A 56,805-nucleotide genomic window follows, 5' to 3' on the forward strand; every position below is an offset into this window, starting at 1 on the left:
GAACGACCTGCCAAGACAGTCCATATTTGTCTTTGACCCAGCCACACGGGCCTTCTTCTCCCCCTGCGGAGAGCTCGCGCCAAAAGGTGTCCACTTCCTCCTGCGTTTCACAGTTCACGAACAGTGAAACGGCCTCGGTGAACTTGTATTGCGGCCCGCCGTTCAGGGCGATGAAGCGCTGCCCCTCGAGCTCGAACGTCACGGTCATGACCTTGCCTTTCGGCCCCGGCCCCCCCTCGGGATAGCGGCTTATGTCCAGGATCTTCGAAGCCTTGAAGATGGATGTGTAATGATTCACCGCCTCTTCGGCGTTGGAATCGAACCACAAGAACGTCACGATCTTTTGCTTTGCGGACATGGTCGCAGAGCATAGCGCGGCGTTCATCGGGATTGTCAAGGTACGCAGCCGGCGAAGGGCAATACGCTGAATCCGCCGCCGGCAACGAGAAGATCGAGCCGGCCGTCGCCCGTCAAATCGGCCGCCACCACCGAGTCCGGGGAGTACCCCGCAGCATAATCGATTGGGGCGCCGAAGGTGCCATTGCCCTGATTGAGCAGCACGCTCACGCGGCTTCGGGCATACCCCGATTGGTAGCCGGGCACCACGAGATCCAGCTTTCCGTCGCCCGATAGATCGGCCGCCGCCAACGATGCGACGGGGCTCCCAAGGACGTAATCGACCTTGGGGCCGAAGGTTCCGTCGCCTTGGTTGACCACCACGCTCACGATGCCGTCGGACCGGAGGGTCGCGAGATCGGGTTTGCCGTCGCCGGTCAGATCGGCCGCCACCACGGGGCCATGATCGTTGCCCACGGCATAATCGACTTTGGCGCCGAAGGTGCCGTCGCCCCGATTGGGCATGACGCTCAACATCCCGTACGAGGCAAGAATGAGGTCCGTCTTGCCATCGCCCGTCACATCGGCCGCTGCGAACCCGCTCGGGCTGTTGTAACCCACCTGGTAAACGACGGGGGGTGCAAAGGTGCCATCGCCCTTGTTGACCAACACGGTCACGACATCGCGCACGTTGCTGTCTGGCTCCGCTGCCAGGGCGATATCGATCTTGCCGTCGCCGGTCAGGTCGGCTGCGACCATGAATTGAGAATACGCGTTGTAATTGAAGTTGGAAAAGGTGCCGTCACCCCGATTGAGCATCACGGTCACGCCGCCGGGGATCCCGTAAGCGAGATCGTTTTTGCCGTCGCCGCTGAAATCCGCGGCGGTCATCGGGCCGGCGAAAAACGATCCCCCCGATACGGGATAATAGATCTCGGGGCCAAAGGCGCCGTTTCCGAGATTCGTTCGAACCCGAAAGCTGGTGCCGTTGCGGCCGATGATTTCGGGCTTACCGTCCCCCGTCAAATCCGCCACCACAGGCGACGCATCGCTGCCGTCGAACATCGGGTACAGTGTGGGGGCGGCAAAGGTGCCGCTGCCCTGGTTCACGAAAAGGCTCGTGCCGCTGGTCCCCGAATAGGCCACCACCAGATCGCTCTTTCCGTCGCCCGTCATCTCCCCAGCCGCAACCGACACGGGATAGTCGGCCCCCTCGTAGGTGACCGGCGAGGCGGCGAAGGTGCCGCCTCCCTGGTTGGTCAGAACATTGACGAAACCATTGACGGTCACGAGCTCGGGTTTGCCATCGCCCGTCAGATCGGCGGCCGCCAACGACTGGACGTAGACATTGCTGTCACCCACTTTGTAATCGACGCCATAGTCGAATTTGGCTCGCCCCTTGTTGACCCAAACGGTCACCGTGCCGCTGTGGGTGTTGGCCACTGCAATATCGGGTTTCCCGTCCCCGGACAGGTCGGTGCCGATGACCGACCTTGGATCGACGGGTTCATCGAATTCGAGGAGCGGGATGTTGTCTTCGAATGGCTTGAAGGTTCCAAGGTGGTTGGGGTGGACCGTGATGTAGCCTTTGTAGTGATAGCTGGATGTGAGCACGAGATCGGGCCAGCCATCGCCGGTGAAATCTGCCACGGCGACGCTCGTCGGGTTGTTCGCAAAGCTGTAGTCGACTTTGGCGGCGAAGGTCCCCTTCCCCTTGTTCTTCAACACGCTCACGGTGCTGTCTTCGTAATTGACGACGGCCAGATCGGGCCTGCCATCCCGGTTCAAATCGCCGGCCGCAAGGGCGATGCTCCCCTTGCCCACGGGGTAGTTCACCGCGGCGGCGAAGGTGCCGTTGCCCTGGTTGAGAAGGACGCTCACGTTGGCGCTGGCATAATTCGCCGCCGCAAGATCGGGTTTGCCGTCCGCGTTCAAGTCGGCCACGACGACCGCCACCGCACCGGAGCCCGCCGGGTAATCGACAGCGGGTCCAAAGGCGCCACCCCCTTGCCCGAGGCGAACGCTGATGGAGCCGTTGGTGCCAATGAGATCTCCCTTTCCGTCGCCGTTCAAATCTGCAGTCGTGACGGAGCCCAAGGCCCCAGGGATCAGGGGCAACCCCGGAAGATTCATCGCGCCCGTGCACACGGCGGCCGCCTCCGATGCGAGGGAGCTCGTGCCATGGTCTTGCGGCTCGCTTTCCGACACGCACCCCACGGTGCAGACGAGGAGCCCGAGGGAAATGCACCCAACGAGGAGCTTCTGCCGATCGAATTCGCCCATGCGCCCGTATACGCTGGCGCCCGCCAGGACCTCCCCTCGGCCCGTCAACATCGAGGCTGACGGAACCATGGCCCAAGGCGCGCGCGCGTTGACCTCGACGACGATGAGCCTATCGTCGACACATTCGCTTCTGCCTCGCGAAGCCGCAAGTGGAGAGTCCGCCCCCATGAGCAAACCGAGCATCGTCCTGGTCCACGGCGCATGGCACGGTACCTGGTGTTGGTCCGCCGTGCAGCGTGCGCTCGAAGACCGCGGATTTCCCGTCATCGCGGTGCAACTGCCCGGTGTCGGGGCCGTTGCACGTGGGGATCTCGAGTCGGACGCACGCGCGGTGCGCTCGGCCATCGATGCGATCGAGGGTCCGGTCGTCGTGTGTGGGCACTCCTACGGCGGAATCGCCGTGACCGAGGGCACGGCGGGTGCGCCCCATGTCGTCGGTCTCATCTATTTATGCGCATTCATGCTTGACGTCGGTCAATCGTTGTTGTCCGCCGTCGGCGAGCCACCGCCTTGGTGGAGCATCCACGCCGACCAAAAGCTCGTACGGCTCAATGAGCCGGAACGCGCTCTCTACAACGACTGTACGCCCGAGCAAACCATGCAGGCCATGAAGCAATTGCAGCCACAAGCTTTGGCAACCTTCGAGCAGCCGCTGCGTCGTGCATCCTGGCGCGACATTCCCAGCACGTACATCGTATGCGATCGAGACGAGGCCATACCTCCCGAAATCCAGAAGGCCATGGCTGCCCAAGCATCTCGCGTCGAACACCTCGACGCAGGGCACTCGCCGTTTTTGTCACGGCCCCGCGAGCTTTCGGAGCTGATTGCCACGTTGGCGACAACAGCCACCCACTCCTAATCGCCATTCACGTCAGCATGGGTGTCAAGTCCGGATCGCCTTTGGCCATCGCCCGTTGATATGCGGGCCGCCCACCGATGCGTTGAAGATACACGCGTATGTTGGGATAAGGTTCGAGATCGACAGGATAGAACACGCGCATCGTGGTCAGCGAGAAAACGCTCATGATATCAGCCGCCGAGAATTCGCTTCCGGCGAGATAATCGTTTTGCGCCAGCCTCGCGTCGAGCAGCGAGAACACTTTGTCCAGTCGCTCCAGCGCGGACGTTCGGACCGGATGATCCGGTGCCAGCCCGCAGCGTCCCACGGTCATCGACCGAAGCATCACCGGTTGAAGGTTGCCATTGGCAAAATGAAACCAATAGAGATAGGCCGCGAAATCGGGATGTTCGGGCCCATGCCGCAGACGTCCGCGACCATATCGCGCAAGGATGAAGTCGACGATGGCAGCCGATTCGGCGAGCAACATTCCGTCGACCTCGATGAGCGGCGCCGCGCCAAGCGGATGCAGGGCCTTCAGCTCCGGCGGCGACAGGCGCGTGACGGGATCGCGCGTGTATTTCTGGAGCTCGTAGGGAATACCGAGTTCTTCGCAAAGCCACACGATTCGTTCCGATTGTGAGTGGCCGAGGTGATGAATTTTCAGCATGATTTCCTTTCGAAAGGCGCTACATGGTGCGCCCGCGGTTTTGTCCGCGAATGTCCGTGGGCAGGTACCCGAAGCGCGCACGGAATCGCGCCGAGAAACGTGATGCGGAGGCGTACCCCGCGGCCAAGGCGACATGAAGCACCGGAACATCGGTGTTCTGGAGCAACGAAAGCGCGTGCGACATGCGGACGTCTTGCACGAGGTCGCGAAAGGCCATTCCTTCCGCCGCCAGCCTTCTCCGCAGCGTCGGGATGCTCGTCGCGGTCTCGTGCGCCACCCTCTCCATCGACCAGGCCGCGGATGGATCGGCGGAAAGGAGGCGGCGGACCTGCTGCGCGAGCGACGCCGGCGCCGGCAGTGGAAAGTGAAAACCCCGCTCACCGAGCCAAAGCAGGACTTCGTACAGACGATGCGTGGCGATGCTCGCCGGCAGGCCATCGGCGTCGCTCAAGCCGTCGAAGGCGCGGTAGAACGACGCGCGAAAAGGCTCGCCCAGTGCAGCGTGCAGTGCCACACCCGGGCTCGGACGGCGCCGGGGAGCGCTGGATGCGGCAAGGAGCTCGGAGCACCAGCAGATCCAGAGGGCTCGGTACGTGCCGCTGGGGCCGGGCGTGTTGGAGATGTCTACCACCTCGCCCGCATGCAGGGACAAGGCTTCCCCGGCCCCCGCGACGCATTGGCCGCCGGACCAACGAATGCGCTTTCGCCCCTCTTCGACGAGGATGAGCGTCGCCTGGTCGACCACGATTCGACGCGACGTCAAATCGGAGCGCTGCACGATGTGCCCGGCGGCGCCCACATCCGCGCGCATCAGGACCGTGCGGGGGCCCGATCCAAGCCGGACCGCGCTCGTAGCGCTCCGCGTGACGTCCGCTCCCATGGAATGCATGATGATCGTTTCTGTCACGAAAAACAGGAACGATCGCGCCCCGGGAGCTCAATCTCTATGCCGATTCGCTCATCGCGAGCTGGATCGCGCGCTCGACGGGCGATGCTTCACCGTCCGTTCGCAGCGGGTCCAGCGGCACGCTGGGCAGCAACGGCGGTTGCGCGAGAAAGCGCGGGGATCGCCCGCGATGGGGCTGCGCCGCATGCACGAGGAAGGGATGGCACAGATACACCGTGCCGGCCGGTCCCGTCGCGAGCACCTCGGGGCGGTGGGCGGACTCACGGAAGCCCGCGCTCGCGAGCTCACCGAGCGACAGTCCCTCCTCGCCGTGGGGGGCCAGCTGGCGGGCGATGTCGCGGTGGGAGCCAACGCGAATCCGTGTCGGTGCATCGTCCTCGCGGGTATCGGAAAAGAGGAACAGCATGAGCAGCGCGCGCCCTTTCGAGGCGACGTTCGCGCGCCACTTCATGAAGTCGGGCTCGTCCTCGATGCCGAAGCTCACGTCGATGTGCCAGCCGCAGTCGCCGGGATCCTCCGACGACGGGAAGCGAATCGGGAACGTGCCGAGGCTGCCCCGAGGCTGCCAGCGTCCGCGCCCGACGAGCGCATCGTAGGACGCGCATAGCCTCGGCGTGTTGGCGGCGTCACGGAAAAGCGGATTCGGGATATCCCCGATGCGCACGACGGGGCGCGTCCACGTCGAGGGCGCATCCTCCGTGCAGCCGGTGGCGAGCCACAAAATCCGACGGCACGCATCGGCGAGATCGCGAGGGAAGGCTTCGTCGACACGGACGAAGCCATCGAGAATGAATCGTTCGATTTGCGCTGCAGAAAGCGCGGGATGATGAGGCATTTGAAATTTCCTTCTGTTCGAGCTCGAGGCACACCACGGCGAACGACGACGGGCGTCGCGGACCAACGAGGAGCGCGCGGCGGAAACGGCGCGCTCAGTCGAGCAAGAACACGGAGAACTTCATCATCGAGCGAAAAGCTTAGCCGATGGCGCGCTCTCGTTCAATACGACGTCTGCGCTTCCGCGCTCCCGCATGAACGTCGAGTTCGATTTCCTCATGATACCGTCACATCATGCGCTATTCCGCGTTCGCGGCCTTGTTCATACTTTCCTGCACGCCTCCGCATGCGCACGAGCGTCGTGCCGACGAGCGCGTGATGCGAATCGAGCGGCGCGATGCCATGGTCCAAAGCGACCCCGGAATCATGATCGCGGTGCGCGAAGTCGTCGCGGTTGGAGGCGCCGCGCCTCGGCGTGTGCCTGTCGTCCTCGTCCACGGAGCCGGCGGCGGCGGCGTCAGTTCGTTCGATTCGCCGGTCCCTGGCTACTCGCTCGCCGAAGATCTGGCCCGCGCAGGCCACGCGGTCACGGTACTCGATGTCCGCGGCTGGGAGCGGTCCACGCGCCCGCCGGAACTCGAGGCGCCGGCGAATGCGAATCCTCCGGCGGTGCCGTCCGCCGAAGCGATCCGCGACATCGGCGCCGTCGTTGCGTCGGTCCGGGCGCGAGAACACGGCCCGGTCGCACTCTTTGGCTGGGCGACGGGCGGGCACTGGGTCGGCATGTACGCCGCGACGCACCCGGAGGCCGTCAGCCATATCGTCTTGCTCAACACGATCTACGGCACGCCTGGCGCCTGGTCGATGCGCGCGTTGCTCGAAGACTCCGAGCACCCCGGCGAGTTCGCGCGCACTCTGGGGGCTTACAACCTGCGCGACACGCGGAGCATGCTGCGCACCTGGGACACCACCATTCCGAGCGCCGACAAGACGACCTGGCGCGATCCCCAGGTCGCCGAGGCGTACGCATCGGGCGCCATCGCGAGCGATCCGACGTCGTCGCAGCGCACACCGCCCAGCGTGCGCCTTCCAAACGGGCCCCTGCGCGACAGCTACCAGCTCGCCGGTGGCACCAAGTTCTGGCAGGCCGGTGACATTCGCGCGGCAACGCTGATTGTGCGCAGTGAACTCGATCATTGGTCGCGCCCCGAAGACGTGACGGCATTGCAGCGCGAACTCGTGCACGCGCGCCGCGTCGAAACGCTGCAGGTGCCGCAGGCCACCCATTTCGTCTTTCTCGATCGCCCCGAACATGGCCGCCAACAGTTCGTCGACGCGCTGACACGATTCCTCGCGAAGCCATGAGCGCCACCGCCGAGGTGCAGCCGCCCTCCCGGTCGTTTTCCCGCGCAAAGGAGTTCGTGATTGAGCAGATTTTGCTCAAGACGATTTCACAGGACCAACGGGCTATTACTGAGTAAGCCTCATACATGACCAAATGCCGTTTCGGCGCGATGTCGCCTTTGCGCGTGGGTTCATACGTATTCGCCCTGCTGAGCGGCGCGCTCATGGCCTGTGCCGCCGGCGATCCCGCGCAGGAAGGTGCAGCCATCGCGCCCGTCGAGGGGGAGCTGACCGCGGCGTATCCGGGTCAAGCGCCCGCGGGAAAGCTGGTGTGGGGTGCCAGCATCGATGGCAATGGCGATCCTGTGGCGAGGCACGAAAGTGTGGCGGGGCACCCGCTCGCGGTGCGGCGTACCTTTTGGCAGTGGTCCCAACGAACAGGGGCCCTCGTCAATACGGCGAAGGACGACCTCGCGCATAGTCGTCTTCCCTGGGTCTCGGTCAAGACGCCGTCGTGGGCCGAAATGGGCGCGGGAAAGCACGACGCCGAAATCGATCAAATGCTCACGGCCTTGAAGGCCGCCCACGGACCGGTATGGCTCACGATTCACCACGAGCCCGAAGGCGGTGGCGGGTCGAGCGATCCGGACGATCCCGCGGGCCCCTCGGGCCATGTTGCAATGAACCGGCGCGTGCGCCAACGAATGACCGCGCTCGGCGTCACCAATGTGGCATTGGCGCCCATCCTCATGACATGGACCTGGAACGCGGCGTCGCATCGGAACCCGAATGATTGGTGGGCATCCGGCATTTACGACTTCGTGGGCGTGGATCATTACATCGAAACAGAAACGACCTTGGTCGACGCCACATGGCTCAAAGTGCGAACATGGGGCAAAGACCACAATGTGGATATCGCGGTCGCCGAATGGGGCATGCGCGGCACGAACGCCGCCGCCGGCAATCGTGTGCGCGCCTGGTACAACCACGCCGCCGGCTCGAACCAAGACGGCAAGGGCGCCCGGGTCGTGGGCCTTGCCGCCTTTGATTCAGGGCTGAATTCCCCGACGGGCTCGTGGGAACTCAAAGGCGAACAGCTCACGGCATTCCGCACCCTCCTGAAGGATCCACGCACCGCCGACGTCGTTCCCTGAGGGTCGAGCTTACAGCGCGGCGACGATGGCTTTGCGAGCGCGCAAGGTGGCAGCAAAGCGCTCGTTCACGACCGCGTCCACTGCGGCCGGCGCCGCGGTGTCCGGAGTGCCGGCCGCGAATGGCGGCTCGGGTGCATATTCGAGGGCGAGTTGGATGATCTCGGCCTCCGCGCGCCCTGCGATCTCCGCGAGCACCGTCAGGCCCAAATCGATTCCGGCGGTCACGCCGCCACCCGTGAAGAGATTCCCGTCGCGAACGATGCGTGCGCGCTCCGGAATGGCGCCCAGCGGCTCGAGAAAATCATGAGATGCCCAATGCGTGGTGGCGCGCCGGCCTTTCAAGACGCCCGCGGCACCCAACACGAGAGCGCCCGTGCACACGGACGCGACATAGCGTGAGCTCGCCGCGCGCGAGCGGACGAAGTCGAGCACCTCGGCATCTTGCATGAGCGCGTTGACACCCGACCCGCCCGGAATGCACAGAAGATCGAGCGCGGGGCAGTCGACGAACGTCTTGGTCGGGGTGAAGTCGAGCCCCGTGGTGGAGCGCACGGGCTCGAGGTTCTTCCAGACGAGGTGCACATCGCATGACGTGGCCTCGGAGAAGACCTCGTAAGGCCCCGTCAAATCGAGCTGCTGCACCTTGGGGAAAACGATAAAACCAACTTGGATGGTCACGGGCGGGCTCCTGGTTGGCCGGGATTACCGGTTTGACCTCGGAAACCTAATGCGCCACCCTTGGGTGGATATGCCAATCACCCCTCGATTTACGCCAAAGTCGCCGCGCCGGATCGAGATCCTCGCCTTTCCCAACGTGCAACTGCTCGACGTGGCTGGGCCACTGCAAGTCTTCGCCACCGCGAATGATTTCGCGCGAGCTGCCGGCGAGGCGGTTCCCTACGAGCTCGTCGTGGTGGCGCATGGCGAGAACGTCACGGCCTCGGCGGGTCTCGCGCTCGCCACCGTTCCCCTGCCCTCGCCGGCTGCGCCGCTCGATACCTTGATTGTCGCGGGCGGGTTCGGTGTTTATCCCGTGTGCGACGACCCTGCGCTCATCGATTGGGTCAAGCGCCGGGCGGACTCGGCGCGGCGCATTGCATCCGTCTGCAGCGGTGCATTCTTACTGGCGACGGCGGGGCTGCTCGATGGGCGGCGTGCGGTCACGCATTGGCAACGCTGCGCGGAGTTCGGGCGTCGGTTTCCGGCGGTGCGGCTCGATCCCGATCCCATCTTCGTCCAAGATGGGAAATTCTGGACCTCGGCAGGCATCACCGCCGGCATCGATCTGGCGCTGGCGTTGCTCGAAGCCGATCTCGGGCATGCTCCCGCACTCGCGGTTGCGCGGCAGCTCGTCGTATTTCTCAAGCGCCCAGGCGGGCAAGCGCAATTCAGCGCCGCACTGGCGCGCCAGAACGACGATCCGCGTTTCGAGCGCCTTCACGGCTGGATCGCCGAGCACCTGGACGCGGATCTTTCAGTGGCCGCGCTTGCTCGAGAGGCAGGCATGAGCGAACGCAATTTCGTTCGCCGTTACCGTGAGGCGGGCGGCCTGACACCCGCCCGCGCCGTCGAGCAAATGCGCGTCGAAGCCGCGCGGCAAATGCTCGAGAGCTTGCAGCCGGTGAAGCATGTCGCCACCCGCTGCGGATTTGGCTCGGAGGAGACCATGCGACGCAGCTTCGTGCGTCTTCTCGGTACGAGCCCCAGCGCATACCGCGATCGATTTGCGGGCACGACGTTGCCTCCAGCGTAAAGCCGAAATGCAGGGTGGACGTCATGCGGTCCGTGGACGCATGTACGAAACGATATGGCGTTCGTCGCTAAGGGATTGCGGTTGCAGCCAAATCGGCTCATTAAGGGCAAAATGGCCGATACACGACATCGGATGAAGAATGCGCACGAGGGCGTGGGGGCTCGTGTTCTTGCCTTTTTGACTCAGCGTCTCGTCCGCGATTCACGTGGCGTCTCCGCCATCGAGTACGGATTGCTTCTCGTAGCGATTCTGCTCCTCGTGGCCGGCGGCTACCGCGCCCTCGGAAAGCGAAATGCGCAAACGAATCGGGTGGCCGAGGCCACGTTCCACGGAAGCGCCGATTACACGCCGCCCACCGGTGGTGGTGGAGGCGGCGACACCATTTGCGATGGTCGATCGTGTGGCGGCCCCGGCGCGTGTTTCGTTGCGGGAACCATGGTGGCGACCCCATCGGGTGAGCGCGCCATCGAGAGCCTTCACGCGGGCGATTTCGTTCTCGCACGTGGCGAGTTCGACGATGCGGTGACGGCGCGCCCCATCACGAGAACGTTCGTGCGCCCGGCACCGTCGCTGGTCGACGTACATGTCGTCACACCGAACGATGCGCGGGAGAGCGTGCGTTCGACGCCCGATCACCTCTACTTCGCGCAGGATCGCGGCTGGACGGCGGCGGCGGAGCTTGCGCTGGGCCAAACCTTGGTCGATCACGCAGGCCACGAAGTTCGCGTGACCAAGGTGGTGCGCATCGCGCAAGAGGCACCGGTCTACAACTTCGAAGTCGACATCGACCATACGTACTTCGTCGGCCATACCGGCGTGTGGGTTCACAATCCTCCCGGATGCGGAGACCCTCCGGCCGGAGGCAGCGATCCTGCCGGAGGCAGTACCGGAAGTCCGGGCACGTCCCCTCCGCCCGCCACGGGGCCACCACCGGTCACGGGTCCGGTCTTCGGTGGGATGGCGCCCGGAGCGACGCCGCCCGCGCACGAGAGCATCCCCGCCCCGAGCAATGGGCCTGCGTTGATCACCGCGGAACAGAACGCGCAAAACGACGTGAATTCGGCGCAGCAGAAGGTCAACACGTGGCAGACGAAGATCAACAACGTCGACAGCCCCGGCTCGAAGGTCCCCGACGACAAGAAGGACAGCGTGCGGGCCAAGTTCCAAGAGAAGCTCGACAAGGAGCAGGAGCAACTCGACAAGGCTCAAGCAAAGCTCGACGCGGCACATGCGGCGGCCGAGGCCGCGCACATTCACGACACGCTCAACCGCATCGACCACAACAATCCCCCGCCCGGCGTGTTGGGCCAGCAATGGGGCGTCACCTTCAACAACACGGGTCGACCCCCGGCCAACAATCCGACGGGGACGAAGATCCCCGATCTACCGCTGGGCGGAAGCTACAAGGAATACCGAGTCGATCCCGGGCCGGGCGACAACTCGGCGGGAGGTCGCCGCATCGTCATCGATACGAAGACCGGCGACGTGTACTATTCGCGCACACACTACGGCGACCACGGCGATCCGGCGTTCGTCAAAATTGCGGACGGTGACCCGAGGTTCAAAGGAAAGTAGCCAGTGGATTTCACGAGCGGTGTTCAACGGGTGGCGAATCTCGACGTGCGCGCGGCGCGTGAGGCGGCGGCGAAGCAAGGTGCGGCGGTGTACGAGCTGCCCGGCATCGGCATCACCGATTACGTAGCGTTTTTCGACTGGATTCGCGCACACGTCCCGCTCAATCCGCCCATCCGGCGCGCGGGCAGCTGGGACGCGTTGAAGGATTCGCTATGGCAGGGCCTCTTCGATCAAAAGGAGTCGCTCATCGTGTTCATCTGGCCGAACGCCGATGCGATGCTTCCCGCCGACGATCGCGAGACCGCCTTGTTCATCTTGGGGGACGTCGCCTCGAACCTCGCGAACGCGGCGTACACGCAGGGCCATCCGAAGGTCTTCACCATCCTCGTGGCCTGACGTCGGCGGAGTGATCGCTTCGATCACCCTGGCGATCCGAGTAGCCATGATCCATTCGATCATCTGCGTCAAAAAGTGACGCATACGCAAGCGGAACGCTCCTTGCGACATACATGGGTTCTCCCACTTCCACCCCAGTGAGGAAACCTATGTCAAAGATCCGATTTCACATCCCGGCAATGACCGTTGCTCTGGCCGTGATCGCAGCAGGATGTGCCGTATCCGCAAAAGATGATTCCACGATTGCGACGGGCAAGGCCACGAGTGCGCTCGCTGCCAAGAGAAGCGAGCCATACCTTTATATGGGGTGGGGCGATCCTCCAAGTCCGAGCGCGGTCATGAATGCGACGGGAATTCGCTCGTTCACCATGGCCTTCATCAATTCATCGGGCGGATGCAATCCCGCGTGGGATGGCTCCCGACCCCTCACCGGCGGTGCCGACGCCAATGCCATTTCGGAGATTCGAAATGCGGGCGGCGATATCGTGCCATCGTTTGGCGGCTGGAGTGGCAACAAGCTCGGACCGAATTGTGGGACGCCATCCGAGTTGGCCGGGGCCTACCAACGCGTCATCGACGCCTTCCAGCTCAAGGCGATCGACCTCGATATCGAGAACACCGACGAATTCGAGAACCCCACCGTGCAGGATCGCATCCTGAGCGCACTGAAGATCGTCAAAGACAACAACCCCGGCATCGTGACCATCGTCACCTTCGGGACTTCGACGTCCGGCCCCAACGACACGGGCAAGCGCCTCATCGATCAATCGAAGGCCCTCGGGTCCAACATCGATATCTATACGCTCATGCCGTTCGATTTCGGCAGCTCCAACATCTACAACGACACCGTCGGTGCCGTCGAAGGGCTCAAGAGCAAGCTGCAATCGACCTTCGGCTGGTCCGAGGCCGAGGCGTACGGTCATATTGGCGTCTCGGGCATGAACGGTCTTTCCGACCAGCAAGAGATGACGAGCGTGGATACGTGGACCCAAATTCGCGATTGGGGCCGAGGCAAGGGCCTGGCCCGGCTTGCATTTTGGTCCGTCAATCGCGACCGTGGTTGTCCCGGCGGTGGCGTCGTTTCCAATTGCAGTGGGATAGCGCAATCCGACTGGGCTTTTACCCAGGTGAACGCCGGCTTCTGATCGCCGCGGTCATCGCTTCGATGCGCATCGTGACGCCGAAATCGCCAACGATTTCGGCGTCTCTTTTTTGTCAGGCCATCTACCACGTGTCCGCGGGTCCAAGCGCGTAGCGCAGTCGGATCAGACCTCCGCCGAGCGGCTTGTGCTCGATCAGTGTCGCTTCTCGTCGCTCGTCGCGCGGAAGCACGATCCTGCGCCCCTCGTCTTCGAGCGAGGGGGTGACGACCACGATGATCTCGTCGACGAGTCCGGCGCCGAGAAATGCGTTGTGAAGACGCTCGCCGCCGACGACGAGGGCCACTTGATGTCCGCGCTCACGAAGCAGCGCGAGTGCAGCGCGCGGATCGGTGGCAGTCCGGGCCGGCGCGCCGGGGGGCAAGGCCAGGGTGCTCGATACGACGACGATGTCGATGCCCTCGAGCGGCGCGTTCTGCGGGCGCCGAGAGGCGTTCTCTTGAAATTCGAGAAATGTCTGCCGCCCGACGATGAAGTTGCCGTGCTCCCGCGCGTGTGCGGCGAAGTCGGCCGTGGCTTCGGGCTTCGGCGTGTGGCGCTGGGAGGAGCGAGCATAGTTTCCGTTGGCGGTGAGGGTGGCCCAAAGGATCGTTTTCATGCCCGACAACATGGCGTCGCGCCGCATTTCGCTCAATTGCTGCACGATGAGACTCAGTGATCCATAATTGATCCAAATGCTCGACACCGAAGAACTGCTCGTCTTCTCCCGGATCGTGGCGACGCAATCGCTCGCGCGCGCCGCCGTCGAACTCCGGCTGCCACGCGCCACCGTCAGCCGCCGCCTCTCCGGGCTCGAGGCAAAGCTCGGTGTCCGCCTCCTCCGGCGCACCACGCGATCCATGGCCCTCACGGATGCCGGTCGGGAGCTTCTTCGCCATGCCCACGCCGTCGTCGACGCCGCCCTCGCGGCTGAGGCGAGCGTCCGCCGCCGCGAGGACGACCTTCGAGGCAATGTGCGCGTCTCCATCGGCCGTGCAAGCGCGGCGGGGCTCTCCGACGTGCTTGCCGACTTCATCGTCGCCCACCCGTCGGTGCGACTCCTCGTGCACGTTTCCGATCGCAGCGTCGATCTCCAACGCGACGACATCGATGTCGCGATCCGCGCGAGCTCGAAGATCGCGCCAGGACTCGTCGCGCGCCAGCTCACGCCGGCGCACCTCGTTGCCGTCGCCGCACCGAGCTACCTCACGCGCCACGGAACGCCGACATCGCTCGAGGCGCTCAAGGAACATCGCTGCCTGCTCGGCCTCGACGAGCGAATGAAGCCCCGTACGCATTGGCCGGCGGGCAAGCGCAAGGTCACCGTGCGCGGGGCCGTCCATTCCGATGATCCTCACCTGCTCACGCAACTCTGCGTGCGCGGGCTCGGGATCGCGCTGCTGCCGAGCCGTCTCGTCGACGAGCACATCCGGCGCGGTGATCTGGTCGTCGTGCTCGCCGATCGCCTTCGCGTCGAAGGCGCCATCTTTCTCGTCTACCCCGAGCGCGCGCTGATGCCGCCGCAGATCCGCGCATTCGTCGACTGGATCCGCGCACGCGCCCCGGCCGTCCTACGTACGCGCGCGGAAGGTACGTGAAGCGTGCTCATGAAATTGCGAATCATTCGCGCTTATACGCCTATTTGACCTTGACGAGATCGTGCCCCCAACCGCGCGACTCGAAACGCTTGACCATCTTTCCGTCGGACAAGACTTCGTAGCCCGTGGTGGACGCGTAGTCCTTGCTCACGAGCAGAACGAAGGTGCGGCCATCGAGCTTGAAGGTGCCGTAACCGCCGCCGAAGAAGCCGACCCCATCGACGGGCGCGGCCGTTTTGTTCTTCAGATCGACGCTCCAGAAACGCCAATTGTTGCTCTCCGCGGCTTCCTTCTGGCTCATGCCCTGGGGCAGATTCTCATGATGGAACACCGACATGAATCCCTTGCCATCTCCGATGTAGCTGAATGCTGCGGCCTCGCGGCCATCGGTCAGCTCGGAGAAGCGTAGCGAGAAATCGGGATCGATCCGCTCCTCGCCCTTTTTGATGCGCACCACGCAGTTCTGGGGCGCACCGGGGTGGTAGCGCGGCCCGAGGACGCTGAAAATCCAATTGGAGAAATAGATGTTCCCAGCTTCGTCCTGGGTGGCAAAGTCGAGGCCTGGACAATCGCTCTCGAGCAATGCGCGGGTGGCGTTCGTCTCGGCGTCGTAGACCGCGATCTGCGTCGTCTTCGAGAACAGCGTGTAGTCGTCGTTGGGCCAAAACACCGGCCAGAACACGCGCTGGTCGCGCGTGACGATGCCGCGGGAAGAGGCGGAGTCGACCTTGAAGCCGTCACGCACGAGCGGCAGCTGGGTGTCATGCGGCTGATCGGAGGTGACTTGCATCGTGCTCGGATCCCACACCGCGCGATCGACCGTATTGTAGGCCATGAATGCGCGCGCCGGACCGGCGACCGCGTTGGAGAAGAGCGGAGCGCGTGGCGCGTAATTGGCAAAACTGACGCGCGCCTCCTCGTTCCACGCGCCGCGATTGCCCACGTCGAAGCGGGTTACGACCGGCGAGTCGCCGTCGGAGACGAACAGCTTGCCACCGATGGCCGCCGTCCCCGCGACGCCGGAGAACTCGCGCGCCCGTGCGAAATCCACCGACGTGAAGTCGAGCGAATCGAAAAGATTGACGTACGTCGAGGTTCCCTGGTCGGCGAAGACGAAGCTACTGAGCGCGTACGTTGGCTTGCTCGGGTCGTGGCCCGCGTCGCCGCCCGAATCATCGCTGCTGGAACATGCCGCACAAACGGCACCCGCTGCGATCCATCCCATTGACAAACGCCAGATCTTCATGAAATTGCGAATCGTTCGCATTTACTTCATCTATCGCAGGTCTCTCGCCCCAATGTCAATCCACCGTTCGTTGCGTCGCTTTTGGGGGATCGCGATCGCGTGCAACGCTGTCGTGCACCCCCATACCGCCTGGGCACAGGACAATCCTCCGAGCCCGGTCCCCTCCCCGGCCGCTGGCCCTGCGGAGGTGAAGGTCAAGGGAGCGCTCAGCGAAGGACGGCGGCGCCAGCAGTCCGCCGAGGCGGTCACGGTCGTGGATCTGCGGCGCGCGCAGCAGCAAAGCGCCGATCTTGGCGAGGTGCTCGCGCGAACCCAAGGCGTCTCGGTGCGCCGAAGTGGCGGACTTGGATCGAATGCGCGCTTCTCGCTCAATGGCCTTTACGACGATCAGGTCCGCTTCTTTCTCGATGGCGTCCCGCTCGGCGCCGCCGGCTACCCGTTCGGTATCGCCAACGTGCCGGTGAATCTGATCGAGCGAGTCGAGATTTACCGCGGTGTCGTGCCGCTACGCTTTGGCGCCGATGCCTTGGGCGGCGCGGTCAATCTGGTCAGCGACACGCGTTACGACACCCACGCGCGCGCATCGTATCAGGTGGGCTCTTTTGGCACGCACCGCATCAGCGTCGAAGGCCGCTACCGCGACGACCCGAGCGGACTCGTCGCCGGCGGTTCGTTCTTCTTCGATTATGCGAAGAACAACTACCGGGTCGACGCCACGATCACCGACGATCGCGGACAATTGCATCCGGTGAATGTGCCGCGTTTCCATGACCGTTACATCGCGCGCGGTGCCTCGGTGGAGGCCGGCGTGGTCGATCGGCCCTGGGCGCGCCGCCTGTTGTTGCGCGCATATGCCACCAGCTACGACAAAGAGCTCCAGCACAATGTCCGCATGTCGGTGCCGTACGGCGAAGCCGAATACGGAGAATCGGTGTACGGCGCCATCGCGCGCTACGAGCAGCCCCTTACGCCGCACCTGGAACTCAGGGTGCTCGCGAGCTATTCGCGCCGCACCATCGATTTCGTGGACAAGTCGATTTGGGGATACGATTGGTACGGCCGCAAGGTGAACGGCCCCGGAACCCCGAGGCAGGGAACCCCGGGAGAAATCCAGGAGGACGCCGCCTACGATCAGACCCAGTGGGAAGACGCCGGACTCGCACGCGCCGTGTTGGAATGGTCGATCGCGCCCGAACACGTGCTACGCGTCGCCGCGGCGCCGACATGGACCGCCCGTACGGGAAAGGAGCGCATTCCGTCGACCAGCAGCGCGCCCAACCCGGTGAACACGGACCGCGACCTGTTCACGCTGGTGAGCGGCATCGAATACGAAGCCAATCTATTCGGCGATCGATTGCAGAACATTGCATTCGTCAAAGATTACGCATTTCATATCTCGTCGAGCGGGGCAGGCAGCGTCGCTGTTTCACGAGACTCGCATGGCTTCGGCGCAGGCAACGCCGTACGCATGCGCATTTCGAAGCCGTTTTACGTCAAGATTTCCTACGAATACGCCACCCGATTGCCGAGTTCCGACGAGGTATTCGGCAATGGGGTACTCGGCCGTCCCAACCTCGCGCTCGAGCCGGAGTTGAGCCACAACGCCAACGCCGGTCCGCGTCTCGAACTGCGACGCACCCCGATCGGCGATATCACGGCCGATGTGAATGCCTTCTACCGCGACAGCGATCGCTTGATCCTCCCCTTGCCCGGCGAAACGTACGTTCAATACCAGAACGTCCACCGCGCTCGTTCCTTCGGCCTGGAAAACGCGCTCACCTGGATACCTCCCGGGCGCCGCCTCACCATCGATGGAACATTGACCGTTCAAGACGCGCGCAATGCATCCAGTGAGGGCACGTACGGATACCTCGACGGCGATCGGCTTCCAAACCGGCCATGGCTCTTTGCCAGCTGGGGTGCGCGCTATCGAATTCCGGGTTTCCCTTCGCAGCGCGATGCGCTCGAGCCTTTTTACACGGGGCGGTTCGTCCACGAATTTTATCGAGGTTGGCCGAGCCTGGGCGCTCGAGAACACAAGCAGCTCGTCCCCTCGCAGGTTACGCACAACGTCGGTATTTCGTATACGGTCTACGGTGGGCCGGCCACGGTCACGTCGACCCTGGAAGTGCAAAACGTGACCGACGAACGCGTCTACGATTTCTTCGGCGTTCAACGACCCGGCCGCGCCGTTTATTTGAAGGTCAGCGGCGAGATTTAGGTCACCACATCAGCTTGCGGGGTCCCGTCAGGACCGTTATCTCTCAGCCGCCGGGTACGGAAGGAGGGAGAGACATGGGAGCCGTTGCCAAGTTGTTGTTGGCGTCCACCAATCGGGCTGTCGCCTATCGCGCCGGTCTTCGAAGGAAGAAGATCGAGGTAAACGGGTACTGGGTTCACTACTACGAAGGGGGCCACGGAGACACGCTCGTGCTTCTCCACGGCCTCGCTGATGACAAATCGTCCTTCTTGCGAACCGCGCAGGCCCTCACACGGGACTGGCACGTGATCTTGCCGGATTTGACCGGACACGGGGAAAACGAATTCATCCCCGAACGCGACCACACCGTGCGGGGACACGTCACGGATCTGCACGCCTTCATCGAAGCCATGCGGCTCGATCGGTTCCATATCGGCGGCAATTCGATGGGCGGCCACGTCTCGCTCGCCTACGCCATTCACCACCCCGATCGGGTGCGAAGCCTGATCCTCGTCAATGCGCCGGGACTCGACCTCGACGAGCACGTGGTCTACACCGGATTCGGATCGCGCATGAAATCGCTCGAGGATTTGCACGGCGTGCTGGACCGCGTTTATCACAAGCGACCCAAGCTGCCGGGATTTCTCTTGCGCCACCTGATGAACGAAACGAACAACGCGCTCGAAAAGATCAACACCATGGCGCGGGTCGTTCGGGAAGGCCCCGATCATTCGCTCGGCGATCGGGTCGGCGAGATCTCCGTTCCGACGCTCATCCTTTGGGGCAAGCACGATCCGGTCGTCCGAATGAACGTCGCCGAAGCCTACCGGGAGCGAATTCGGGATTCGAAGCTCGTCGTATTCGACGATGCATCGCACTCGCCGCAGCTCGAGATCCCCAAGCGAATCGGAGCTGGGATCAAGGAATTTCTGGCCAATCTGCGCGAAGCCGCACAGCCCGACGCCGCGGCCCCCGCCGCCCACCAAGAGACGCGCGTTTAGCGAAGAACCGCGCGGCGTGCACGTTGACGATCGCCACCCGAATCGATCGACGCGCGCGCCGCGGTCCGCCTTCGTTGTGGCCTATTTTGGTGGAAGCGTGATCGCCCGGCTCGCCGGAATGAAGGCATCCAGAATTTCGCGCCGGAAGTTCTCTTCGCACACGATGCTGTCTCTCAGGAGCAGCGTATAATCCTTGCTTCCTCGCGGCCCGTTCTCGTGCGGACGCCACTCCGGGCCAACACTGGCCGCGGGATTTCCCGTTCGGGCAAACTCGAGCCAGTACTCGCTGACGGCGAATGCGAATTTTCGGTCCTTTTCCGTGAGGATGCCTGCAAACTCCGGGACCAGCGCGCCCGTATCGAAGACGAATGGAACGTCGCCGCCATGCGGAGCGCCGTTGGGTTGTTCGGCGCGGGCACGCTCCATGACATAATCGAAGTAGTACCGCCACGTGGGGGCTACCTTGGAATGGACGTCCGCCAGTTGACGGGGCAGCCGGGTGAAGACGAAATCGAGGTACACGCGGCGGCCTAGCTCGCGCTCATCGGTGATCTTGGGATACAGGTCGTTCAGGTCGATGTTGCGATCGCGCAGGAGTTGGACCAAGCGGGCCGGAGCGAAGCCGAATGCATCGATGACGCTCGTGTCGTCACTGGTGCTGCCGAGGATGAGCGGAAGCTTGTGTGACTTTCCCGCCAAGAACCCCTCGACAATCCCCATGGGCAGGACGCTGTCGCCCGCAACGAGTACCGGGGCCACGGCGGTCGTTGCCGGAAGCTGCCAGAAGGTCTCCGCCGGCAACGCGCGAAGATCGGCAGCCTTGACCCCAGCCGCCAGCCCGAGCGCTTTGGCAAAGGCAACGCCGCGTTCGAGCGCTTCCGCTCGCGTGTGCTCTTGCAGCCCGTAGAAGCTCTGGGCGATGCCCTTGTGAAAAAGGCCTTTCGCCAGCTCCGACACGAACAGAGCCAATACACTCCTGGACCCGGCCGACTGCCCAACGATCGTCACGTTGTTGGGATCACCTCCGAATTGGGCAATGTTCCTCTGCACCCATTGAAGCGCGGCTATCTGGTCCAACAGCGCAAAGTTCGCCGGACCACCGGGGATCTCCGCATCCAACGCCGGATGCGCGAAGTTGCCCAGATGGCCGAGGCGATAGTTGAACGTCACGATGACCGCACCGCGCCCTGCGACGGAGGCTCCATTGTAAGGAGGCAATCCTCCTGCCCCGAGAAGGAATGCGCCGCCGTGAATCCGCACCATGACCGGAAGCTTGGCGCCGCTCGCGCCAGGGGCGGGTTGGGGCGTCCATACATTGAGATACAGGCAGTCCTCGCTCTGCGGGCCAGGGTCGCCTCCGGCACTCGAAATGCACATCTCCCGCGATTGCAAGGAGGACTTGCCATAGGCATCCGCCTTGAAGATTCCCTTCCAGGGGGTGATCGGGAGGGGTGGGCGCCAACGCAAGTTGCCTACCGGCGGCTGCGCATACGGAATGCCTTTGAAAACGAAGACACGGTGTTCGAAGGCGCCTTGGACTTGCCCTTCTTCCGTGTCGACGACGGGTGCGGTGTTTGGCTTGCGCGCGGTGTCGATGGCCATCGCTGGGACTCCTTTCTGGAGTTCAGGTTGAAGCGTGAGCTCCCCCCTCCGCGTCACAACCGCAGGCACCGTTGGGAAGCGCGTCATTCTGTACTTTTAATTTGCGCGGGCAAATCCGAAATACAGTCCGAACATCGATGTCGCTGTGACGCATTGATGTCTCAGGCGCGCATCGCCGGCCGCTGCTCAGCTTTTCGTCTGGCCTATCTGGGCTCACTGAATATCGATGAACACGGCACTGGGGACTCCCCAGTTCCCTTGCGTGTCTTTGCTCTCGACGAAGACCATGTGCCTGCCTCGTGACCATCCGGTGGTATCCACGGCTGCGGTCACCTTTTCGCTCTTCGCGTCGAAGGCACCATCGGCTGCGTTCATCGCGACGGGGTCGCTGGATGCCCATGAGGGCTTGTCCACCGTGTAACGCGCGGCCGCAATGGCCTGCGTGGGCTCGGAGCCCTTGTACCGCGTATCGTCCGCGGTGGCGGTCAATGTCACCGATGTCCCTGCGGCGACCGATGCGGGCGACGCCGTGACCTGGAGCGACTCCGGGCCCGCGGGCGTTTGGTACGGGCGCCGCGCGGCCTTGAAGGCATAGCGGAGCGCGCTCAAGTTGCCGGGGGCAACGCTCCGTTCGTAGGTCGCGCACTTCTCGAAGAACGCCGTTCCCATTTCGATGGTGAACGAGGCCACGCCGAGCTCCCCGTACGACCAATCATCGGTGCCGCCGCTGGCGACGTACATGCAGCCGGGTGCAGCAACCTGGCAGGCGGTGTATCCCGTCAAGTAACCGAACTTGCGCCCCAGCGTGGCAAGCTGCGCGCCATTGGGCGGCGCCGACGCGCTCCAGCCCCATGGATAGAGAACCTTTTGCGCGAAGCTATGCAACGTGATGAGCACACCCGACGCATCGCTCGGGGCGGCATCGCGCATGTTGGGCCCGCGCTGATCGGGAAAGATCGACGCGACGTACTTTTGGACATTGTCCGTCTCGGGTTCCGAAACCGCCGTCGGCCCGTGGTAATCCTGATCGCACTGCTCGTCGCTGGAGCCACCGGTATTGAACTGAAACGAGCTATTTCGATTCAGATCCGTGCCGTATTGGTCACTCATGGTCGGCGGATTGGCGCAGCTTCCCCCGTTCGTGTCGTTCGCGTTTTTCCGCTGGTAATAGCCTTGCTCGGCGACCTTTCGGCCATCCGGGTTGGTCTGCGGCAAAACGTGAAGCTCGTAATGGTCGAGAAGCCACGTTGCATCGGGATCGCTGCCGTAGCCTTTGGCCATCTGCTCGGCAAAACGCAAGACGGTCTCGGACGTCGTGTACTCGCGCGCGTGGATGCCGCCCATCAAGAAGAACGCGGGCTTCGGGCCCGGGATGGCGCTGTTGGTCAGCTCGAGCACGAACATATCGTAGCCCGACTCGCGGTTCTTCTTGTTCCACGTGGGCCCGATGTTCACCACCTTGGCGAGATTCGGATAATCCGCGACGAGCTGCTCCAAGGTGGCGTGCGTCTCCTCCACGGTTCGGTAACACGAATAACCCGAGATCCCCGTGGCGGCGGCACTGCTCTGAAGCCGCAGGCGCTCTTGCTTCTTCTCGCGCTCGACGATGTCCACGCGATGACCGCTCGCCACGAGCGCCTCGTAGTCGGCTGGGTCGTCGATGAGGACGGCGACCCAGCCTTCTTCTCCGTTCACCTCCTCGAGCACGTCGTACCGGTGCACCAAACCTTGGAGATCGGCCTGGTCCTTGTAATGTACATGCGTAAAGACGGTCTCGCCCGCGGAAGGAGGAGCGTCGAGGGATGGCCCGGAATCACTCGAGCATCCCGTGACGCCGACGCACGCCGCTGCCGTAAGCGCCGAAAGAGCAACCACGAAACGCGGGAAAGACTTTGGTGAACGCAAGAACGCCTTCATAGACTCACTCCATTTTACGAAATCGTGGTTGCCCCCACGGAAAACGAGACTGCCGTAAGACTCTCAGCCGCCGATCGTGCTGCGAATCCACTGCACGTGGGCCGCGATTCCCGTGTAAACGCTCGTGCCCGCGCATTCACCGCCGCTGCCCGCTCGGCTGGTGGCGCCGACCAAGGTCCAATGCCCGGACGAACCCGAAAGCGCGGGGCCACCCGAATCCCCGTGACAGGCGCCCTCGGTGCGCGTGCCGCTGATGCAAATATCGCCGTCCGCCGGCTCGCCTCCGGAACACGCCCGGATCGGCCGGAATCGAATATCGAGCTCCTTCAGGTCCGTCGGATAGTTGGTTTGCGGCCACGATGTCGTTCCCCATCCAATGATCCGCCCGGGCGAATCGTCGGCGGGATCCTCCGACGCAAGCTCCACCGGGGTGCTCCGTGAGGCGCTCGCAAGGCGCAGCAAGGCGATATCGTCCGACGGATGAGCAATTTTGCGCTGGATGGCGATGAGCTCACCGCCGCCTTCCGTCGAATTGGAGCCAATTCGTACCTTGCTGATGGCGTTGAGGCAATGTTGCGCGGTGACGACCCATTGCGGTGCAACCAGGGCGCCGCCGCACCAATGCTCACCTTGGGCGGTTTGCGTCGATACCATGAAAGGATACGTCTCGGTGGCATCGTGGCCACCGATGATTTCGTTGCTGGCCTGTCCGATGGCTTCATCTCCAGACGGGGCGCTGCAGCCAAACACCGAAAACATGGCCACGATCAGAAACGGAGTTGACTTCATGAGGGTATGTCCTCCTCGCTGAACGGATGTCGTTTGCGCATTACGAATGACTCCGTGCGTCGAAGTTCGAAATGCGTGTACTTGCGGGCAAATAAACGGGCATTCGCAAGCAACTTCGCAGTTCCGCATACCTACGCGGACACCGCTGCAAAGTCCCTCATCCGAAGCTCACCGTCGTAATGGGAAATGCCCGTTGCTCGACGAAATTATGAAAAAAAGAACACCGCTGAAGTACTCGGGCCCGGGAAAGACGGAATGCGGGAAAGCCGCGCCCTCCCAAAACCGGGCGTACGGCAGGCTCGCGGCGAGCTCGGCGTGGGCGTCGAGAAGCGGATTCGGTTCGTTGATTCGCAGCGATTCGCCCCTATCAACGTGGGCCAAATGGTGGACGAGAAGCGGCGTGCTCGTTTGGCTGGCCTCATTCGCGATGCGCGGGGCGTCTCCAGTGTCGAATACGCGCTTCTTCTCTTTGCCATCTTGCCGTCGCGGCGGGCGCCTATCGCGCGCTCGGGAAGCAAGGTCGCACAGCGGCCAACAACGCCACGGCCACGCTGCTCGGGCGAGATCCTTCGTCGAATCCGGGGGGCGGCTCCTTCGGCAGCAGCGGGGGCGGAGGCGACTCGCCGAGCTCGTCGGTGTCGTCGAATGGCAATTCCGTCGACCCCGCGGGCGGCGGCAGTCCCGCAGGTGATGGGTGGGTGTGCGACGCAACGAGCTGCCGGCCGGGCTCGGGCCAGTGCTTCGTCGCGGGCACGCCCGTCTCGACGCCCGAAGGGGCACGCCCCATCGAGCAGATCGTAGCCGGCGATCGCGTCCTCTCCCGCGACGAGGAGACCGGCGAGTTCTCCACCCGCGCGGTCCTCCGCACCTTCGTCCGCCCAGCCACGGGCCTCGTCGACGTGCGCATGGCTCGAGGCGATGAGAGCGCGAGCGACGTCCGAAGCACGGCCGGGCACCCGTACTGGACCCTCGCATCGGGATGGACGCGCGCCGACTCGCTTGCGCCGGGCGATTACCTCGCCGCGCACGGCTGGGGGTTCACGCGGGAGAATTTTCACGCCGAGACGGGCCTGGCCACGTATGCGAACATGAACAACGCGCATGGTCTGGTCGCGGGTGTGAGCCGGCCGTTTTGCAATACCGGTGTTTGCGAGAACTTGATGGGCAGGACATTCGGCCTAGGGAACGTGGGGGTCCGGCAGAACGTGCCGTCGTCCGCGCAAATCAACGCGCAGGCGAACGCGGCCTCGGCATCCGGCAGCCACGGAAACAACGCCGTGGCAGGTCCGTCGACCCAAGGCGGCGCCGGCTGCAATTGATCGCGGGCGCGACGCGCACCCGCGGCTCGAGGTCACCGCTTCGCCTTTGCTTCCTTCGCTCCACCCTTGGATGCCGCGGGATAGAAGTGGCCCTGGAAGATACCGTGTTCGCACTTGTCGGCAAGCGTCTCGGCGCTATCACCGTATTTGCTGACATAGTATCGAGAGAACCCAAGAGAAACTCAGTGATCGGCGCATTCGAAACTCGTCGCCTCATTGGGGTCACCGGGGCTCACGTAGCGCGAGATCTGCGGATATCGGCACAAATTCCGTGTCACGTGCTTGCCCGACGCGTTGGTCGTCGCCGCCGGCAGCGTGTCCGGAGCCTTGCCATGCTCGACCCAGTTTACCAAGGCATCCATGGCGTTCGTCGGTATCGGCCCCGTACCACCTTCGCAGTGGGCCACGCCCGGTGCAACGAACACGCGATAGAAGTCGTCCACGCGCCGTGCGCCCCCCAAGAGCGCCTCCACCCGCTGCCGATAGTCGATGGTGGTGCCCGCAGGCGTGATCAGCTGATCGAAGGCGCCTTGCCACGTGAGCAACTTGCCACCGCCATCTCGGAAGGCCGAGAGGTCCGGATTCGAAGTGCCGATGATGCGGTCATAGTCCTTCACGGACTGCCGGAAAAGCTCGGCGAACTGGTCGTAGGAGATCTTCGACGTGTCGAACCCAGTCTGCTTTTCGAGGAAGGTCTGAACCCATCCTACGGCCACGCGGAATCCTGGCGCGAAGAGATGGCCGCTCGCATCGGTCGCGGTGGCGGCCAGCCCGCTGAAGTCTGCGCCCTTCGGCAGTCCCGGCCACAGCTTTCGATCGTGTTCGTCCGTCGGGCCGGCCCAGATCTTACGCACGACTTCCGCATCCGCAGCCGTTACCGTGATCTCGTGGCCGTCGCAGACGACCTTGGTGCCGACGAGATTGCGCGGATCGTAATCGCACGCGTCGGGCTGCTCGATGAGGCCATCGGAAACCCCGTCGCGTGCGTCGCACGCCTGGATCGCGGCATTCTTGAACGCGTCGAACTCGCAGTTGCTGGGGAAGTCGTGCTCTTGGCTCATCACGATCTGCGGCCAAAGGGCTGCAACGGCGAATTGCGACCACTGGATTGCGGGGGCGCGGGCCAGGATACCGTCGAAGTCGTCCGGGTAATTCTGTGCTTCGGAGTAGCCCTGACGTCCGCCCGTCGAACAGCCGCTCCAATACGAGTACGAGACGGGCCGATGGTAAAATTTCTGCGTCACCTCCTTGCCGATGACGGCCGCTTCGTGCACCGAACGTGAAGCAAAGTTGGTCAGCAAGGCCTCATTGATCGTGCCGTCGGCGTTGAGGCCCCAACTCGTTTCGAAATACGTCAGAGGCAGGCCGGCGTCGGTCGATACGGCGGCATAGCCATCCTTCGCCGCCTGCACCAATGGGGCGCCAAAGTCACCGGCGGAGTAGGCGCTGCCGCCGAGCGCCAGAAAACGACCGGTCCAACCGGTTTCCGGCAGCGCCACCTTCACGCGAACGTGATCGCCGGCACCGGGATGGGTAAGGGTGACCGTCTGCTCGCAGTACGCCGGAACGTCTTGGATGGGGGGCGGTGTTGGTCCGAACGCGGGAGGAGGAAAGTTCACCGTGCCCCCCGGCTGGCGGAGCGCCACGACGGATTCCACCTGCGTGCCGACCGGAGCGGAAACCGCGACGGGCGCACAGGCCGGGGCGCTCACGCTCGAGGATGGATCCGTCGTGTCATCGCACGCGGATTGCGTGGCGACCAGCGGCACCAGGGCGGCAACGCTCATCACCGCCGCGGGGACGAGGTATCGACGTCGGGAGTAGGGGTTTTCCCCGTACAGGGCTTTCTCGAGTTGCATCGTGGCGATCTCCTTGGTTGGATTGGCTTGTCGTATACGATCAAATCGCATACGCTTCAAACCTTCAGGAGGTATCGCGCCCGTGCAGAACGAATCTACACAGTCGATCGTGTGTTCTGAGCCGCCAAGAGCGGCACCAGGATGGCGCTCACCGGTGTCGGCACGCCGTGTGCGAGTCCTTTGCGCACGATGACGCCGTTCCGGGCATTCCATTCGGTTTCGCGGCCCGCGCGCCAATCCTCGTACATCGAATTTCCGGCGTTCGGATCCGCCGTCATGAAATCCTGCATTTGGCTTGCGAGGATCGCGTCCTCGAGCTGTGCGCCTTCGGCGCGGCCGACGGCGATGCATTCGGCCAAGATGGCTCGAGCGATCTCGGCCACGCCGGGCCGGTGAAATACGCCCATGGGCTGGCCGGTCAGGGCCAGAATGGCGCCGGCCGGTGCATTGATACACAGCTTGCGCCAAGCCTGACTGCGCCAGTCGTCGCTGACGCTTGCCGCGATGAACGATCCCTCCAGCAGCGCGCAAAAAGCCTCACCCGACGGACCTTTGGGGACGCTGGCGCGCGCATGGCGCGTCCACTCGGCCACTCCGATCTGGTGGCGGGTGGCGGGCAGGTCAATCATGACGGGCACGCAATCCGTGTTCGCGGGCACGAAGGGAGCGACATTCTCGAGGTGCTCGACACCATTTTGCAGAATGGCCAATCGCGTGCGCGGCCCCACGGCGGCGCGCAGGGCCTCGGCCGTCGACGGTACCTGATGCGCCTTGACGCACAAGAACACCCAGTCGCACTCTCCCGGTCGATCGGGTGTCGTCACCACGCGCGCCGGCACGACCTGCACCGGATCGCCCTTGCGCGCGACGGAGAGGCTCGCAAACGGCTGGCGCGAGAGAAAGGTCACCTCGTGACCACCTGCCATCAGCGCCGCGCCAACGCACAGACCGATGGCTCCCGGACCGATCACCACGATTCTACTCGTCATCGAATATCTCCGGTTGAATTGCCAAGATACCAAGGTTTGCGAGGGCGTGCGCCAAAGCGTTCCTCTTCCTTTGCAGGATCCTCCTCACCGATTTAGCGCGCGAACGATGCGCGGTTTTGCCAGGTGAACAAGATGCAATAAATGCCAATACCGAAGGAGAGCACGTTGATCCCCATCTCGGCCCCCACCGCACCTTTGTCGGGCATGGCGTAAACACCGTTTTGAAGATTGTAGAGCACGTCCATGCATCCAAGGTAGATCGCCGAGCTCGAAGCCAACGTCGTCGCGAACAATCCCCACGCTCTCCTTCGGAGAAGGCCGATGGCGCCTACGATGCTGGTCCCGGCAAGCCAAGCATCCGCCGCCGGAAAGGAGTTCTCGAAGATGTAGTATGCATCCGTCGTTTGACTGGCCAGAATGGATCGATCGACGAAGAACCAAATGATCCAATAAAGTGCGATCAAGAGGGCGCCGAAGAGGATCAGGCCCGCGGTGAACTTCCAACTGCCATGCGACGTCAGAGGCACCACCGCAAAATGCCACGTTCTGGTGGGATTGCACGTGCACGCTTGAGGAAGGCGCCCGGGGTGAGGCCGACGAGGTCGCGAAAGTCGGCAATGAGGTGGGCCTGGTCGTAGTAGCCCGCGTCTGCGGCGATGCGTGCCCAGTCCTTCGAGGTGGCGGCCATCCGCACGGCGCGCTGCAGGCGGACGGTCCGCGCGAAATCTTTTGGCCCGATGCCGACGCTCTCCACGAAGGCGCGACGAAGATGCCGCGAGGTGACGCCAAGACGCTCCGCCACGGCCTCGACCCGAACCTCGTCTCCTTCGAGCAAGCGAACTGCGCGACGAGCGAGCCGTGCCGATGCCGGCTCGAAGCCATCACGGGTCCGAAGCGCGATGGCCCGCGAGACTCGGGCAAACACGTCCGGCAGGCTTCGCGCCTCGAGAAGCTCGAGACAAAGGTCTTCGCCCGAACGGCCCCAGACGTCTTCCAGCGGGACGATGCGGTCCGTCAGCTCGTTCGCGGGCACGCCCAGTAGCGGCGCCGACCAGCCTGGTTTGAACTGAATCACCAACGCCCGCACGAGGCCGGTCGCATTCTTGAACAGCGCCCGCGTTCGCGGACCTGCGACGGACACATCCCCGTTCCGCCCGTCCCCGAGCGCGCGAAAAACAAGGGTGGTTCTGCCGTCGGGCAGCCGGTCCACGGGACGTGCACTTCCGGCGGCGGGCACGAGGGCGCGAACATCCTCCACGAAGCGGGAAAGCGAGAACGTCGCGGCGCCGGAGTCCATCGTGGGCAACACCCTCGTACTCTTGCGCGTCCATCGCGGCCCTTCAAGTCAGCAGGAGACGGACCGGTGAAATGTCCGGTCCTTCCAATCGAAGGGCCGCGGCGGGAGGTAGGAAATCCACGTCATGAACGAACCGATCCCCGCAGCCGACACCTCCAGCGCCCCGGTCCTTTCCGTCAGCCCGATCGTGCTCCCGGCCCGTGGCCGCCCCGTCGATCTCCAGATGCGGGTCTCCGCGCCCGTGACCGGAAGCGAGCTGCCCATCCTGCTGATCTCGCACGGCCATGGGCCCTCCAACCATCTCTCCTCCTTGAATGGCTACGCCCCACTCGCCAACTATTTCGCGGCGCGCGGCTTCGTCGTGATTCAGCCCACCCATCTCGATTCGAAGACGCTCCCGTTCCGGGGCTCGGATCACCGCGATGCACCTCTGTTCTGGCAATCGCGGGCAGAAGACATGAAGCGCATTCTCGATGGACTCGACGCGGTCGAGGGCGCTGTCGTCGGGCTCGCGGGGCGCTTGGACCGAAGCAAGGTGGCCGTCATGGGACACTCGATGGGCGGGCACACCGCGAGTGTGCTGCTTGGCGCACGGCACGTGGATCGCCGCGACGGAACGGAGGCTAACTTCGCCGAGCCCCGGATCAACGCGGGCGTGCTGCTCGCCGCCCCAGGCCGAGGCGACACCGTCAGCCCGTTCGTGGCCGAGCACTATCCCTTCTTCTCGACCATCGACTTTTCCACGATGACGGCGCCCGCGCTCGTGGTCGCCGGGGACAAGGACGACTCTCCTCACCTGACGGTCGCGGGCGCGGACTGGCACGCCGATCCCTACTTCCTCTCCCCTAGCCCCAAGTCGCTGGTCACCCTGTTCGATGCAGGGCACGGTCTGGGCGGGGTGTCGGGTTATGACGCCGCGGAGACGACGGACGAGAACCCCGAGCGCGTGGCCGCCGTCCAACTTCTCACCTGGGCTTATCTTCGGACCGCGCTCTACCCCGGAGACTCCGCCTGGCCGAAAGCCCAAAGCGCACTGACGGGTGGATCGACCCCGCTTGGACGCGTCGAATCCAAGTAACCGACGGGGGCGGTCAGCCGCTGAAGCGAATGTCGAGCGAACGCAGATAGGTGTGGAGCCCGGCGTCCTGAATCGGAATCATCGAAGCCGGTTTCATCGATTCGTTGTAGTGGGCATGCCAGGCTCCGGGCGGCGTGACGAAGGCCATGCCGGGCTTCCAATCCACACGCGTCGGCCGGACGATGCGCTGCTGCGCATCGAGCTCCCTCCCCACCAGCGTGTAGCAGCCAGGCTCGCAATCGACGACGAAGTCGAGGGCGATCGATTGATGACGGTGCGGCTTCTGTTCGGACTGCGCCGGCAGAGCGCCGAACATGGCCCACATGACGTGGCTGACCGTGCGCGTCTGCGGAAAGCGAGCATTGCCGAGAAGCACGCTGATGCGATTGCGCTTCGACGCGAGTGGCTCGGCCGCGACCTTCCGGAGCTCCGCAAGAGCGCGATGCGCTGGATACCGCGTCGGAGCAAAGCGCGGACCGATGGGGGCGACACCGAGATAGGAAAGCAGCGGCGCGTCGTCCACGTAATAGAGAGAGACCGTCTCGTTCGCGAACACCGTCACGTCGCCGTTGCCCGGCATGGCGACGAAGTCCCCCGCGCCGAGCGGCATGCGCACACCGCCTTGGTGCGCTTCGCCGCGGCCGCCGATCACGTAGAATACCCGTGACGTGACCGTCCCGTCGAGGCGGAGGCTCTCACCGGCGAGAACGCGAACGAAGCGCGCGCATAGGCTCGGCCCCGTTGCCGGATAGTCGGTGCCGAGTTCACGGGAGAGATCCAGCGTCACGACGCGGGTCGGCCCGTCGGCGTACAGCGAAGCGGGAAACTCGTGGTAAGGGACGCGGGAAATGATACCGGCCCCCAGCGGGTTGGCCGAGGAGGTGTACTCGAAGTACTGCGAATCTTCTTCGTCCGCGTCCATGCGGACGAAGGGCACGTTCACTTGCGGCATGGCAGACATGGCAAATTTTCCTGGTTGTCGGGTTGGAATGGCTCGCTCGGACGGGGCGTCCGGCTTCCGATGGTCAAGTTGGTGCCGCCCGGTGGGGTAAAGTAGTCCGCAGCTTCGAAAGCAGTTTTGCGCATTGCGGGGTAGTCTGCAGGCATGGACCATTTCGGCGCAGCCCGCGCGTTCGTCCGCGCCGCGGAGTTACACAGCTTCAGCAAAGCCGCGAAAGATCTCGGAGTGAAGGTGTCGACGGTATCGCGTCAGATCGCGGATCTGGAACGGGACATGCGCATCGCGCTCTTCAATCGCTCCACCCGTGGGCTGGTGCTCACCGAAGGCGGCAAGACATTTCTCGCCCATGCCCGGCTGGCGCTTTCCGCGATGGACGAAGCGCGAGCCGTCACGATGGCGCTCAACCAGACGCCGAAGGGCTTGCTGCGGGTGACTTTGCCGCCTGCCTTCGGTCGGCGTCACGTCCTGCCGCATCTGCCCGCCTTCCTGCAGCGCTATCCCGAGATCGACGTCGACGCCGTGGTCACCGACGAACGACTCAACTTGATCGAGGGGGGCATCGACCTCGCCGTTCGCATCGGCGAGCAGAAAGACTCGGGGCTCATGGGCCGGCGTCTGGCCCCTCATCGCGTCCGCGCGTACGCTCACCGCGATTATCTGGAGCGCGAGGGCACCCCCGCGCATCCGGACGAGCTGGACAAGCACGTCTGCTTGATTCGAACGGGCCTGGAGCATAGCGCATGGCGCTTCCGCGGAGGACGGCGCACGATCACGCTGGAGCCCAACGCGCGCGTTCGCATGAACGACCTGCAGGGTCTCTTCGAATTGACCTTGGCCGCCGGCGGCATCGCATTGCTGCCAGATTGGTTGGCCGATGCCGCCGCCGAAGCGCAGGGCCTTCGCCGCATTCTGACGGCGTGGGTCGCCGTGGAAGGCGGTGATGACACGGCCATCTGGGCGGTCTATCCGCCGAAGAAGACCGTATCCTCCAAGGTCCGCGCATTCGTCGACTTCTACGCCGAGCGAATTTCTCGCGTCGTGTCCTGATCGCTCACCGACTCAGCTGGTACTCACTTGCCGAGCTGCGCGAGAAATTCGCGGACCGGTCGGGCATACTCTTGCGGCGTTTCGACGTGCCCGAGATGCCCAATGCCCGCCAGCACCGTCAAACGCGAGCTCGATATGCCCTGGTGAAGAATATCGGCCATCTTCGCGGAACAGATGAAGTCCTTCTCGCCCACGATGATGAGGGTGGGCACCTTGATCTCACCCAAGCGCGGGCGCACATCGTAAGGCTGGCCGCCCTTTACCACCCGCACCTGCGGAACGTTCGCCTTTTGCCGATGGGAGCGTTCGACGAAGAACTCGAGCGGAGGCAATTTTCCCTCGAGGGCTTCGTGCCGCTCCGTCCAGTGGCCGATGTAGAAAGGGACAGCGCGCTTGACGAACGCGGTGAGCTCTTGGTCGGTCCGAGCGGTGTCGATGTCGTCGAATGCCTTGGAGGCGTCGGCGAACCATGGTTCGTTTTTGAACCACTCCATGTTCGCGGCCACGTCCTTCCCGAAATCGGGCCCCGTCATGGCCGATGTGTCGTACAGGACGAGCGCGCCCACGTGATCCGGATACGTGAGGGCATAGGTCAATGCGACGAAGCCACCGTACGAGTGTCCGAGCAGCGTGATTTTTTGCATTCCGAGATGCGCACGCAATCCATCGACATTCGCCACGTCCAGTGAGCGACTGTAGTTCGCCGGATCCGGAAGCCGCCCCGACGCACCGGTACCGATGGGCTCGATGTAGACGACCGTCGCGAACTTTTCGACCTCGGGCATGCGCAGGTAGCTCCACCCGCCGCCGGGACCGCCGGGGTGAGCGAACACGACCGGACCCGATCCATGCACATGGTACGCGATGGGGTACCCACCGATCATGGTCGTGTGCTGTCCGACCGCGAGTGGATTCTCCGGCGGCTCCGTCTGGACACCGGGCTCGGGCGACTTGGGCTGCGAGCACGCGGTTGCAAAAAGCGTTGCCGAGAGAAGAAGCGTCCGAGCGATAAGGCGGATTGGCCGATTGGAGTGCATGTTCGACATTCCACCGGAATTTGGGCTGTCCGCGCATTTCGGCCAGATATTGTCCGAAATAATTTGGGAGTCGGGCCCAACGAATCGAGGCCCGCCACCATTCAACCGTGCGCGGCGACGGTGAGGTATTTCTCGCCCTCGGGGAGCGCCGCCACGACGTACGCGCGGACGGCGGCCGACACGACGATGGGATACGAAGGCGAATACCTCGCCCGTAGATCGTCATCCACGGCCTCGAGGCACGTCGCGCGCAGAGCCTGGACGAAGGCATTCGAGAAGGCGTCCGTCGAATTGGCCAGCAGGGTACGTTCCTCTTCGAGCACCTCGAGCGCCTTTCGCGCGTGTCCACGCCGCGCCGCGAGGTACGCGCGATCGATGGTCAGCTGTTCGATGTGATCCCAGGCATCGCATTCGATGGCCACGCGATCGACGAGCGCACTCGCCTCGTCGAGACGCCCCTTTGCCGCCACGAAGAATGCACCGTCGAGCGCCGCGATCACAGCCGCACTCCCGCGTGTTTTGGCGCGGTATCGCCGTCGCTCGAGTTCGAACGTGGCAAGGAAACAGGCCGCCGCGAGATCGAAATCGGCGCGACGGGCGGCGAGTTGCCCGAGCACGCGAAGCGCCATGGCCACGACGTAATCGCCGGCACGTGCCGTGGCGAGGTCGATGGCCGCTCTCTCGACCTTGGCATTGTCCTCGACGGCAAGGCCGGACCTCGCATCGCGAACCAAGCCCACGTCGCGCCACCGAACGAGCCATTGGACGAGCACGTTGGCACCGATCCAGGAGAAGAAAAATGCCCCCGCGTGGGCCATCCCATGGGCCCCTCCGTCGAGGATGCCGAGCGCGAACGCGGCAAACGAAACCGTCCACCCGCCGAGGGCGAGCCATTTCGACGAAATGGGCCGCAGGCGGCGCCCCAACAGGCGTTCAACCTCCTTGCGAGCGCTCATGCGATCTCCATGGCGCGCTCGTCGCCCAGGACCTTGTCGATCCAAGACTGGAGCCGAGGTTCCACCGGAACGCGCACGGCCGGTGCGCGCATCGCCGGCGACGTGCGGGCCACCGCCTGCGCCATCAACATCGAGAAAAGCGTGAGGTTGCGGCTCCCGCTCAACCGGTCCATGGCCGCGCCGCGATGCGCCGCCCATTGGAGAAGCTCGTCGTATGCGCCTTTTCGAAAGAGGAGGAGCGCATGCGCCAGCAGGTAACCGGCACGCGCATCGCCCGGGACGGAGTTCGCGGAGGCGGCGAGCGCGTCGAGTTCGCGGGCAGCCGCGTCCAAAGCGCCAGTGGCCGCGAGGGCGAAGGCACGGCCAGCCCCCGCGCGAAATGCCCATTCGACGGAGAATGGTCCCATGGAAGCTTCACGGGTGGCCCGCTGCACGGCCGTATAGATCTCCGCGGCCTCGCGGAATCGCCGCTTGCGGCTGGCCACCGTCCCCAGCATGAACAGCGCCATGATGCGCCGCTGCAGGGGTTGCAGCCGCGAGTTCGCGATGCGCTGGAGGAACAAGGCCGCGTCTCGCCCCTCCCGTGCGAACTGGAGCTCCGCCTCGCGCCATTGTGCCTCGAGCGGCTCGCGGGTTCGCCGGCGCCGCACGGCGATGCGCGCCCAAATCACGGCGACACCGAGGATCAGATAAAGGCCATACGGCGGGCGGTGCGGCACCTCGTTGGCAAAGATTTGGAGCCAAGCGATGGTGTCGCCCACGGCCCACAGGGCCAGCGATAGAGCGGCGAGGAGCAGGACGAAGAGCACCACGAGCTCTCTCCGCCCCAGGCCAGGGCGCATCGTGATGGGAGAAATGCCGTCGAGATAACGATTCTTCAAGGTGGCTTCCGCCACTATGCCACCGTGCGATGGCCAATACGGACTGGGATCTCACCGATCCCATGACGTCATAGGCGTGATTCGCTAATGATTGTGGCGCGGTGTCTTTGCACACACACCCCGATATTTCACCGCCAGGTCCATCACGGCACCGCTATCCATCTGGCTTACGGTGTTGCGATACAGCTCTTGCCAAGGCGTCGCGCTTGCTGGAATGGGCGGTGTGCCCTCGGCCTTGCGGCGCGCGATTTCGGCGTCGGACACGAGCGCATCGCAGCGCCCGGCCGCGAGATCGATGCGCACGATGTCGCCCGTGCGCAACCATGCGAGCCCGCCGCCGGCCGCGCTCTCGGGCGATGCGTTCAAGATGGACGGACTATCCGATGTTCCCGATTGCCGTCCGTCGCCAATGGTCGGAAGGCTCGCAATGCCGCGTTTGAGGAGCGCGTCCGGCGGCTGCATGTTCACCACCTCCGCGGAGCCCGGCCAGCCGATGGGACCTGCGCCGCGGATGACCAGGATGCAACGTTCGTCGATACCGAGCTCGGGATCGTTGATGCGCGCATGGTAGTCGTCGGAACCGTCGAAGACGATGGCTCGCCCCTCGAAGGCATCGGTGCCGGAGAGAAAGCGCTTCCGGAAGTCCTCCGAGATGACACTCGTCTTCATGATCGCAAAATCGAATAGATTGCCTCGCAGCACCAGAAAACCCGCGCGCTCCTGCAGCGGGCTTTCGTACGTGGTAATCACGTCGCGGTCGGTCGATTCGCGGCCTGCGATGTTCTCCGCGAGCGTCCGGCCGGTGACCGTGGACACGTTTCCGTCGATGCGTCCCGCGCGCAAAAGCTCACACAGGACCGCGGGCACGCCGCCCGCGCGATGAAAGCGCTCACCTAGGTATTTGCCCGCGGGCTGCATGTTCACGATGAGCGGGACGTCGCGGCCGTAGGTCATCCAGTCTTCCGGCGTGATGGTCACCCCCGCGTGCCGCGCCATCGCCACCAAGTGAGGCTGCGCATTGGTGGAACCACCGATGGCGGCAATCGTCGCAATGGCATTCAGGAATGCGCGGCGCGTGAGAACCTTCGATGGCCTGAGATCTTCGTACGCCATTTCGACGATGCGCCGTCCCGTTGCATAAGCCATTTGCCCGCGCTCGCGGTACGGCGCGGGAATGGCGGAGCAGCCGGGCAGCGAAAGGCCCAGCGCCTCGGCAATCGCATTCATCGTCGACGCGGTGCCCATGGTGTTGCAGTGCCCCAGAGATGGCGCGGATGCGGCGGCAGCCTCCAAAAATTGCCGCGGGTCGATCTCGCCGGCGGCAAGCTTGCGACGCGAACGCCAGATCACCGTGCCCGATCCCACGAGCTCGCCCTCGTGCCAGCCATCGAGCATCGGTCCGCCCGACAGAACGATGGCCGGCAGATCGGCGGTGGAGGCGGCCATCACCTGTGCAGGGGTCGTTTTGTCGCAGCCTGTGGTCAGCACCACCGCGTCGATGGGGTAGCCATGCAGGATTTCGACGAGCCCGAGGTACGCGAGGTTTCGATCCAGCGCCGCCGTCGGTCGCCGGCAATTCTCGAAGATGGGATGGAGAGGGAACTCCATCGGAATACCGCCCGCATCGCGAATGCCCTCGCGCACGCGCTTGGCCGTGTCGAGGTGCACACGGTTGCACGGCGTGAGATCGCCACCGGTCTGCGCAATACCGATGATCGGTTTACCGCCGAGGAGCTCGTCCGCCGTGAGCCCGTAATTCATGAAGCGCTCGAGGTAGATGGCCACCATGTCGAGGCGTTCGGGATCGTCGAACCAGTCGCGCGAGCGGAAGCGGCGGGGATCGGATGCCATGCGCCATTGTGCCATGAACGAGCGGGATTACACTTCGAGATAGCTCGCTTCGTAGCCGATTGGGAAGTTCACGGAGCGGGCAATGAAACAATACTCGTGCACTTCTTCGTGGAGGGCATTGGCTTTCGCGAGATCGGCACCGCGCTCCACCGTGATCTTCGGCCTCAGCACGGCACGAACGAAACGGCCCTCGCCGCGTGCCCCGACTTCGCCAATGCCGAGCGGTGTATCCTCGTAGGCTCTCACCGCGATCCCGGCATTGCTCGCCAAGTGTAGGTACCAGAGCATGTGGCAGCTCGCCAGACTCGACAGCAGCAGGTCCTCGGGATTGGGCTTGGCCGGATCACCGCCCAACGCGGGGTCGTTCGAGCACTCCACCGGCGGCTTTCCCGGCGTCACGATGCGCCAGGTGCGATCGTAGCCTCGGTACCGCCGCGTCCCCTCCCCGCGATCGCCCGTCCAAAGGATCCGTGCCGTGAAATCGTGTGACTTGTCCATCGTCGTTCTCCGATGTATACATGTATACATCACAATCGGAGCGCGGCAAGACGGGAGAACGGGACGATGACGCCGGAAGCAATAGCCTCTGAACTGCGAGCCGAATTGATGGCCGGCACCTTGAGCCCCGGCGCGGAGCTCTCGCAGGTCATGCTCGCGGATCGCTTCGGGGTCAGCCGCATTCCCATTCGCGATGCCCTGCGCATTTTGGCGGGCGAAGGGCTGATCGAAATGGCCCATCGTGGGGCCAAGGTGATCGCCCTCCGTCCCGCCGAGGTGCGGGAGATCTATGACCTACGCGTGCTGCTCGAATGCGATGTTCTGCGCCGGGCGGCACGGAACATGACGTCGACGGCGCTGGAGGAGATCGAGCGGGTCCGCCGCAAGTCGGACTTGGACGCAGGAACGCCCGACTGGGCTGCCGGCGATTGGGCATTCCACCGTGCCATTTACGTCCTCGGCGACCGCCCCCGGCAATTGGCCATGATCGAGTCTCTGCGGCGAACGTGCCAGATGTTCGTCAGCGCGTATTCCACCATGCCCGCGAAGAAGCCGCGATGGCTCGACGACCACCGCCGCCTCGTGGAGCATCTTCGACGAAAGGCGGTGGACGAAGCGGTCCTCACCCTCCAGGAGCACCTGGAGGGCGCAGCACGGCATCTCCTGGAACGGATGACGGCTCAGCGCACCTGAATGTAATCGATGTTTGCGCCGGCACCGCCGCTGTCGTATTGCAGCTTGAGCGTGGCCCCCTTGGGGATGTTCACGCTCACCGTTTTCGTCGCGTAGGTCCCGCTCCAGGTGTCGGTGCTGGGAAAATCGACCCTCTGATTGAGCGCCCCATTCACGTACAATCCGAGCCGGCCAGGGTTGTTGCGCGTGCAATAGCGGATGTCCAGCGTGCCCCCGGCAATCACGTTGGAAAACGACAGCGACGAGCCTTCGCGCAGGTTGATCACTTCCTGGAGATTCGACGCGGCATTGTCGTCCGAGGCATTGCAGTTGACCAGCGCGGCCTTCTCGCCTTCGTATTTGCCCGTGTCCGGCGGCGAGGTGGCCGAGATGCCCAGGCTCGAGGAGGTGCCGGACAGGTACTTCGCGCTTTGGTTCGGCGTACCAGTGATGTTCGAATACGAATAACTCGAGAGCGGCTTTGCCGTTCGCTCCACGACATACACGGTATTCGCCGCCGTTGCAAAGCTGATTTCGCTGCTCGAGGTCGTCGCGATCACCGCGTTGTCCGAGACCCTTCGCACGCGAACCTCCTGCGTGCCCCACGGGTTGACCACCTTGGCGCCGTTTCCGTACAAGCTCTTGATACCGACGTATTTGATCTCGTTGGCTTCCTTCTCCGAGCTGACCAGGAAGCCACCCTCGGCCAGCAAGGTGAAGCGGCCCACGAACTGCGAATCATTGGGCAATGCGGGGAAGACGCGAATCTTGTCGTTGTAGCTCTGCAACAGCGACTCGTTCGTGGCCGAGAGGTGCACTCCCCAGTATTCGAACACGCCGTTGGTGTTGTTGGTGAACCCATTGGGGTAATTTTGATACTTCGCCAGCATCAACTTCATGCCATCGTACGTTTGATTGCCCAGGCCCAGGCGGGCTGCCTGGATGGCATCGTTCGCCCATACGTTGCCGTAGGGGAAAGGCCGATGGTTCCAGGTGTTCAACGCCATTTGGTAATCGGGAGACCCAATACCGGTCACGCTGTACGGCCAAATCAATTCGGCCGCCACGTTCTCGTTGTTGCGTGTTTGCGAAATGGGCGGCTGGTGGGGCAGATAATCGGTCCCGTCGTTCGAGTACGGAACCAAGTTGTCCAGCACCGTCTGCCACTGCGATCGCAAATTGGCGTCGAGTCCGAGCGACGACGCGGTTCGTATCGCAATCGGAAAGAGTTTGCGCACGGACACCAGATCGGTAATGGCATTGCGCACGTTCCAGTACGTCTCGTGCGAATTCGAGACGTCCATGTAGTACTTACCCGCGCCATCGCGCGAAAGCTTCGCGGTGTAAAACTTGGCGACCTCCCGCATGAAGGGGTACGCCGTGTTGCGCAGGTAGTTTCCGTCGTTGGTGTAGCGGTACTGCGCGTACATGTTCAGTGCCGCTTCGGTGCCCGTGGAATAGATGTTCTTCGTGTAGTCGCTGTTGATGGTGCCGCGCGCGTTGCCGTCCCACCCCATGGTTTCCGGCACCCAAATGCCGTCGATGCCGTACCGCGTCTGGGTGTACGATTTCAGGGCATCGAAGTTCCGGCTGTGCATGTAATTGAACACGTTCATGATGTCGGCACGATTCGACGACAGGAACGAGTTGTACACGTCGCGCTGGTTCCAATACCAATACGAGTTGCTCCACTTCGTGTCGTCGTTCGTCGAGCGGAAGACACCATTGATGAAGTGGAACGGATAATTTCCGTACGCGCCGGCGGTAATGGCGTACAGGCTCAGGTAGTAGAAATTCTCCAGGTAATCGGCGTCGCCCGACATTCCCGAATATTGCACGAACGATTTCTGCCACTGCGCATGCCACCAATCTTTGTAACTGGCGAGCGTGGTTGCATACCCCTTGCTTTTGGCGCCGTTGAGCAGGTTCTTCGCTTGTGCAACCGAGTCGTGGTTCGGAGCGTTGAGACGGGTGGCGCAGGTGATCCAAATCGTGTAGCTCGAGGACGGCGTGATGTTGAGCCGCACCTTGCTTCCGTTGATGGTCTGGGTGCTGAAATTCGCACCTTCCACCGAAGCCGCCAGCGTGTAGCCGAAGTTCTTGGCGTCGGTCTGCCCGCGACTGATGCCGGCACCCGAACCATCGGCATAGGTGGTGACGGTTTTCCAAGTGTTCAGATCGGGCACGTCCCCCGAGTTGCCCAGATTCGAGAGGTCCCACAGGCTCAAATCGAGGGCAATGCTCTGCACACCACCACGGCTATCCTCGACGTGGATGCCCATCACCTCCGAGTTCGGTGCCCCCATGATGGTGACGGTGCGATTGGAGTCGTAACGGGTGGTGAGCCACCCGTCGTAAAGCGAGAGGCGCTGACTGAAGGTCGAATACCCCGTATCCATTCCGGGGTTCGTAAACAGATTCACGATACCGGCCGAAAATGCCGTCTGCTCGGAGCTGTCCACGCCCGAGACCTGCATGGTGAGGCCGTTGTTGCTCCACACCATCGCCCCCATGCGCCCATTTCCCACGGTGAGCCCATAGGCGGGGTTGGTGTTCGGCTTGTTGTAGACGACGTCGTGCTTGGAGAGGTACTGCGCATAATCGACATTCAACGCACCGCTGGATGTGTTGAACGCATGCGTATTGGGAGCATCGACGGGGGCGGTGTCGTTTGCCGCTGCCTCGTTGGCCTCCGGCTCGGACGAACAGGCGACGGGAATGAGCAAGAAGCAAGCGGGCCACAAACGAAGGCACTTCATGGTGGGAGCCCCTTTCACACAATAATGACGATCGTCATTATAATGCGAAGGCCCACGCGGGCAACATCAGGCATCGCGGCATCGCGCCTCACGTTTCGTGGGCGATGCCCGCGATTCAAACCATCGAGCGGGCCGTCTCGTGGCGACGAATCTTCGGCCAGAGAACCCTCCAACACATCCCATGTATAAACAACTGAGCTTGAGTACACCATGCGGAGCCAACCCTGTCAATTCGACAGGTCGCTCAGAAAATTCGCATAACACATTGCGTTATGGCGTTTTTCAACTGAACCGCACAGCCGGCACCAAACATGGGATGTATGGAAGGCGCTGGGCGCGATCAGGGGCCGGTTCGAGCTGCGAGCGCACGCCAGCCCGCGTAGGCGCGGAGGCTCTGGATCTTGCCGTCCCTCACCTCGATGATGTCCACGGAGAACGGCTCGGCGTCGGAGGACGCGCTCCTGAACTCGATGGCCACGGTGTTGCCTCGAACGAGCGGCGGCTCGTGTCCGCCCCAGGGCACGCCGCGCTTCATGAACGCGCGTACGAGCTCTCGGATTTCCTCGCGACCGCGGCAAACCCCCTCCGCCCGATTGAAGATGCGCGAGACCAGATAGCTCTCGATGGTCGCGTCTTCCGCGAAGAGCGAAACGACGCCCTCGAGGTCATTCCGCGAAAAGGCAGCCTCCATATCGCGGATCACGTGCTCTACGCTGGTAACCGGCTCCTTGTTCATGGTCGTCTCATTCTTCCTATCGCGCGTGCTCGAGGTACTGCTCGACGAAGTCTCCGGTCACCTGGCGCGTGGGGACATTGAGGCGGTTCCAGAAGTTGGCGAGCGCGATGGTCATCAACAGCGCCCCCAGCTGGGTCGCGGAGAAGTGTCGCGATGCTTCCTTCCACACGTCGTCCGGCACGGCATCGGCCCGATCGTTGAGCCTCGTCGCGGCTTCGGCAAGTGCAAGCGCAGCGCGCTCCGCGTCCGTGTAGTAGGGAGTCTCTCGCCACGTTGCGAGCGCAAAGATCCGCTGGTCGCTCTCTCCTTGCCTCTTGAGCAAGCGAGAGTGCATGTCGAGGCACACCGCGCAGCCATTGATTTGACCGACGCGAGCGTGGATGAGCTCGTGGGTCGCTGCGGGCACACCGCAGTTTTGCGCGGCCTTGTGGATCGACAAAAGAGCTTCCCTGGTGCCCGGTATCGTGAAAGCCGGGCTCTTCATCCGAGGTTCCATGGTTCATCCATCTCCGATGGTGGTGTTTCGTGTCACATCCGCGATGGGTCGCGGGTCTTACATGCATGACCCCCCAGGACGGAGGAATGTGACGGATGGACAGACGAAAGTGGTTGGCCGAAACGTTCGAGGAACAGCGGCCCCGTCTGCGGGCCGTCGCCTATCGCATGCTTGGCTCTCTGAGCGAGGCCGAGGACGCGGTCCAAGAAGCGTGGCTCCGCCTCAGTGGAACCTCCGAGGACGACGTCGACGATCTTGCCGCATGGCTGACGACGGTCGTTGCGCGCATCTCGCTGAATCTGTTGCGCTCGCGCAAAAATCGGAGCGAGGCGCGGGTGCCCGATCCGATCCTCGACCGCGCTGACGGAACGAGCCCGGAACACGGGGCCCTGCTGGCCAACACGGTCGGTCTCGCGCTTCTCGTCGTACTCGAAACGCTCGCACCGGCCGAACGGGTCGCGTTCGTGCTCCACGATGTCTTCGGTATGCCTTTCGAGGAGATCGCGCCCATCGTCGAGCGCACCCCCGATGCGGCTCGCCAACTCGCGAGCCGCGCACGCCGCCGGGTTCAGGCGCGCAACGCCACACCCGACGCCGACATGGAGGTCCAGCGAAGCGTCGTCGATGCCTTTCTCGCGGCCGCGCGTGACGGTGACTTCCACCGGCTCGTCGCCGTCCTCGACCCGGAGGTGGTGCTCCGAGGCGATACCGGTACGGGCAGATTGCTCGAAGTCCGCGGCGCGGAGCAGGTGGCACGTGGGGCGCAGACCTTCTCGAGCCTCGCCCTTCTCCGGCACCCCGTCCTGGTCAATGGCGCCCCCGGAGCGGTCTGCACGCTCGAAGGAAAGCCGTTCGCGGTCATGGCCTTCACCGTCCGGAACCGCAGAATCATGGAGATCGACATCCTGCGCGACCCCGAACGCCTCGCGCAACTCGATCTCACCGTGATTGAAGACTAATCGATTTGCAGCCCAATCGAGAAGCTCGCGGAGTATGTCCCACTTGCATCGGGCTGCGCGTCGAGCAGCAGTTGCTTTCCCATGAATAAGCCGTCGTCGGTGTTCTTCATGCGTTTTCCCGCGTGCGCGTAGCGGGGATCGGCGAAGACACGGTTTGTCGTTGCGTCATCGAAATAGAGCTGCGATGCGAACTCGGACACGGCGGCGTTCTTCGAATTCGAGGTTCGAACTTTGAAATGAACATGAACGGCGCGGCCCGGGTACCAACCCGGGTAAATGGTGACGAAGGCGACACGCCCCTGCCCGTCCGTCCTCTGATAGCCGCGCAGAAATTTCTTCCCACGCGTATCGTCCTCGACGTCGGAGTATTTGCCCACCGCATTGCAATGCCAAATATCGACCATGGCACCGGAGAGCGGGGTGCATGTTCCTTTGCGCAGGGAAGACACGACGAGTGCGAGGTGCAGGGGGATGCCTCTGGCGACGGTGCCGTCCGTCGGATCGGAGCGGATGTCCGAGCGCTCGAGCCGCTCGTCCACGAAAAATGGGCCTGCCGTCTCGTTTGGCGTGAGGACGCAGCTGGTCGCCGTGCCCGGCGCGCCATGCGCGGATTCATCGGCCACCAGCGCCGCCGCCGTGCCACCGAAGAGTCCCAAGGCTGCGCGTCTGCCGATTTTCTCGAAGTCGATCGCTCGAGCCATGCATCACCCCGCGTCGTGAGTCCCCCAACGATAGCGCGGTCTTCGCACATGCGCCGCCGCAGCTGACGAGCACGACGGGCGCGCTTCCCAAATCGCGCCAACTGCAGGCGCACCGGGGACGAACAAATCGTGCGACCGCGCCGGGCCAGGTGGCTCTTAACGGCGAAAGGAAGGTTCGACATATGGAAAGGTCCAAAGATCCCCGGGCGCTTGGCCTCGCCGTGCTGACGGCTACGCTGGCCGTAGCTTGCGCTGCGAACGACGGAAGCAACGATGCGACCCTGGGATCGGATGCCATCGCCGCAGCGGACGGCAGCTTACTCTGCACCAATGCCTTGTTCGCCCCCGGGGTCACGATCTCCGTCGGCAATGTAAACGGCGCGATCGCCAAAGGCGATTTCAACATGGATGGCCGTCTCGATCTTGCGATGCCCGAGTACGGGGGCAACAAAATCGCCGTGTATCTCGGGAACGGAAATGGCACCTTCGCGGAGCCGCTTGGCTTCCCCACGGGCAAATCTCCGCGTGAAGTGGCCGTGAGCGACTTCAACGCGGACGGCAACCCCGATCTCGCAGCCGTCACCGAGGAGGGCGTGAGTCTCTTGCTCGGCACGGGTGGCGGCTCATTCTCGCCCGCGATCACGTACTCGTCGGGCGAATATCCAAGCTCCATCACGGCCGGCGACTTCAATGGCGACGGCCGCATGGATCTCGCGATTGCGAACGACCGAGACAGCTTCGGCATTCTTCTGGGCGACGGAAACGGAGCCTTTTCAGGCACGACCCTCTACTACTTGTCGATCTATCCGAGCAGGATCCGCGCGGCAGATTTCAATCGGGATGGGAAATCGGACCTTGCCGTCGCCCAATACGATGGTGTCACCGTCATCTTGACGGCGAACGACGACGGAAGCTTCTCGACCGGCACGACCCGATACACCGCATACAACTCCCTCGAAATTGGCGACTTCAATGGTGATGGAAACCCCGACGTGGTGGGCACCGATTCCACCAATGTCAACGTCATGCTGGGGGCCGGGAACGGGACGTTTTCGGCCAAATCTTCCTACCGCGTCGAGAACAGCCCCGGGCCTCTCTCCATCGGCGATTTCAACGGCGATGGGAAACCGGATCTCCTCGTTTCCGATACCTCCACGAGCGACGCGAGCATCCTGTTCGGCCGCGCAGATGGCAGCTTCTCGGATCCGAACACCTATCCTTCGGGCGGCACCAGTCCAAGATCGAGCGTCGCGGGCGACTTCAATTCGGACGGCCGTTCGGATTTTGCGGTGGTGACCTGGGACAATCCACGACCGCCGGCCATCCACGTCTCCCTCTGGGCGGAACGCGGCACGCTTTCGCAGAAAACCAGTTATCCGGTTGCTGGCCGAGCCGACTCCCTGACCACGGCCGACTTCGACGCGGATGGCAACCTCGATCTTGCCGTCGCCGTTTCCGACGCCAACAAGGTGAGCGTCTTGCTCGGAAAGGGAGCTGGAGTCTTCGGCCCGGAGCGCACCTACTACGTTGGAGCCAGGCCCGTCTCCGTGGGCGCAGGCGATTTCAATCGCGACGGGAAACCCGATCTGGCGGTCGCCAACACGGATGGAAAGAACGTGAGCATCCTGCTCGGCAACGGCGATGGAACCTTTGGGTACGCGGCGTATTTCTCGACGTTCGCCCGCACCGAATTCGTTCGCACGGGCGACTTCAATGGCGACGGCAACCTGGATGTCGCCGTCGCCGCCAGCAGCACCGACAGCGTCGGTCTCTTGCTGGGAAATGGCTCCGGAGGATTCTCGGCCGTGACCACCTACGCGACGGGAGATGCCCCAACGTCACTGGCCGCCGGTGATTTCAATTCGGATGGCAAACTTGATTTGGCAGCCTCCAACAGCGGGAGCAACAAGGTGAGCATCCTTTTGGGCAAGGGGACGGGAGGCTTTTCGCCGCCGATCACCACGGTGACGGGCAACCAGCCTCAATCGCTGGCGACGGGCGACTTCAACGCGGATGGCAAAATCGACCTTGCCGTCGCCCATTCCGCGGATCCCAACGTAAGCATCTCATTGGGGAACGGCGACGGAACCTTCTCGGCTTCGACGACGAAATATGCCATTGCACGCGCGGGGGAGATCGCAACGGGCGATATCAACGGCGACGGGAAGTCGGACGTGGTCGTGGTGACCAATGGAAAGGCCAGCATCCTCGTCGGAAAGGGAGATGGCAGTTTTCAGGCACCGATCCATCATCAGGTGGACAAGAACGCGGTTGGTCTCACCATGGGCAAATTCAATGCGGACGACAAACTCGATATCGCCGTCACCAATACGCCGGCCTATGGGAACAAGAGCTATGTGAACGTCTTATTCGGCGCCAACTGCGGAAGCTGATCTCACAGCGACCAAGTGACTTTGGCCCCACGCGGACCGGGATCCGGCATGGGGATCTCCTTCAATGCCTCGACGAGGCAATCGATGGCCGGGGCGCCCTCCCGCCCCGGCGGCGCGATCCCAACCGCCACGATGTGACCCGCACCGAGGTTGCTCTTTTTTCCGTGCTTCGCTGCGACCTGCCGTTTCCGCGGCGGCTTGTGGCGGGCCTTCGACGTTGCGCCCGAGGCCTCGGGTGCGGGCGGCCCCGATGTGACGTAGGCCGTTACATTGAACATGCCCGTGACGCCCGCGCGGCAGGACCGAATCTTGACTTGTTTCGGGCCAAACGTCTCCTTCAGGTCGTCGGCCGTCCATGCCACCGGGCTTCGGGCATTGGCCGGGGCGGCGAATCCGAACGATTTTCGGACTTCCGCTTCGCCGCCCGAGGGCCGAGGCCATGTCGTTTCGCTCAACACGCGCACGAGGCATTGCTCGGTCAGGTGATCCCCGAGCGATGTCTCCTCCACATAGACGTAGCGCGCACGCCCGTCTTCGCCGATGCGCAACATGAGCTTCACGTCGCCGGACAGCGCACGGATTTGTCGAACGCGGGCGGAATGGCACCTCTGGAGCGCTTCGAGCGCTTGGTCGAAGACCGCATCGACGGCCCCCGGCTCGATGGATCCGAGCTGTCCTTCGACACGCATCGCACGCTCGGGTGCCACCGGCGGCGGATTGGCCGCCTCGAGTTCGCGCGGCGGCGGCTCGGGTGCGGACGGCGCCGGAGGTGCGGAGCTCCCGCAGTGGGTGAGTCCGCAGCCTGCAACGAGCATCGCGAGCACGTGGTGGTTACGGGGGCGCAAATCGTTATTATTACAACGTCGCGCGCACGTTTTCCAGCGGGCCTTACCTGGTCGGGCCCGGCGCTGGCCTCATGTGCCTAACGATGATTCGCTACGGCCGCGTGCACCTCGCGTCGATCGAGATTTTGGCGGCGGGGTCTTTTTGCACCGCTTCACACGATGCGGTGCAGAGCACGATGCGCGCGGGCGTTTGCGCGTTGTCGTAGCGCCACCCTTGGTTGCCGGTGCAAGCATCGCTGTAGGCAAGTGTCCTAGTTTGGCCATTTCCGGCGGTATGCGTCACCTGCACCGCATTGAAATCGAGCTTCTTCCCGGGCGCCGGCGCAGGAAGGTCCAGGCTGCACGAGAACGTTGGGGCTTGCTTCATTCGCGCGAGAAGCTCGCCGGTGAGCTTGGAAGGGTCCGCAACATCGATCCAGAACGCTCGTTCCGTTCCTCCGGCGGAGGCCACCAGGTCGAGCTGGTCGCGGTAGCGCGTGGTGCCCACGCCGACGACATAGGTCGAAATGGACGGATTCTGCTCGCGGGCGGATTTGGCCGCAGCCCGAATATCGTCGTACGGGGCACGTTCGCAGGCGTCGCGCGGAGGGCTCGGATCGTCGGGAAGTCCGTCGGTGACGAGAACGATGACGGAGCGTTCGCCCGGCCGGGTGGCCGCGATCTCCTTGGCGTGAAGGAGCGCGCCTCGAAGCGCGGAGAGCACCGTGCTGGAGCCCGCGGGCTCCCCCATGTTCTCGATGGCGGTCTTGAACGACGAATTGTTCGGCAAGGGGCGCATCGCCACCTTGGGTTGCTCGTATGCCTCGGGCGCACAGACAGGCTCTCGCGGATACGTGGCATCCATTTGCGGAAAATCGCGAAGGGCCGCCTTCAGTCCGGCCGTGCGCGAGTCGGCAAAGAACGAGTTCAATGCAAACTTGGTCGGTTCCCAGCGGGTATGCCGGTTTTGCTCGCCGCCCGGTTGATCCCCCATGCTCCCGGAGCGATCCAACATGAAGACGGCGTTCACGGGGACCGACGAGGCACGCGCTTCGGAGTGCGCGCACACGTCGTTTCCTCCCGGCCCGCCGCCGTCGACATCACCGATCCCAGAACCTCCGTCCGGGCCCGGGGCATTGCCGGAGTCGCCGCCATCCGGGCCCCGATTCCCATCCTGCGGCGCCCCCGCGTCGTCCGCGCACGCGGCGACCAAGGTGCATGCAGATACCAGGAATGCGGCCGCTGCTGCAGTTACACGTTTGCTCATGGAGTGCTCTCCTCCCGCGATGGACGGAGCCTGCATCCATTCTAGTCACGCCACCGTGCCGCCTATCGCGCCGATCTCACGGCGCGCATCGCACGGCGCATCATTCCGCGATTCCAAACTCCCCGAGGATGGCACCAACGCCGCCTGCGCGCGCGGCGGATTCAGCTCGTCGTAGCCGCGCAAGCTCTTGCTCTCTCTTCGTAAGCTCTTCAGCCGTGGGAATTCTCTCGCCATCGGCAATGCGAGCTTTGAGGAACTGCAGCCGCGCTCGCAACAATCGCTCGGCAAACTTTTGCACCTTCCGCAGCGCCTTCGCATCGGGGGCCCCCGCATGAAATGCGCTAACGGCTTGCCGCATGGCTGCCTCGGCATCCTCGACACGTGTCGCATGCGAGCGCCCGGTGAATTGTCCCAGCCATTGGGCCATGGCCATCGAATATCATGGCCATCGACCGCGGCCAAATCCAATCGCGTGGCACCCGCCGCGGTTATTTCTTCGCTTCCTGCGGAACCAAATCGAAGTGGTCGAGCTGATATTGAAACAGTAGGCAGTCCTCACCTTTGTTGCAGCCGCTGTAATGCGGAAGATTCGCAGGCAGATTGTAGAACGACCCAGCTGGATACTCCACGCGCTTGCCGTCGATGACCGCGTAGAAGGTTCCCTTCAGCACGACGGTCGGCAGATTTTGCGAATGGGTATGGAAAGGATTGTCTTTGCCCGCGGGAAAGATGACGAATGCCTCGTAGGGGCCTTTCCCGGTCAGGTTGCCGCGGACGTTCGCGTATTTGATGCCACCGGTGCCGGCGATCTCGACCCATTTCAAATCGGCGGTGGGCAAAGACGTCAGCTTGTTCGGCTGCAATGGTGAGGAAGTCAGAAGTGCCACGGTGGACAGTAGGATTGCGGATACGGAGTTCATAGGCCGAAGTATGGGGGCTCGGGCCGGACGGCAAAAGTGGCCCGATAGCCATAATGTGATAGGATCGGGCCATGTCGAAACCAGGCCAGGCTCCGAAGACGGCGAACACCGTGGCGGTGATCGCCTTCGAGGGCATCAGCCCGTTCCATCTGTCGGTGCCGTGCATGGTGTTTGGCGACGACCTGGCCAGGCTGGGCGTGCCGCGTTACCGATTGCGGATATGCGGTGAGAAACCAGGCCTGATTCCGACCATGTCGGGCTTCGATATCCATGTAAAGTACGACCTGTCCGCGCTGGCGGAAGCCCACACCGTGATCGTGCCAGCCTGGCGAGATCCGGACGAGCGCCCGCCCGAGGTATTGCTGAAGGCTCTGCGCAAGGCGCACGCGCGCGGTGCAAGGATCGTAGGCTTGTGCCTGGGCGCTTTCGTGCTCGCCGAAGCCGGTTTGCTGGATGGCCGCACAGCGTCCACCCACTGGGTGTGGGCCGACGATTTTGCCCGCCAATACCCACGCGTCAAACTCGATCGGAAAGCACTTTACATCGATGACGGCCCTATCGTGACCTCGGCCGGCACCGCGGCGGCAATCGACTGCTGCCTGCACTTGCTACGCCGCGATCACGGCGCCGAGGTGGCAAACCGCATCGCGCGGCGCATGGTCGTTGCGCCGCATCGCCATGGCGGCCAGGCGCAATACATCGAGCAACCCTTGCCGGAAACCGGCGGCAGCGACCAGCTCACCATTACCCTGGACTGGGCCATCGAACATCTCGAGCAGCCACTATCCCTGGACATGCTGGCCACCAAGGCCGCGATGAGCCGGCGCAACTTCACCCGGCGCTTCAAGCTAAAAACGGGAACGACGGTATCGCAATGGCTGTTGAACCATCGACTGGCATCCGCGCAGCGGCTCCTGGAGACCAGCGATAAGGCGATCGATCGCATCGCCGAAATCGTCGGTTTCGGCTCCACCGTGTCGCTGCGCCAGCATTTCACATCTGCGTTCTCGGTCTCTCCTGCGGCCTACCGCAAACAATTTCGCCGCGCAAGGTAGAGAACGCACAATCATCGAACAGAAAAAGAAGGAAAGAAGTGGAAAACCGCCAAGTCGCCAAGGTCGCCAAGTTTCATTGATGTGCTGAAGCGCCTCACCCCCTCCCAATCCTTGGCGTTCTTGGCGCCTTGGCGGTTCCCTCTCCCTTCCCCAGTTCGGAAAGCGCAAGGCGGACGGCGAGGTCGAGGGGGTTCCGATGGATTCGCGATTCGCGAATAGCGAATGCCGCCGATATGGCCATAGGACCGTGGTGGGACGATCTAATCACCTGCACGACCCTCGAACAGAAGTGGAAAACCGCCAAGTCGCCAAGGTCGCCAAGTTTCATTGATGTGCTGAAACGCCTCACTCCCTCCCAATCCTTGGCGTTCTTGGCGCCTTGGCGGTTCCCTCTCCCTTCCCCAGTTCGGAAAGCGCAAGGCGGACGGCGAGGTCGAGGGGGTTCCGATGGATTCGCTATTCGCGATTCGCGAATAGCGAATGCCGCCGATATGGCCATAGGACCGTGGTGGGACGATCTAATCACCTGCACGACCCTCGAACAGAAGTGGAAAACCGCCAAGACGCCAAGGTCGCCAAGTTTCATCGATGTGCTGAAACGCCTCACTCCCTCCCAATCCTTGGCGTTCTTGGCGCCTTGGCGGTTCCCTCTCCCTTCCCCAGTTCGGAAAGCGCAAGGCGGACGGCGAGGTCGAGGGGGTTCCGATGGATTCGCGAATGCCGCCGATGTGGCCATAGGAGCGACCAAGGGCGCGATGAGAGTGCGCGTCATCTCATCTAGCTTGGAGGCTTCGAGCTTTTCTAAAAGGACTGACCTCCCTTGAGCCCCAAGCCTTCGGGCAACCAATTGTGCCTTCGAGCACGCGGGGTGTCGCTAGCTTCGGCTACCGACGGGAGGTCAGTCCCTTTCTTGTCCGCCAGGACGGGACGGGCTCTTGCCGGTTCATCCCATATGCGGTTCGCTCGCCCTTCTGCAGCAGCGAAAGCCCCCTCTCCGACGAGGAGCATGGCCGGCGACGACGTGGATGGCTCTTCAGGAGAGGACGATCTCGCCCTCCACGTCGGAAAGGGCGAAGCGGGCCATCGCGAGATTGGCCTTGGAGCGATCGAGCGCGACATAGAAGAAGATGCTGGGGCGATTCTTCAGCGGGCGGATGAGATGGTATTGCTTGCCGAGCGCAATGAGAATGTCCTCGATCTCGTCACGTATGTTGAGCGACTTCATGGCCTTGCGCTTCGCCCGCACGACCTCCGAATTGGCCGCACCGGCGAGCTCGAGGTTGAGCGCACCGCCTCCAATGCTTCCGAGACACATACCGCTCTCCGAGTCGACGACCGCGGCGCCGACGAAGCCCTCGGTACCCTCGAGTTTGCCCAGCGATTCCTTGATGGTGTTTGCCATGCCTTTGCTCGTCTCCGTTGATTGCCCGTTTGTAATTTCGAATTGACGCGTCATCGAATTCCGCAATTGCGCGCACTCCAATTACGCGCGCGCTCGATGTCCGACGCCAATACAGACTATGTACAAGACGTGCCTTGTCAATGCGCGCTCCGATGGGCAAACGCAATTGTGTAGTCGCGACAGGGTCCCCCGCGCACGCGCGCGCCGTTGTCTCGACAGAAACGAGCGCGGGAACCTTCAGCTCTCCAATCGCAATATCGTTGTTTTGGCGGTCGCGTTACCGGTAAGCGCCGAGAGTGACGAAATCCGACAGGGGGACGTCGAGAGTCGACAGCCTCACGGACTCGAGTTTTCGGCCTGTGGAGATGGGACCGCGTATGCCCTATAGTGGAAGAGGCGCGAATGGTTCCGGAACGGTTGAACGGTACGGTGTTTCTTTCGGGGACTCGAATTCTCTACGTGGGCCCGCTCGTGGCCACGAGGCGCCACGCGCACCATGCGACCCAAATCATCATCGCGCCGCAGGGGCTATCCATCGAGGACGGAGCCGGCGGACGCATTCACGCCGTTGCGGCCGTCATTCCCCCTCGCCTGCTCCATAGCCATGGCGCGTGTGCGCATGCCGCGCTCCTGTTCCTCGATGGAGACGACTTGGCGAGCCGAGGGCTCTCTCGTCATGCCGAGCCTCGATGCGAAACGTGGGGACGCGATTCGATCGACGTGAGCGTCCCTCGCGATCCCACGCCCGAGATGGCGCGCGCCCTCATGGCGTCGATTTTCGCAGCGCTCGACCTGCGTCAGCCACCGGAACCGCGACACCCGGCCGCACGTCGCATGTGCGCGTACCTCGATGGCGCCGACGACGTCGACCTCGCAAGCCTTTCGCAAGAGGCCGGGCTCTCGCCGCGGCAAATGCGACACGCCTTCGCACGCGATGTCGGACTCCCGATGCGCGCGTATCTAAGGTGGAAGCGCTTGCGCCGCGCCGTCGCCGCCGTGGAGGCAGGAGCGAGCCTGAGTGCCGCGGCAATCTCCGCCGGGTTCGCAGACAGCGCCCACCTGAGTCGCGTCTTCCGCGAGCAATTCGGCATAACGCCAACTCAGGGGCTCACCGCGGTCACGTGGCGGACGCTCGACTGACCAGGAACTCGGGGAATCCGTCCCTTCGTCGCGGCATTCCGCATTGGTACATGATTGCATCCACATTTCCGCGATGATGGATCGTGTGCGTGACCACGTGGAGAAGCATCGTCGCGGGGCTCATCGTCACGACTTTCCCGTCGGTGAAGCGTACGTCGCGAGGTCGTTCGAGCTCCTCCGCGCCGAGTGACGCCGTCGTATCCACGTACCAACGGTCGATGGTCTCGTATGCGCGATCGAGCTCGTCGAGTGTGGGAAGGACCGCGCTCTGCGTCGACTCGTAACCGTGCGAAACACCCTGCAGGTGGGCCTGAAAGATCCGGCGGACGACGTGGATATGGTCGAGGACCCGGACAATCAAGCCTGCGCCGTTCTGCGAGTCGAAGGAATCAACCTCGCGAAGGGCGGCGAACATCTGTCGGTTGGCCCACGCGGTATGGGTGACGAGCGTTTGAAGGTGCGGCATCTCCAGAACATGTCGGTTCATGCATCCGAGCGTAGGTAGCCCGCGAACCCCACGCTTGAACGCAACGGCGGCCCCCCTCCGACGAATGCGGCCTCTTCGGTGCGGGCTGGCTGACATCGCTCAACTTTGCTCACCCGCCGGCCGAAGAAGTGGATATGCCCGTCCATGTCCGCCCCGTATCCATCCTAGCGGCGCTGCTTTCCTTGGCGTTGCCCGCTTGTTCGTCCGACGAGCCCTCCATTGGCATTTCACAGCCCGGCCCGAGCAACCCCTCGTCCGATCCGACCCTTAGGCCGCCGCCAACGCTCGAAATCCTCATGAGCCGCCCCAGCCCCCTGGTCAACGAGAAAGTCATCCTGACCGTGACCAGCTCCTCGGGTGGCCCGCTGACGAGTGCACGGTGGAACTTTGGCGATGGCCAAAGCGGAGAGGGCACCAGCACCGAGCATCGATGGATGACCGCCTCGCCGCCCTCGTACCTGGTGTCCGTGACCGTCAGGACGTCGGACGGGCAGCAGGGTACCGCGTCAAAATCCGTTACCGTCCAAAGCGAATAGCCCCTACCTCAGGTGAGTGAAGCGCACGTCTTGCGGTGGCGCAACAGCGCGCGCGCCTCTCCGCAACGTGCGCGGAGGATCATTCCAACGCGCGCTTTGTGTATCGTGACAAGATGCGCCCACTCCCGGCTTTGGCCGTCGTATTGCTTTTTACCGCCTGCGGTTCCAGCGATGACTCACCGTCCGATGGCGGACCACCTGGCGATGCAGGAGACGCCGGCAAGGACGCGGTGGCCGACGGCAACACCGGAATCGACGCCAGCATGGACGCCGGGTCCGACGCCGATTTGGACGCCGCCAGCGATGCCAGCTTGGACGCAGCCCGTGACGCGGCCAACGATGCGGATGGTGCGCCCGATGCTGCAACGTGCCCCAAGACGCTGCTCGTCGGTGGGCAAGACGTCACCCGGCAGGGCTGGACCGTCGTTTCGCAAGGTCAGGCTTCGCTGACGTACGTCGATGACTATACCTACCTAAAGACATCGACGGTTTCGGGGGAACGAACGAGCGGGCAATTGCTGGTGTACCTTCCCGGAGCCATCGATAGCGCGCGGCCCTATCGGATCCAAGTGGTGATGCGCGTCGAATCCGTGAATGCGCACAATCAATACGATAGCGCCGCAGCCATCATGGGCTCGTTTACTCCGTCGGTCGGCACCTCCACCGATCGCGCTCAAATGGTCTATCTCGACCCGACCAAAATCGGGTGGGCCGACGACACGCAGTCGTTTGCCGCATCCGTCGTGGATGGCGCGTACCACACGTACGAGTTTTCGCTCGACGCGTCCAATGTCGCGCGCGTCCGCGTCGATGGGGTGGCCGCACTCACACGCAACGCGTTTACCACCAATTCCAACATCGCCATTGGCGACCAGACGAACGATGCCAACGTGGACAGCGCCATTCGCATTCGCTCCGTCACGAAACTCTGCCCCTGAGCCCTGAGCGCGCGCCCAATCACGCAATCACATGGGCGCGCCGCAGCCGCTGCAAAACTTTGCGTCTTCTCGTTCGAGGTGACGGCATGCCGTGCATCGCACCTTGATCGTCTGCTTCTTCGCGCGGCGCGCGTGGTTTCGCTTGCCACGCCAGAACCCGCGAGCGATGTCCCCGGCTTCCTCGGCCGCGTCTTTTGCGAAGGGAATCGTCTCGCCAGCGATGTAACGCAAGATGCTGCCCGAGCGAGCAAAGAACAAAGCCCTTGCGCCGAAGACGAGGAGGATCCCGCCAATTCCCGCGCACAGAATCCCGGTGAAGGCCGAGCTGCTGTTTTGGTCCATCACCCGATGGGGGTCGGCGAAGAACTCCGACGAGGGACGGAAGAAAACCGAGCCAAATGACAGCACACCCATGAGAAGAAGGATCGCACCGACGACGAGGGCCACCCCGGCAAGTAGAGAAATGGTGGATCTCTTTCGCTCATGATCCGGATCGACACTTCCTCGCACATCGCAAACCTAGCATGGACGAATCCATTGCGAAGGAAGCAAAGCGCGCCACACCACGAGTCTGGCCCGTGTAACATCGAACCATGCTGACCTTTTACCATGCTCCGCAATCGCGGTCCTTTCGCGCTCTCTGGGCTCTGGAGGAACTGGGGATTGCTTATGAGATGAAGCTCGTGAACATTCGGCGCGCCGATGGCTCGGGTGGTGCGGACGAGACCTATCGCGACGTGCATCCGCAACTCAAGGTTCCGGCCATCGTCCACGACGGCGAAACCGTCATCGAATCATCGGCCATTTGCCTTTATCTCTCCGACGCATTTCCCGAAGCCGGATTGGGTCCCCGCGTCGGCGAGCCAGGTCGCGCGGCCTTCGTGAGCTGGTTGGTGTTTTGTGCCGCCTCGCTCGAGCCTGGACTGTCTGGCGCGTTCCACAAGTGGCAGAACATGCCAATGGTCCTCGGCTCGTTCGAAGAGTCGCTTCGATACGTCGAACGAGCTCTCTCGAGCCGTCCCTACATTGCAGGCGACCGATTCACGGCGGCCGACATCATGGTTGCGTCGGCCTTGCAGTTCGGAATGAACGTCACGAAGGTGATTCCCTCGTCTCCCCTTCTCGCGGAGTACTTGGCCCGCTGTACCACGCGCCCAGGATTTCAGCGCGCCCTGGCAAAAGACCGCGGGTGATCCAATAAGGCGCACTGCCGGGGCGGCACGACCCCTTCCAGATCTCCCCATTCCAAGGCCTCCCTGACTTCGGGATCAGGAATTCACGCGCTCGGAGGGCCACTCGCAGCTCGCCGAGACCAATGGCGATGTCGCAGGTCGCTCAAAGATTGCTCTTGCAAGCTGAGCAACGTCAAACAACTAACTGCAACGTGGGAGGGTGAATGCGAGATCACGTGGTGCGGACCGGCGGCTACGCGAATTGCCATCAGCGTGAAGCAGAATCCGCCGTCGCAGGACGAGCTGCACACGGAACTCCAAACCGGCGAAAACGGCACGCGCGACATTTCGCTCATCGCCACGAGTTTCTCATTTCGGATCCCGCGAGCGGCCTCACGCAAGAGTGGAGCAACGTCCAACGGACGTACTGGCTTTCCTACAAGGACATCCACGGGATTGCCGTCAAAAAAGGCGTCGCCACCCTTCCGCACCAGAGCCCGTGGAAGTTCCAATAGACGCAACCTACGTCAGGCGGCTTCGTCATCCGTCTCGACGAGGCGGACATCGATTTCCAGCGTGCCGCCGAGGATCTCGGCGTAGCGCCGGCACATCGCGATCGTCTCGTCCATTCCCGAGAGGTCCATCACGGCAAAGCCGCCGAGCAGCTCTTTCGACTCCGCAAACGGCCCATCGATCGCGCGCATGTCGTTGTTGGTGAACACGAGGCGCTTCGCCTGGTTGCTGGGCTTCAACTGCAACGTTTTGACGAGCACCCCGGCCTTGGTCATTTCGGACTTCAGTCGGGTGAGGTCGGCCTTCTGCTTCGCACTGCGCCCGCCGGATTCGGTGACTTCATCCGCCTTCTCGATGAGGAGGAATTGGAGTGGCGGGTTCTCCGGCGGTGGCATCAGCCCGATGTCCCAGGGCTCGTTCACCTTGCCAAGCTCGATCTCGCCGTTGCCGAGGATCTTGCCGTAGCGCTCCGCCCAACCGATGGCCTGCTCGCGGGTCTCCACCTTCAACTGCAGCATCGCGGAGGGCAGCTCGTGCTCG

At 63.3% G+C, this 56,805-nt stretch carries 55 protein-coding genes (2 of these 55 only partly in view); 22 read left to right on the forward strand and 33 right to left on the reverse strand.

Annotation, left to right across the window (positions count from 1 at the left end):
- On the reverse strand, positions 1-358 hold the 5' portion of the coding sequence (locus LZC95_27255) for a VOC family protein (protein WXA90146.1). 128 nt of this gene lie to the left of the window's left edge; only the first 358 of its 486 coding nucleotides appear in the window; it begins with the start codon at positions 356-358; its stop codon lies beyond the left edge, outside the window.
- Between the two features lie 35 nt (positions 359-393).
- Entirely contained in the window at positions 394-2,670 is a 2,277-nt protein-coding gene (locus LZC95_27260; GenBank protein WXA90147.1) for a VCBS repeat-containing protein, read from the reverse strand.
- Between the two features lie 115 nt (positions 2,671-2,785).
- Between LZC95_27260 and LZC95_27265 the strand changes: the two genes are divergently transcribed.
- The gene (locus LZC95_27265) at positions 2,786-3,478 is read left to right on the forward strand and encodes an alpha/beta hydrolase (protein WXA90148.1); all 693 of its coding nucleotides are present in this window, start codon (positions 2,786-2,788) and stop codon (positions 3,476-3,478) included.
- Between the two features lie 7 nt (positions 3,479-3,485).
- Here LZC95_27265 and LZC95_27270 read toward each other — a convergent pair whose 3' ends face one another.
- Genes LZC95_27270 through LZC95_27280 form a run of 3 tightly spaced genes read right to left on the reverse strand, consistent with a single transcriptional unit; the run spans position 3,486 to position 5,869 of the window.
- Entirely contained in the window at positions 3,486-4,127 is a 642-nt protein-coding gene (locus tag LZC95_27270; GenBank protein WXA90149.1) for a glutathione S-transferase family protein, read from the reverse strand.
- 19 nt (positions 4,128-4,146) lie between these two features.
- On the reverse strand, positions 4,147-5,016 hold the full coding sequence (locus LZC95_27275) for an AraC family transcriptional regulator (protein ID WXA90150.1): 870 nt from the start codon (positions 5,014-5,016) through the stop codon (positions 4,147-4,149).
- Between the two features lie 55 nt (positions 5,017-5,071).
- Entirely contained in the window at positions 5,072-5,869 is a 798-nt protein-coding gene (locus LZC95_27280) for a phytanoyl-CoA dioxygenase family protein (GenBank protein ID WXA90151.1), read from the reverse strand.
- 233 nt (positions 5,870-6,102) lie between these two features.
- Here LZC95_27280 and LZC95_27285 point away from each other — a divergent pair, with 233 nt between their 5' ends.
- Both LZC95_27285 and LZC95_27290 read left to right on the forward strand, forming a co-directional pair.
- Positions 6,103-7,173 carry an alpha/beta hydrolase gene (locus LZC95_27285; protein WXA90152.1) on the forward strand — a complete coding sequence of 357 codons (1,071 nt, stop codon included), beginning with the start codon at positions 6,103-6,105 and terminating at the stop codon, positions 7,171-7,173.
- A 125-nt stretch (positions 7,174-7,298) separates the two neighbouring features.
- Positions 7,299-8,306, forward strand: coding sequence for a hypothetical protein (locus tag LZC95_27290; GenBank protein WXA90153.1), 1,008 nt, complete (start codon positions 7,299-7,301; stop codon positions 8,304-8,306).
- Positions 8,307-8,315: 9 nt separating this feature from the next.
- Here LZC95_27290 and LZC95_27295 read toward each other — a convergent pair whose 3' ends face one another.
- Positions 8,316-8,984 (reverse strand): DJ-1/PfpI family protein, encoded by a 669-nt coding sequence (locus tag LZC95_27295; protein WXA90154.1) that lies wholly within the window; start codon positions 8,982-8,984, stop codon positions 8,316-8,318.
- 49 nt (positions 8,985-9,033) lie between these two features.
- On the opposite strand from LZC95_27295, the gene LZC95_27300 reads away from it, so the two are divergent.
- From LZC95_27300 to LZC95_27315, 4 genes are all read left to right on the forward strand, one after another.
- Positions 9,034-10,059 carry a GlxA family transcriptional regulator gene (locus tag LZC95_27300; GenBank protein ID WXA90155.1) on the forward strand — a complete coding sequence of 342 codons (1,026 nt, stop codon included), beginning with the start codon at positions 9,034-9,036 and terminating at the stop codon, positions 10,057-10,059.
- Positions 10,060-10,170: 111 nt separating this feature from the next.
- Entirely contained in the window at positions 10,171-11,634 is a 1,464-nt protein-coding gene (locus LZC95_27305; protein WXA90156.1) for a Hint domain-containing protein, read from the forward strand.
- Between the two features lie 3 nt (positions 11,635-11,637).
- Positions 11,638-12,030, forward strand: coding sequence for a barstar family protein (locus tag LZC95_27310; GenBank protein ID WXA90157.1), 393 nt, complete (start codon positions 11,638-11,640; stop codon positions 12,028-12,030).
- 149 nt (positions 12,031-12,179) lie between these two features.
- Entirely contained in the window at positions 12,180-13,175 is a 996-nt protein-coding gene (locus LZC95_27315) for a chitinase (protein ID WXA90158.1), read from the forward strand.
- 79 nt (positions 13,176-13,254) lie between these two features.
- On the opposite strand, the gene LZC95_27320 is transcribed toward LZC95_27315, so the two are convergent.
- Complete coding sequence (locus LZC95_27320; GenBank protein ID WXA90159.1) at positions 13,255-13,875, reverse strand: dihydrofolate reductase family protein; 621 nt, start codon at positions 13,873-13,875, stop codon at positions 13,255-13,257.
- Between LZC95_27320 and LZC95_27325 the strand changes: the two genes are divergently transcribed.
- On the forward strand, positions 13,865-14,767 hold the full coding sequence (locus LZC95_27325) for a LysR family transcriptional regulator (GenBank protein WXA90160.1): 903 nt from the start codon (positions 13,865-13,867) through the stop codon (positions 14,765-14,767). The two genes, LZC95_27320 and LZC95_27325, sit on opposite strands and share 11 nt — an antisense overlap.
- 40 nt (positions 14,768-14,807) lie before the next feature.
- On the opposite strand, the gene LZC95_27330 is transcribed toward LZC95_27325, so the two are convergent.
- Complete coding sequence (locus LZC95_27330) at positions 14,808-16,034, reverse strand: hypothetical protein (GenBank protein WXA90161.1); 1,227 nt, start codon at positions 16,032-16,034, stop codon at positions 14,808-14,810.
- Positions 16,035-16,125: 91 nt separating this feature from the next.
- Between LZC95_27330 and mxcH the strand changes: the two genes are divergently transcribed.
- Both mxcH and LZC95_27340 read left to right on the forward strand, forming a co-directional pair.
- Complete coding sequence (mxcH, locus tag LZC95_27335) at positions 16,126-18,234, forward strand: TonB-dependent siderophore myxochelin receptor MxcH (protein ID WXA90162.1); 2,109 nt, start codon at positions 16,126-16,128, stop codon at positions 18,232-18,234.
- 74 nt (positions 18,235-18,308) lie between these two features.
- Positions 18,309-19,214, forward strand: coding sequence for an alpha/beta hydrolase (locus LZC95_27340; GenBank protein ID WXA90163.1), 906 nt, complete (start codon positions 18,309-18,311; stop codon positions 19,212-19,214).
- Positions 19,215-19,295: 81 nt separating this feature from the next.
- Here LZC95_27340 and LZC95_27345 read toward each other — a convergent pair whose 3' ends face one another.
- The 3 genes from LZC95_27345 to LZC95_27355 all read right to left on the reverse strand — a co-directional run bounded on the left by LZC95_27345 (position 19,296) and on the right by LZC95_27355 (position 23,522).
- On the reverse strand, positions 19,296-20,816 hold the full coding sequence (locus LZC95_27345; GenBank protein WXA90164.1) for a carboxylesterase/lipase family protein: 1,521 nt from the start codon (positions 20,814-20,816) through the stop codon (positions 19,296-19,298).
- A gap of 213 nt (positions 20,817-21,029) precedes the next feature.
- Entirely contained in the window at positions 21,030-22,733 is a 1,704-nt protein-coding gene (locus LZC95_27350) for a peptidase M14 (protein WXA90165.1), read from the reverse strand.
- Between the two features lie 63 nt (positions 22,734-22,796).
- Positions 22,797-23,522 carry a serine protease gene (locus LZC95_27355; protein ID WXA90166.1) on the reverse strand — a complete coding sequence of 242 codons (726 nt, stop codon included), beginning with the start codon at positions 23,520-23,522 and terminating at the stop codon, positions 22,797-22,799.
- A 635-nt stretch (positions 23,523-24,157) separates the two neighbouring features.
- On the opposite strand from LZC95_27355, the gene LZC95_27360 reads away from it, so the two are divergent.
- Entirely contained in the window at positions 24,158-24,841 is a 684-nt protein-coding gene (locus LZC95_27360; GenBank protein WXA90167.1) for an HINT domain-containing protein, read from the forward strand.
- A gap of 182 nt (positions 24,842-25,023) precedes the next feature.
- On the opposite strand, the gene LZC95_27365 is transcribed toward LZC95_27360, so the two are convergent.
- From LZC95_27365 to LZC95_27380, 4 genes are all read right to left on the reverse strand, one after another.
- A complete protein-coding gene (locus LZC95_27365; protein ID WXA90168.1) occupies positions 25,024-26,700 on the reverse strand; it encodes a tannase/feruloyl esterase family alpha/beta hydrolase in 1,677 nt (558 codons plus the stop codon).
- 95 nt (positions 26,701-26,795) lie between these two features.
- The gene (locus LZC95_27370; protein WXA90169.1) at positions 26,796-27,689 is read right to left on the reverse strand and encodes a 2-dehydropantoate 2-reductase; all 894 of its coding nucleotides are present in this window, start codon (positions 27,687-27,689) and stop codon (positions 26,796-26,798) included.
- Positions 27,690-27,781: 92 nt separating this feature from the next.
- Positions 27,782-28,219: a hypothetical protein gene (locus tag LZC95_27375; protein WXA90170.1), complete on the reverse strand. Its 438-nt coding sequence runs from the start codon at positions 28,217-28,219 to the stop codon at positions 27,782-27,784.
- Complete coding sequence (locus LZC95_27380; GenBank protein WXA90171.1) at positions 28,207-28,986, reverse strand: AraC family transcriptional regulator; 780 nt, start codon at positions 28,984-28,986, stop codon at positions 28,207-28,209. The genes LZC95_27375 and LZC95_27380 overlap by 13 nt, the downstream gene beginning before the upstream one ends.
- A gap of 124 nt (positions 28,987-29,110) precedes the next feature.
- Here LZC95_27380 and LZC95_27385 point away from each other — a divergent pair, with 124 nt between their 5' ends.
- On the forward strand, positions 29,111-30,064 hold the full coding sequence (locus LZC95_27385; protein WXA90172.1) for a chlorophyllase: 954 nt from the start codon (positions 29,111-29,113) through the stop codon (positions 30,062-30,064).
- 13 nt (positions 30,065-30,077) lie between these two features.
- On the opposite strand, the gene LZC95_27390 is transcribed toward LZC95_27385, so the two are convergent.
- Complete coding sequence (locus LZC95_27390; protein WXA90173.1) at positions 30,078-31,025, reverse strand: cupin domain-containing protein; 948 nt, start codon at positions 31,023-31,025, stop codon at positions 30,078-30,080.
- A gap of 144 nt (positions 31,026-31,169) precedes the next feature.
- On the opposite strand from LZC95_27390, the gene LZC95_27395 reads away from it, so the two are divergent.
- Complete coding sequence (locus LZC95_27395) at positions 31,170-32,072, forward strand: LysR substrate-binding domain-containing protein (GenBank protein ID WXA90174.1); 903 nt, start codon at positions 31,170-31,172, stop codon at positions 32,070-32,072.
- 23 nt (positions 32,073-32,095) lie between these two features.
- Here LZC95_27395 and LZC95_27400 read toward each other — a convergent pair whose 3' ends face one another.
- The 5 genes from LZC95_27400 to LZC95_27420 all read right to left on the reverse strand — a co-directional run bounded on the left by LZC95_27400 (position 32,096) and on the right by LZC95_27420 (position 37,295).
- A complete protein-coding gene (locus tag LZC95_27400) occupies positions 32,096-33,109 on the reverse strand; it encodes an alpha/beta hydrolase (protein WXA90175.1) in 1,014 nt (337 codons plus the stop codon).
- Between the two features lie 101 nt (positions 33,110-33,210).
- Complete coding sequence (locus LZC95_27405; GenBank protein ID WXA90176.1) at positions 33,211-34,065, reverse strand: hypothetical protein; 855 nt, start codon at positions 34,063-34,065, stop codon at positions 33,211-33,213.
- Positions 34,062-34,946 carry a hypothetical protein gene (locus LZC95_27410; GenBank protein ID WXA90177.1) on the reverse strand — a complete coding sequence of 295 codons (885 nt, stop codon included), beginning with the start codon at positions 34,944-34,946 and terminating at the stop codon, positions 34,062-34,064. Before LZC95_27410 ends, LZC95_27405 begins: the two co-directional genes overlap by 4 nt.
- Positions 34,947-35,030: 84 nt before the next feature.
- Positions 35,031-36,797: a dihydroxy-acid dehydratase family protein gene (locus tag LZC95_27415; GenBank protein ID WXA90178.1), complete on the reverse strand. Its 1,767-nt coding sequence runs from the start codon at positions 36,795-36,797 to the stop codon at positions 35,031-35,033.
- Positions 36,798-36,824: 27 nt separating this feature from the next.
- On the reverse strand, positions 36,825-37,295 hold the full coding sequence (locus LZC95_27420; protein ID WXA90179.1) for an OsmC family protein: 471 nt from the start codon (positions 37,293-37,295) through the stop codon (positions 36,825-36,827).
- 66 nt (positions 37,296-37,361) lie between these two features.
- Here LZC95_27420 and LZC95_27425 point away from each other — a divergent pair, with 66 nt between their 5' ends.
- Positions 37,362-37,988, forward strand: coding sequence for a GntR family transcriptional regulator (locus tag LZC95_27425; protein WXA90180.1), 627 nt, complete (start codon positions 37,362-37,364; stop codon positions 37,986-37,988).
- On the opposite strand, the gene LZC95_27430 is transcribed toward LZC95_27425, so the two are convergent.
- From LZC95_27430 to LZC95_27440, 3 genes are all read right to left on the reverse strand, one after another.
- On the reverse strand, positions 37,976-40,726 hold the full coding sequence (locus LZC95_27430) for a DUF5010 C-terminal domain-containing protein (protein ID WXA90181.1): 2,751 nt from the start codon (positions 40,724-40,726) through the stop codon (positions 37,976-37,978). The two genes, LZC95_27425 and LZC95_27430, sit on opposite strands and share 13 nt — an antisense overlap.
- Positions 40,727-41,066: 340 nt before the next feature.
- The gene (locus tag LZC95_27435) at positions 41,067-41,462 is read right to left on the reverse strand and encodes a nuclear transport factor 2 family protein (protein WXA90182.1); all 396 of its coding nucleotides are present in this window, start codon (positions 41,460-41,462) and stop codon (positions 41,067-41,069) included.
- A gap of 16 nt (positions 41,463-41,478) precedes the next feature.
- A complete protein-coding gene (locus tag LZC95_27440; GenBank protein ID WXA90183.1) occupies positions 41,479-41,946 on the reverse strand; it encodes a carboxymuconolactone decarboxylase family protein in 468 nt (155 codons plus the stop codon).
- A 107-nt stretch (positions 41,947-42,053) separates the two neighbouring features.
- On the opposite strand from LZC95_27440, the gene LZC95_27445 reads away from it, so the two are divergent.
- Entirely contained in the window at positions 42,054-42,917 is an 864-nt protein-coding gene (locus LZC95_27445) for a sigma-70 family RNA polymerase sigma factor (protein ID WXA90184.1), read from the forward strand.
- Here LZC95_27445 and LZC95_27450 read toward each other — a convergent pair.
- A complete protein-coding gene (locus LZC95_27450; protein WXA90185.1) occupies positions 42,914-43,618 on the reverse strand; it encodes a hypothetical protein in 705 nt (234 codons plus the stop codon). The two genes, LZC95_27445 and LZC95_27450, sit on opposite strands and share 4 nt — an antisense overlap.
- Positions 43,619-43,800: 182 nt before the next feature.
- Between LZC95_27450 and LZC95_27455 the strand changes: the two genes are divergently transcribed.
- Entirely contained in the window at positions 43,801-46,011 is a 2,211-nt protein-coding gene (locus LZC95_27455; GenBank protein ID WXA90186.1) for a VCBS repeat-containing protein, read from the forward strand.
- Positions 46,012-46,013: 2 nt separating this feature from the next.
- On the opposite strand, the gene LZC95_27460 is transcribed toward LZC95_27455, so the two are convergent.
- The 4 genes from LZC95_27460 to LZC95_27475 form a co-directional block, all read right to left on the reverse strand.
- Positions 46,014-46,856 carry an AgmX/PglI C-terminal domain-containing protein gene (locus LZC95_27460; protein ID WXA90187.1) on the reverse strand — a complete coding sequence of 281 codons (843 nt, stop codon included), beginning with the start codon at positions 46,854-46,856 and terminating at the stop codon, positions 46,014-46,016.
- A gap of 91 nt (positions 46,857-46,947) precedes the next feature.
- On the reverse strand, positions 46,948-48,102 hold the full coding sequence (locus LZC95_27465) for a VWA domain-containing protein (GenBank protein ID WXA90188.1): 1,155 nt from the start codon (positions 48,100-48,102) through the stop codon (positions 46,948-46,950).
- Between the two features lie 100 nt (positions 48,103-48,202).
- Positions 48,203-48,529, reverse strand: a complete 327-nt coding sequence (locus tag LZC95_27470) for a hypothetical protein (GenBank protein WXA90189.1) — start codon at positions 48,527-48,529, stop codon at positions 48,203-48,205.
- A gap of 61 nt (positions 48,530-48,590) precedes the next feature.
- Entirely contained in the window at positions 48,591-49,022 is a 432-nt protein-coding gene (locus LZC95_27475) for a cupin domain-containing protein (GenBank protein WXA90190.1), read from the reverse strand.
- Between the two features lie 71 nt (positions 49,023-49,093).
- On the opposite strand from LZC95_27475, the gene LZC95_27480 reads away from it, so the two are divergent.
- Positions 49,094-50,077 (forward strand): helix-turn-helix domain-containing protein, encoded by a 984-nt coding sequence (locus LZC95_27480; GenBank protein ID WXA90191.1) that lies wholly within the window; start codon positions 49,094-49,096, stop codon positions 50,075-50,077.
- A 1,033-nt stretch (positions 50,078-51,110) separates the two neighbouring features.
- On the opposite strand, the gene LZC95_27485 is transcribed toward LZC95_27480, so the two are convergent.
- A complete protein-coding gene (locus LZC95_27485; protein ID WXA90192.1) occupies positions 51,111-51,479 on the reverse strand; it encodes a hypothetical protein in 369 nt (122 codons plus the stop codon).
- Between the two features lie 402 nt (positions 51,480-51,881).
- On the opposite strand from LZC95_27485, the gene LZC95_27490 reads away from it, so the two are divergent.
- Complete coding sequence (locus LZC95_27490) at positions 51,882-52,619, forward strand: AraC family transcriptional regulator (protein ID WXA90193.1); 738 nt, start codon at positions 51,882-51,884, stop codon at positions 52,617-52,619.
- Here LZC95_27490 and LZC95_27495 read toward each other — a convergent pair.
- Positions 52,597-53,106, reverse strand: a complete 510-nt coding sequence (locus LZC95_27495) for a hypothetical protein (GenBank protein ID WXA90194.1) — start codon at positions 53,104-53,106, stop codon at positions 52,597-52,599. The two genes, LZC95_27490 and LZC95_27495, sit on opposite strands and share 23 nt — an antisense overlap.
- A 134-nt stretch (positions 53,107-53,240) precedes the next feature.
- On the opposite strand from LZC95_27495, the gene LZC95_27500 reads away from it, so the two are divergent.
- Together LZC95_27500 and LZC95_27505 are read left to right on the forward strand one after the other, a co-directional pair.
- Entirely contained in the window at positions 53,241-53,642 is a 402-nt protein-coding gene (locus LZC95_27500; protein ID WXA90195.1) for a PKD domain-containing protein, read from the forward strand.
- A 113-nt stretch (positions 53,643-53,755) separates the two neighbouring features.
- A complete protein-coding gene (locus tag LZC95_27505) occupies positions 53,756-54,580 on the forward strand; it encodes a hypothetical protein (protein WXA90196.1) in 825 nt (274 codons plus the stop codon).
- Positions 54,581-54,607: 27 nt separating this feature from the next.
- Here LZC95_27505 and LZC95_27510 read toward each other — a convergent pair whose 3' ends face one another.
- The gene (locus LZC95_27510) at positions 54,608-55,090 is read right to left on the reverse strand and encodes a hypothetical protein (protein ID WXA90197.1); all 483 of its coding nucleotides are present in this window, start codon (positions 55,088-55,090) and stop codon (positions 54,608-54,610) included.
- Between the two features lie 83 nt (positions 55,091-55,173).
- Between LZC95_27510 and LZC95_27515 the strand changes: the two genes are divergently transcribed.
- Together LZC95_27515 and LZC95_27520 are read left to right on the forward strand one after the other, a co-directional pair.
- Positions 55,174-55,773: a glutathione S-transferase family protein gene (locus LZC95_27515; GenBank protein ID WXA90198.1), complete on the forward strand. Its 600-nt coding sequence runs from the start codon at positions 55,174-55,176 to the stop codon at positions 55,771-55,773.
- 203 nt (positions 55,774-55,976) lie between these two features.
- The gene (locus LZC95_27520; protein WXA90199.1) at positions 55,977-56,267 is read left to right on the forward strand and encodes a hypothetical protein; all 291 of its coding nucleotides are present in this window, start codon (positions 55,977-55,979) and stop codon (positions 56,265-56,267) included.
- Between the two features lie 12 nt (positions 56,268-56,279).
- On the opposite strand, the gene LZC95_27525 is transcribed toward LZC95_27520, so the two are convergent.
- Positions 56,280-56,805: the 3' portion of a YciI family protein gene (locus LZC95_27525; GenBank protein WXA90200.1), read on the reverse strand. Its footprint extends 203 nt past the window's final position; 526 of the gene's 729 nt are visible here — the last part of the coding sequence; its start codon lies off the right edge, out of view; its stop codon occupies positions 56,280-56,282.

Source organism: Sorangiineae bacterium MSr12523 (genome assembly GCA_037157775.1).
GTDB lineage: Bacteria > Myxococcota_A > Polyangia > Polyangiales > Polyangiaceae > Pendulispora > Pendulispora brunnea.

Bases quoted from the DNA above. Each gene is read 5' to 3' on its own strand.
- LZC95_27260 (WXA90147.1), bottom strand. From the start codon at position 2,670: ATGTTGACGGGCCGAGGGGAGGTCCTGGCGGGCGCCAGCGTATACGGG.
- LZC95_27265 (WXA90148.1), top strand. From the start codon at position 2,786: ATGAGCAAACCGAGCATCGTCCTGGTCCACGGCGCATGGCACGGTACC.
- LZC95_27270 (WXA90149.1), bottom strand. From the start codon at position 4,127: ATGCTGAAAATTCATCACCTCGGCCACTCACAATCGGAACGAATCGTG.
- LZC95_27275 (WXA90150.1), bottom strand. From the start codon at position 5,016: ATGCATTCCATGGGAGCGGACGTCACGCGGAGCGCTACGAGCGCGGTC.
- LZC95_27280 (WXA90151.1), bottom strand. From the start codon at position 5,869: ATGCCTCATCATCCCGCGCTTTCTGCAGCGCAAATCGAACGATTCATT.
- LZC95_27285 (WXA90152.1), top strand. From the start codon at position 6,103: ATGCGCTATTCCGCGTTCGCGGCCTTGTTCATACTTTCCTGCACGCCT.
- LZC95_27290 (WXA90153.1), top strand. From the start codon at position 7,299: ATGACCAAATGCCGTTTCGGCGCGATGTCGCCTTTGCGCGTGGGTTCA.
- LZC95_27300 (WXA90155.1), top strand. From the start codon at position 9,034: ATGCGCCACCCTTGGGTGGATATGCCAATCACCCCTCGATTTACGCCA.
- LZC95_27305 (WXA90156.1), top strand. From the start codon at position 10,171: ATGGCCGATACACGACATCGGATGAAGAATGCGCACGAGGGCGTGGGG.
- LZC95_27315 (WXA90158.1), top strand. From the start codon at position 12,180: ATGTCAAAGATCCGATTTCACATCCCGGCAATGACCGTTGCTCTGGCC.
- LZC95_27325 (WXA90160.1), top strand. From the start codon at position 13,865: ATGCTCGACACCGAAGAACTGCTCGTCTTCTCCCGGATCGTGGCGACG.
- LZC95_27330 (WXA90161.1), bottom strand. From the start codon at position 16,034: ATGCGAACGATTCGCAATTTCATGAAGATCTGGCGTTTGTCAATGGGA.
- LZC95_27340 (WXA90163.1), top strand. From the start codon at position 18,309: ATGGGAGCCGTTGCCAAGTTGTTGTTGGCGTCCACCAATCGGGCTGTC.
- LZC95_27345 (WXA90164.1), bottom strand. From the start codon at position 20,816: ATGGCCATCGACACCGCGCGCAAGCCAAACACCGCACCCGTCGTCGAC.
- LZC95_27350 (WXA90165.1), bottom strand. From the start codon at position 22,733: ATGAAGGCGTTCTTGCGTTCACCAAAGTCTTTCCCGCGTTTCGTGGTT.
- LZC95_27355 (WXA90166.1), bottom strand. From the start codon at position 23,522: ATGAAGTCAACTCCGTTTCTGATCGTGGCCATGTTTTCGGTGTTTGGC.
- LZC95_27365 (WXA90168.1), bottom strand. From the start codon at position 26,700: ATGCAACTCGAGAAAGCCCTGTACGGGGAAAACCCCTACTCCCGACGT.
- LZC95_27370 (WXA90169.1), bottom strand. From the start codon at position 27,689: ATGACGAGTAGAATCGTGGTGATCGGTCCGGGAGCCATCGGTCTGTGC.
- LZC95_27380 (WXA90171.1), bottom strand. From the start codon at position 28,986: ATGGACTCCGGCGCCGCGACGTTCTCGCTTTCCCGCTTCGTGGAGGAT.
- LZC95_27385 (WXA90172.1), top strand. From the start codon at position 29,111: ATGAACGAACCGATCCCCGCAGCCGACACCTCCAGCGCCCCGGTCCTT.
- LZC95_27390 (WXA90173.1), bottom strand. From the start codon at position 31,025: ATGTCTGCCATGCCGCAAGTGAACGTGCCCTTCGTCCGCATGGACGCG.
- LZC95_27395 (WXA90174.1), top strand. From the start codon at position 31,170: ATGGACCATTTCGGCGCAGCCCGCGCGTTCGTCCGCGCCGCGGAGTTA.
- LZC95_27400 (WXA90175.1), bottom strand. From the start codon at position 33,109: ATGCACTCCAATCGGCCAATCCGCCTTATCGCTCGGACGCTTCTTCTC.
- LZC95_27405 (WXA90176.1), bottom strand. From the start codon at position 34,065: ATGAGCGCTCGCAAGGAGGTTGAACGCCTGTTGGGGCGCCGCCTGCGG.
- LZC95_27415 (WXA90178.1), bottom strand. From the start codon at position 36,797: ATGGCATCCGATCCCCGCCGCTTCCGCTCGCGCGACTGGTTCGACGAT.
- LZC95_27420 (WXA90179.1), bottom strand. From the start codon at position 37,295: ATGGACAAGTCACACGATTTCACGGCACGGATCCTTTGGACGGGCGAT.
- LZC95_27425 (WXA90180.1), top strand. From the start codon at position 37,362: ATGACGCCGGAAGCAATAGCCTCTGAACTGCGAGCCGAATTGATGGCC.
- LZC95_27430 (WXA90181.1), bottom strand. From the start codon at position 40,726: ATGAAGTGCCTTCGTTTGTGGCCCGCTTGCTTCTTGCTCATTCCCGTC.
- LZC95_27435 (WXA90182.1), bottom strand. From the start codon at position 41,462: ATGAACAAGGAGCCGGTTACCAGCGTAGAGCACGTGATCCGCGATATG.
- LZC95_27440 (WXA90183.1), bottom strand. From the start codon at position 41,946: ATGAAGAGCCCGGCTTTCACGATACCGGGCACCAGGGAAGCTCTTTTG.
- LZC95_27445 (WXA90184.1), top strand. From the start codon at position 42,054: ATGGACAGACGAAAGTGGTTGGCCGAAACGTTCGAGGAACAGCGGCCC.
- LZC95_27450 (WXA90185.1), bottom strand. From the start codon at position 43,618: ATGGCTCGAGCGATCGACTTCGAGAAAATCGGCAGACGCGCAGCCTTG.
- LZC95_27455 (WXA90186.1), top strand. From the start codon at position 43,801: ATGGAAAGGTCCAAAGATCCCCGGGCGCTTGGCCTCGCCGTGCTGACG.
- LZC95_27465 (WXA90188.1), bottom strand. From the start codon at position 48,102: ATGAGCAAACGTGTAACTGCAGCAGCGGCCGCATTCCTGGTATCTGCA.
- LZC95_27470 (WXA90189.1), bottom strand. From the start codon at position 48,529: ATGGCCCAATGGCTGGGACAATTCACCGGGCGCTCGCATGCGACACGT.
- LZC95_27475 (WXA90190.1), bottom strand. From the start codon at position 49,022: ATGAACTCCGTATCCGCAATCCTACTGTCCACCGTGGCACTTCTGACT.
- LZC95_27480 (WXA90191.1), top strand. From the start codon at position 49,094: ATGTCGAAACCAGGCCAGGCTCCGAAGACGGCGAACACCGTGGCGGTG.
- LZC95_27485 (WXA90192.1), bottom strand. From the start codon at position 51,479: ATGGCAAACACCATCAAGGAATCGCTGGGCAAACTCGAGGGTACCGAG.
- LZC95_27490 (WXA90193.1), top strand. From the start codon at position 51,882: ATGGTTCCGGAACGGTTGAACGGTACGGTGTTTCTTTCGGGGACTCGA.
- LZC95_27495 (WXA90194.1), bottom strand. From the start codon at position 53,106: ATGAACCGACATGTTCTGGAGATGCCGCACCTTCAAACGCTCGTCACC.
- LZC95_27500 (WXA90195.1), top strand. From the start codon at position 53,241: ATGCCCGTCCATGTCCGCCCCGTATCCATCCTAGCGGCGCTGCTTTCC.
- LZC95_27505 (WXA90196.1), top strand. From the start codon at position 53,756: ATGCGCCCACTCCCGGCTTTGGCCGTCGTATTGCTTTTTACCGCCTGC.
- LZC95_27515 (WXA90198.1), top strand. From the start codon at position 55,174: ATGCTGACCTTTTACCATGCTCCGCAATCGCGGTCCTTTCGCGCTCTC.
- LZC95_27520 (WXA90199.1), top strand. From the start codon at position 55,977: ATGCGAGATCACGTGGTGCGGACCGGCGGCTACGCGAATTGCCATCAG.